Origin of the sequence: Pontibacter coccineus, from assembly GCF_030546575.1 — a bacterium.
Classification (GTDB): Bacteria; Bacteroidota; Bacteroidia; order Cytophagales; family Hymenobacteraceae; genus Pontibacter; species Pontibacter coccineus.
Map to the genome: position 1 here is coordinate 1 of NZ_JAUOTN010000001.1, position 57,671 is coordinate 57,671.

The 57,671-nt window shown below is 50.5% G+C and carries 51 protein-coding genes, 1 tRNA gene and 1 pseudogene (1 of these 53 running past the window's edge); 27 read left to right on the forward strand and 26 right to left on the reverse strand.

Annotated elements, in window-relative coordinates; translation table 11 throughout:
* Positions 1 to 358: 358 nt before the first annotated feature.
* Together Q4E40_RS00005 and Q4E40_RS00010 are read left to right on the forward strand one after the other, a co-directional pair.
* Entirely contained in the window at positions 359 to 1,255 is an 897-nt protein-coding gene (locus tag Q4E40_RS00005; RefSeq protein WP_253406019.1) for a transglutaminase domain-containing protein, read from the forward strand.
* Between the two features lie 124 nt (positions 1,256 to 1,379).
* On the forward strand, positions 1,380 to 2,546 hold the full coding sequence (locus Q4E40_RS00010; protein ID WP_303409340.1) for a sigma-54-dependent transcriptional regulator: 1,167 nt from the start codon (positions 1,380 to 1,382) through the stop codon (positions 2,544 to 2,546).
* Positions 2,547 to 2,645: 99 nt separating this feature from the next.
* Here the strand turns inward: Q4E40_RS00010 and Q4E40_RS00015 are convergent, their stop codons facing one another.
* Positions 2,646 to 3,572 (reverse strand): zinc-dependent peptidase, encoded by a 927-nt coding sequence (locus Q4E40_RS00015; protein ID WP_303409341.1) that lies wholly within the window; start codon positions 3,570 to 3,572, stop codon positions 2,646 to 2,648.
* Between the two features lie 34 nt (positions 3,573 to 3,606).
* Positions 3,607 to 4,602: an acyl transferase gene (locus tag Q4E40_RS00020; protein WP_303409342.1), complete on the reverse strand. Its 996-nt coding sequence runs from the start codon at positions 4,600 to 4,602 to the stop codon at positions 3,607 to 3,609.
* 74 nt (positions 4,603 to 4,676) lie between these two features.
* Between Q4E40_RS00020 and Q4E40_RS00025 the strand changes: the two genes are divergently transcribed.
* Complete coding sequence (locus Q4E40_RS00025) at positions 4,677 to 5,291, forward strand: hypothetical protein (protein WP_303409343.1); 615 nt, start codon at positions 4,677 to 4,679, stop codon at positions 5,289 to 5,291.
* A 73-nt stretch (positions 5,292 to 5,364) separates the two neighbouring features.
* Here the strand turns inward: Q4E40_RS00025 and Q4E40_RS00030 are convergent, their stop codons facing one another.
* Positions 5,365 to 7,773, reverse strand: coding sequence for an alpha-ketoacid dehydrogenase subunit alpha/beta (locus Q4E40_RS00030; protein WP_303409344.1), 2,409 nt, complete (start codon positions 7,771 to 7,773; stop codon positions 5,365 to 5,367).
* A gap of 116 nt (positions 7,774 to 7,889) precedes the next feature.
* Between Q4E40_RS00030 and Q4E40_RS00035 the strand changes: the two genes are divergently transcribed.
* The 3 genes from Q4E40_RS00035 (at position 7,890) to Q4E40_RS00045 (ending at position 12,233) form a co-directional block, all read left to right on the forward strand.
* Positions 7,890 to 8,750 (forward strand): DUF1573 domain-containing protein, encoded by an 861-nt coding sequence (locus tag Q4E40_RS00035; protein WP_303409345.1) that lies wholly within the window; start codon positions 7,890 to 7,892, stop codon positions 8,748 to 8,750.
* Positions 8,751 to 9,071: 321 nt separating this feature from the next.
* Positions 9,072 to 10,184, forward strand: coding sequence for an alanine dehydrogenase (gene ald, locus Q4E40_RS00040; protein ID WP_303409346.1), 1,113 nt, complete (start codon positions 9,072 to 9,074; stop codon positions 10,182 to 10,184).
* 171 nt (positions 10,185 to 10,355) lie between these two features.
* Positions 10,356 to 12,233: an LTA synthase family protein gene (locus Q4E40_RS00045; RefSeq protein WP_303409347.1), complete on the forward strand. Its 1,878-nt coding sequence runs from the start codon at positions 10,356 to 10,358 to the stop codon at positions 12,231 to 12,233.
* Between the two features lie 43 nt (positions 12,234 to 12,276).
* Here the strand turns inward: Q4E40_RS00045 and Q4E40_RS00050 are convergent, their stop codons facing one another.
* Complete coding sequence (locus Q4E40_RS00050; RefSeq protein WP_303409348.1) at positions 12,277 to 12,729, reverse strand: type I restriction enzyme HsdR N-terminal domain-containing protein; 453 nt, start codon at positions 12,727 to 12,729, stop codon at positions 12,277 to 12,279.
* An 88-nt stretch (positions 12,730 to 12,817) separates the two neighbouring features.
* On the opposite strand from Q4E40_RS00050, the gene Q4E40_RS00055 reads away from it, so the two are divergent.
* Together Q4E40_RS00055 and Q4E40_RS00060 are read left to right on the forward strand one after the other, a co-directional pair.
* On the forward strand, positions 12,818 to 13,591 hold the full coding sequence (locus tag Q4E40_RS00055; protein WP_188499793.1) for an AMP nucleosidase: 774 nt from the start codon (positions 12,818 to 12,820) through the stop codon (positions 13,589 to 13,591).
* Between the two features lie 8 nt (positions 13,592 to 13,599).
* On the forward strand, positions 13,600 to 15,261 hold the full coding sequence (locus Q4E40_RS00060; RefSeq protein WP_303409349.1) for an amidohydrolase: 1,662 nt from the start codon (positions 13,600 to 13,602) through the stop codon (positions 15,259 to 15,261).
* A 261-nt stretch (positions 15,262 to 15,522) separates the two neighbouring features.
* Here the strand turns inward: Q4E40_RS00060 and Q4E40_RS00065 are convergent, their stop codons facing one another.
* Positions 15,523 to 16,854 (reverse strand): MFS transporter, encoded by a 1,332-nt coding sequence (locus tag Q4E40_RS00065; protein ID WP_303409350.1) that lies wholly within the window; start codon positions 16,852 to 16,854, stop codon positions 15,523 to 15,525.
* A 25-nt stretch (positions 16,855 to 16,879) separates the two neighbouring features.
* A complete protein-coding gene (locus tag Q4E40_RS00070; protein WP_303409351.1) occupies positions 16,880 to 18,388 on the reverse strand; it encodes a hypothetical protein in 1,509 nt (502 codons plus the stop codon).
* Positions 18,389 to 18,699: 311 nt separating this feature from the next.
* Between Q4E40_RS00070 and Q4E40_RS00075 the strand changes: the two genes are divergently transcribed.
* The 5 genes from Q4E40_RS00075 (at position 18,700) to Q4E40_RS00095 (ending at position 23,622) form a co-directional block, all read left to right on the forward strand.
* Positions 18,700 to 18,879: a hypothetical protein gene (locus tag Q4E40_RS00075; RefSeq protein ID WP_303409352.1), complete on the forward strand. Its 180-nt coding sequence runs from the start codon at positions 18,700 to 18,702 to the stop codon at positions 18,877 to 18,879.
* A gap of 176 nt (positions 18,880 to 19,055) precedes the next feature.
* The gene (locus Q4E40_RS00080; protein ID WP_303409353.1) at positions 19,056 to 20,684 is read left to right on the forward strand and encodes an ABC transporter substrate-binding protein; all 1,629 of its coding nucleotides are present in this window, start codon (positions 19,056 to 19,058) and stop codon (positions 20,682 to 20,684) included.
* Positions 20,685 to 20,691: 7 nt separating this feature from the next.
* Positions 20,692 to 22,074: an ABC transporter permease gene (locus Q4E40_RS00085; RefSeq protein WP_303409354.1), complete on the forward strand. Its 1,383-nt coding sequence runs from the start codon at positions 20,692 to 20,694 to the stop codon at positions 22,072 to 22,074.
* A complete protein-coding gene (locus tag Q4E40_RS00090) occupies positions 22,071 to 23,156 on the forward strand; it encodes an ABC transporter permease (protein ID WP_303409355.1) in 1,086 nt (361 codons plus the stop codon). The genes Q4E40_RS00085 and Q4E40_RS00090 overlap by 4 nt, the downstream gene beginning before the upstream one ends.
* A 214-nt stretch (positions 23,157 to 23,370) precedes the next feature.
* Positions 23,371 to 23,622 carry a hypothetical protein gene (locus Q4E40_RS00095; RefSeq protein WP_303409356.1) on the forward strand — a complete coding sequence of 84 codons (252 nt, stop codon included), beginning with the start codon at positions 23,371 to 23,373 and terminating at the stop codon, positions 23,620 to 23,622.
* Between the two features lie 146 nt (positions 23,623 to 23,768).
* Here the strand turns inward: Q4E40_RS00095 and Q4E40_RS00100 are convergent, their stop codons facing one another.
* Positions 23,769 to 24,005 (reverse strand): hypothetical protein, encoded by a 237-nt coding sequence (locus Q4E40_RS00100; RefSeq protein ID WP_303409357.1) that lies wholly within the window; start codon positions 24,003 to 24,005, stop codon positions 23,769 to 23,771.
* Positions 24,006 to 24,282: 277 nt separating this feature from the next.
* On the opposite strand from Q4E40_RS00100, the gene rlmH reads away from it, so the two are divergent.
* Positions 24,283 to 24,756 carry a 23S rRNA (pseudouridine(1915)-N(3))-methyltransferase RlmH gene (rlmH, locus tag Q4E40_RS00105; RefSeq protein ID WP_303409358.1) on the forward strand — a complete coding sequence of 158 codons (474 nt, stop codon included), beginning with the start codon at positions 24,283 to 24,285 and terminating at the stop codon, positions 24,754 to 24,756.
* A 443-nt stretch (positions 24,757 to 25,199) separates the two neighbouring features.
* On the opposite strand, the gene Q4E40_RS00110 is transcribed toward rlmH, so the two are convergent.
* From Q4E40_RS00110 to Q4E40_RS00135, 6 genes are read right to left on the reverse strand one after another with little or no spacing between them, the layout of a single operon-like run.
* Positions 25,200 to 26,627: an alkaline phosphatase family protein gene (locus Q4E40_RS00110; protein ID WP_303409359.1), complete on the reverse strand. Its 1,428-nt coding sequence runs from the start codon at positions 26,625 to 26,627 to the stop codon at positions 25,200 to 25,202.
* On the reverse strand, positions 26,605 to 27,846 hold the full coding sequence (gene eboE / locus Q4E40_RS00115) for a metabolite traffic protein EboE (RefSeq protein WP_303409360.1): 1,242 nt from the start codon (positions 27,844 to 27,846) through the stop codon (positions 26,605 to 26,607). Before eboE ends, Q4E40_RS00110 begins: the two co-directional genes overlap by 23 nt.
* A gap of 28 nt (positions 27,847 to 27,874) precedes the next feature.
* Positions 27,875 to 29,176 (reverse strand): 3-dehydroquinate synthase, encoded by a 1,302-nt coding sequence (locus Q4E40_RS00120; RefSeq protein ID WP_368411159.1) that lies wholly within the window; start codon positions 29,174 to 29,176, stop codon positions 27,875 to 27,877.
* Positions 29,101 to 30,009 carry a UbiA-like protein EboC gene (eboC, locus tag Q4E40_RS00125; RefSeq protein ID WP_303409361.1) on the reverse strand — a complete coding sequence of 303 codons (909 nt, stop codon included), beginning with the start codon at positions 30,007 to 30,009 and terminating at the stop codon, positions 29,101 to 29,103. Before eboC ends, Q4E40_RS00120 begins: the two co-directional genes overlap by 76 nt.
* Positions 30,009 to 30,950, reverse strand: a complete 942-nt coding sequence (locus Q4E40_RS00130) for a TatD family hydrolase (protein WP_303409362.1) — start codon at positions 30,948 to 30,950, stop codon at positions 30,009 to 30,011. Before Q4E40_RS00130 ends, eboC begins: the two co-directional genes overlap by 1 nt.
* Positions 30,951 to 30,966: 16 nt before the next feature.
* On the reverse strand, positions 30,967 to 31,866 hold the full coding sequence (locus Q4E40_RS00135; protein WP_303409363.1) for an EboA domain-containing protein: 900 nt from the start codon (positions 31,864 to 31,866) through the stop codon (positions 30,967 to 30,969).
* Between the two features lie 580 nt (positions 31,867 to 32,446).
* Between Q4E40_RS00135 and Q4E40_RS00140 the strand changes: the two genes are divergently transcribed.
* The 5 genes from Q4E40_RS00140 (at position 32,447) to Q4E40_RS00160 (ending at position 37,488) form a co-directional block, all read left to right on the forward strand.
* The gene (locus Q4E40_RS00140; protein WP_303409364.1) at positions 32,447 to 34,036 is read left to right on the forward strand and encodes a PQQ-dependent sugar dehydrogenase; all 1,590 of its coding nucleotides are present in this window, start codon (positions 32,447 to 32,449) and stop codon (positions 34,034 to 34,036) included.
* Positions 34,037 to 34,151: 115 nt separating this feature from the next.
* Positions 34,152 to 35,003, forward strand: a complete 852-nt coding sequence (locus Q4E40_RS00145) for an SDR family NAD(P)-dependent oxidoreductase (protein ID WP_303409365.1) — start codon at positions 34,152 to 34,154, stop codon at positions 35,001 to 35,003.
* 41 nt (positions 35,004 to 35,044) lie between these two features.
* Positions 35,045 to 35,797 carry an alpha/beta fold hydrolase gene (locus Q4E40_RS00150; protein ID WP_303409366.1) on the forward strand — a complete coding sequence of 251 codons (753 nt, stop codon included), beginning with the start codon at positions 35,045 to 35,047 and terminating at the stop codon, positions 35,795 to 35,797.
* An 88-nt stretch (positions 35,798 to 35,885) separates the two neighbouring features.
* The gene (locus tag Q4E40_RS00155; protein WP_303409367.1) at positions 35,886 to 36,356 is read left to right on the forward strand and encodes a cupin domain-containing protein; all 471 of its coding nucleotides are present in this window, start codon (positions 35,886 to 35,888) and stop codon (positions 36,354 to 36,356) included.
* A 1-nt stretch (position 36,357) separates the two neighbouring features.
* On the forward strand, positions 36,358 to 37,488 hold the full coding sequence (locus Q4E40_RS00160) for a lactonase family protein (RefSeq protein ID WP_303409368.1): 1,131 nt from the start codon (positions 36,358 to 36,360) through the stop codon (positions 37,486 to 37,488).
* 58 nt (positions 37,489 to 37,546) lie between these two features.
* On the opposite strand, the gene Q4E40_RS00165 is transcribed toward Q4E40_RS00160, so the two are convergent.
* Positions 37,547 to 39,079 carry a PQQ-dependent sugar dehydrogenase gene (locus tag Q4E40_RS00165; RefSeq protein ID WP_303409369.1) on the reverse strand — a complete coding sequence of 511 codons (1,533 nt, stop codon included), beginning with the start codon at positions 39,077 to 39,079 and terminating at the stop codon, positions 37,547 to 37,549.
* A gap of 122 nt (positions 39,080 to 39,201) precedes the next feature.
* Positions 39,202 to 39,630 carry a tRNA (5-methylaminomethyl-2-thiouridylate)-methyltransferase gene (locus Q4E40_RS00170; RefSeq protein ID WP_303409370.1) on the reverse strand — a complete coding sequence of 143 codons (429 nt, stop codon included), beginning with the start codon at positions 39,628 to 39,630 and terminating at the stop codon, positions 39,202 to 39,204.
* Between the two features lie 133 nt (positions 39,631 to 39,763).
* On the opposite strand from Q4E40_RS00170, the gene Q4E40_RS00175 reads away from it, so the two are divergent.
* From Q4E40_RS00175 to Q4E40_RS00185, 3 genes are read left to right on the forward strand one after another with little or no spacing between them, the layout of a single operon-like run.
* Positions 39,764 to 40,465: an RNA polymerase sigma factor gene (locus tag Q4E40_RS00175; RefSeq protein WP_303409371.1), complete on the forward strand. Its 702-nt coding sequence runs from the start codon at positions 39,764 to 39,766 to the stop codon at positions 40,463 to 40,465.
* Between the two features lie 23 nt (positions 40,466 to 40,488).
* The gene (locus Q4E40_RS00180) at positions 40,489 to 42,330 is read left to right on the forward strand and encodes a glycoside hydrolase family 15 protein (protein WP_303409372.1); all 1,842 of its coding nucleotides are present in this window, start codon (positions 40,489 to 40,491) and stop codon (positions 42,328 to 42,330) included.
* The gene (locus Q4E40_RS00185; RefSeq protein ID WP_303409373.1) at positions 42,317 to 42,787 is read left to right on the forward strand and encodes a hypothetical protein; all 471 of its coding nucleotides are present in this window, start codon (positions 42,317 to 42,319) and stop codon (positions 42,785 to 42,787) included. Before Q4E40_RS00180 ends, Q4E40_RS00185 begins: the two co-directional genes overlap by 14 nt.
* Positions 42,788 to 42,890: 103 nt before the next feature.
* Here Q4E40_RS00185 and Q4E40_RS00190 read toward each other — a convergent pair.
* Positions 42,891 to 43,877: pseudogene (locus tag Q4E40_RS00190) on the reverse strand (SDR family oxidoreductase).
* A 716-nt stretch (positions 43,878 to 44,593) separates the two neighbouring features.
* Here Q4E40_RS00190 and Q4E40_RS00195 point away from each other — a divergent pair.
* Positions 44,594 to 44,899: a DNA polymerase beta superfamily protein gene (locus Q4E40_RS00195; protein WP_303409374.1), complete on the forward strand. Its 306-nt coding sequence runs from the start codon at positions 44,594 to 44,596 to the stop codon at positions 44,897 to 44,899.
* Positions 44,900 to 44,979: 80 nt separating this feature from the next.
* Here the strand turns inward: Q4E40_RS00195 and Q4E40_RS00200 are convergent.
* From Q4E40_RS00200 to Q4E40_RS00240, 9 genes are all read right to left on the reverse strand, one after another.
* A tRNA-Ser gene (locus Q4E40_RS00200) sits at positions 44,980 to 45,067 on the reverse strand.
* Positions 45,068 to 45,148: 81 nt separating this feature from the next.
* Positions 45,149 to 46,213, reverse strand: coding sequence for an asparaginase (locus Q4E40_RS00205; RefSeq protein WP_303409375.1), 1,065 nt, complete (start codon positions 46,211 to 46,213; stop codon positions 45,149 to 45,151).
* Positions 46,214 to 46,216: 3 nt separating this feature from the next.
* Positions 46,217 to 46,984, reverse strand: coding sequence for a TatD family hydrolase (locus Q4E40_RS00210; protein ID WP_303409376.1), 768 nt, complete (start codon positions 46,982 to 46,984; stop codon positions 46,217 to 46,219).
* A gap of 304 nt (positions 46,985 to 47,288) precedes the next feature.
* Positions 47,289 to 48,380 (reverse strand): glycosyltransferase, encoded by a 1,092-nt coding sequence (locus Q4E40_RS00215; protein WP_303409377.1) that lies wholly within the window; start codon positions 48,378 to 48,380, stop codon positions 47,289 to 47,291.
* Positions 48,377 to 49,012, reverse strand: coding sequence for a polysaccharide deacetylase family protein (locus Q4E40_RS00220; protein WP_303409378.1), 636 nt, complete (start codon positions 49,010 to 49,012; stop codon positions 48,377 to 48,379). The genes Q4E40_RS00215 and Q4E40_RS00220 overlap by 4 nt, the downstream gene beginning before the upstream one ends.
* Positions 49,013 to 49,213: 201 nt before the next feature.
* Entirely contained in the window at positions 49,214 to 50,437 is a 1,224-nt protein-coding gene (locus Q4E40_RS00225; RefSeq protein WP_303409379.1) for a GAF domain-containing SpoIIE family protein phosphatase, read from the reverse strand.
* A 216-nt stretch (positions 50,438 to 50,653) separates the two neighbouring features.
* Entirely contained in the window at positions 50,654 to 50,911 is a 258-nt protein-coding gene (locus tag Q4E40_RS00230; RefSeq protein ID WP_303409380.1) for a hypothetical protein, read from the reverse strand.
* Positions 50,904 to 52,034, reverse strand: a complete 1,131-nt coding sequence (locus Q4E40_RS00235; RefSeq protein WP_303409381.1) for a glycosyltransferase — start codon at positions 52,032 to 52,034, stop codon at positions 50,904 to 50,906. The genes Q4E40_RS00230 and Q4E40_RS00235 overlap by 8 nt, the downstream gene beginning before the upstream one ends.
* Before the next feature lie 5 nt (positions 52,035 to 52,039).
* On the reverse strand, positions 52,040 to 53,029 hold the full coding sequence (locus tag Q4E40_RS00240; RefSeq protein ID WP_303409382.1) for a lysylphosphatidylglycerol synthase domain-containing protein: 990 nt from the start codon (positions 53,027 to 53,029) through the stop codon (positions 52,040 to 52,042).
* Positions 53,030 to 53,054: 25 nt separating this feature from the next.
* Here Q4E40_RS00240 and ruvC point away from each other — a divergent pair, with 25 nt between their 5' ends.
* From ruvC to Q4E40_RS00260, 4 genes are all read left to right on the forward strand, one after another.
* Positions 53,055 to 53,621, forward strand: a complete 567-nt coding sequence (gene ruvC / locus Q4E40_RS00245) for a crossover junction endodeoxyribonuclease RuvC (protein ID WP_188499814.1) — start codon at positions 53,055 to 53,057, stop codon at positions 53,619 to 53,621.
* 995 nt (positions 53,622 to 54,616) lie between these two features.
* Positions 54,617 to 55,435, forward strand: a complete 819-nt coding sequence (locus tag Q4E40_RS00250; RefSeq protein WP_303409383.1) for an MlaE family ABC transporter permease — start codon at positions 54,617 to 54,619, stop codon at positions 55,433 to 55,435.
* Positions 55,435 to 56,214: an ABC transporter ATP-binding protein gene (locus tag Q4E40_RS00255; RefSeq protein ID WP_303409384.1), complete on the forward strand. Its 780-nt coding sequence runs from the start codon at positions 55,435 to 55,437 to the stop codon at positions 56,212 to 56,214. Before Q4E40_RS00250 ends, Q4E40_RS00255 begins: the two co-directional genes overlap by 1 nt.
* A complete protein-coding gene (locus Q4E40_RS00260; RefSeq protein ID WP_303409385.1) occupies positions 56,215 to 57,279 on the forward strand; it encodes an MlaD family protein in 1,065 nt (354 codons plus the stop codon).
* Between the two features lie 64 nt (positions 57,280 to 57,343).
* Here Q4E40_RS00260 and Q4E40_RS00265 read toward each other — a convergent pair whose 3' ends face one another.
* Positions 57,344 to 57,671: the 3' portion of an HIT family protein gene (locus tag Q4E40_RS00265; RefSeq protein WP_303409386.1), read on the reverse strand. 74 nt of this gene lie beyond the right edge of the window; only the last 328 of its 402 coding nucleotides appear in the window; its start codon lies beyond the right edge, outside the window; the stop codon is at positions 57,344 to 57,346.

Genomic DNA, 57,671 nt, shown 5'->3' on the forward strand with positions numbered 1-57,671 from the left:
CAGGTATAGCCGACAGGTATAGCCGACAGGTATAGCCGACAGGTATAGCCGACAGGTATAGCCGACAGGTATAGCCGACAGGTATAGCCGCAAACGACTGACGTCGTTTGCGGCTATTGTTTGAGTGGCATTCATCAGAAGAAAAATTTGGCAATCGTGCACCCTGCCGCTTCAAAATGCGAAGAATTATGTCGATATTAAGGCCATACCTGCACACAGGCGAAAAATTTAAAAATTTCGGGATCAGCAGTGAGTAAAAAGGCCCGGATTTTGCGTTACAGGTATAAGTTAATTTCAGACAATGCACTTATAAAGCCAGAAGGGCTATAGGCGCCAGAAACCACAAAAGCAGGGAATCATGACGCAATTGTTCAAGCTCTCTAATCTGACTACGTTCTTAGTTCGGTTCATCCAGATCATCATCGTGTTCCCGATGGCGGTTCTGATCAGTTTCTACCTACCCCCCATCAGCTTCATCGACTATGAGCTGAACTTCCTGCTGTGCGTCATCCTGGCGGCCATTATCTCGGTCATTGTGACCAGCATTAACAAGAAACTGATCCTGCTGGCTTTCGTGGGCATCATGGGCGCCATGTTCTTCAACAGCACCTTCGACGACTACACCGTAGAGAACCTGTACGCCGACTACAACGCCATGCTGGTGAACATGACCAGCAATTCCAGCAAGGTATCCTACTTCAAACCCGTAAAAGGCACCTATTTCCAGGAACGCCGTGTCAAAAGCGCCATGCAACCCACCCATCCGGCGGTGCGGTCGTTTGCCGTGGAGCATTCCACCCGTTTTTTTCATGACGAGTACTACCGTAAGTATGGCAAAATGGTGCGCTACTTCTCGCTCTTCAAGCATGTGCGCAACAGCTGGCGCTACGTAAACGACCCGCTCGGCCTCGACTACTACTCGCCGCCTACCGAGAGCATCCAGCTGCTGGCCGGCGACTGCGACGACTATGCCATCCTGATGGCCTCTTCTATTATGGCCATTGGCGGCGAGGCCCGCATCGTGATCTCGCCCAACCACATGTATACCGAAGTGAAGATGGGCACCGTGGAGGATCTGGACAAAGTAAGCTATGCTGTTCGCTCGCTTTTCCCGGATGAGGTGACGGGCGGTAAGATCCACTTCCACGAGACCAACGGTGAGCTTTGGATCAACTTCGATTACACGGCCGGTTATCCGGGCGGTCCGTTTCTGGAGCCGGAGCTGTACAGTGTGATCAACTTCACCAACTCCTGAGTCTGGCCTATACCTGACAGGTAGCTAATTTTTTGGATTTACCGTACAAATGCTGCAGCCGCTTGATTAGCGGCTGTTTATTTTCTATACTTACCACTTACAGCATAAAAAGAACGAAACAAACATGCCCAAAATCCTGATTATAGATGACGAACGGGCCATTCGCAGCACCCTGAAAGAAATTCTGGAATTTGAGAACTACACTGTAGACGAAGCCGAAGATGGCCAGAAAGGATTGCAGCACATCGGAAAGACGAAGTACGATGTGGTGCTCTGCGACATCAAAATGCCCGGTATGGATGGAATAGAAGTGCTGGAGAAAGCCATGGAAATGGCCCCTGACACACCTTTCATCATGATATCGGCACACGGCACTATCGACACGGCGGTGGAGGCCACCAAAAAAGGTGCCTACGACTTCCTGCAGAAGCCACCGGATCTGAATCGCCTGCTGGTGTCGGTGCGCAATGCCCTAGACAAGTCGAATTTGGTGACCGAAACCAAGATACTGAAGAAGAAGATATCGAAGACCTACGAAATGGTGGGTACTTCGGAGGCATTGGGCCGCGTGAAGCAGGCCATCGAAAAAGTTGCTCCGACCGATGCCCGCGTACTGATCACAGGGCCGAACGGATCGGGCAAAGAGCTGGTGGCACGTGCCATCCACGAGCACAGCAACCGCGCCAATGGTCCGTTGATTGAGGTAAACTGCGCCGCTATACCCAGCGAGCTCATCGAGAGTGAGTTGTTCGGCCACGAAAAGGGCTCTTTCACCTCGGCTGTAAAGCAGCGTATCGGGAAGTTTGAGCAGGCCAACGGCGGCACGCTCTTCCTGGACGAGGTGGGCGACATGAGCCTGTCGGCGCAGGCCAAGGTGCTGCGCGCCCTGCAGGAGCACAAAATCACCCGCGTGGGCGGCGATAAAGACATACAGGTGGATGTGCGTGTGCTGGCCGCAACAAATAAAAACCTGCTGGAGGAGATCGAAGCCAGGACGTTCCGCGAGGACCTTTACCACCGCCTGGGTGTGATCCTGGTGCATGTGCCGCCGCTGAACGAGCGCCGCGAGGATATACCTGACCTGGTGCAGAAATTCCTGCAGGACATCGCCAACGACTACGGCAACAAGCCCAAGGCCATCACTCCAGATGCACTGGAGTACCTAAAGCAACTCGACTGGCGTGGCAATGTGCGCGAACTGCGCAACGTGGTGGAGCGCCTGGTGATCATGAGTGGCCAGGAGATAACTCTGGAAGATGCCAAGGCCTACGCACGACCGGCTGCGGCTTAAATGCTTTATACCTGTTCTCCATTATTAAACTGTTCTCACTAATGCAAAACGCCCCGGCCTGCTGGCTGGGGCGTTTCTGCTTTATCCCTGTTTTATACCTTAGGCTGCCGCTTTACTCTGTTTCAGCATACAGCAGTTCTTATATTTGTTTCCGCTCCCGCACGGGCAGGGCTCGTTGCGGCCCAGGCGCTTGCCGTAAGGGTTGAGCAGCTCCCGGAAATTGACGCGGAACCTTCTTTTGGGATTCTGCTTGAAAACCTTGGTCAGCAGTTCGTACAGGCGCGGGTGCTTTTCGGCCAGTTGGTCGGGTTTCTCGAAGAAATACTCCGTTACCACTGCAAAGAACTCCGCCTCGCTGGTCGCCGCATAATCGTTTATGTCCGACTTTCCTTTTTCGATCTGGCTGATCTTGCGGTACATGAGTTCTTTCCAGGGTCGCACCAGTTCATCGGGCAGGTACGCTTCCGGCACACCGTCTATCTCCCCATCGGCCTGGTCGAGCATATGGGCAAACTCATGTATACCTACGTTCTTGCGGTCGGCCATGTCATTGAAGCCTTGCTCCAGCGCCGGCTTGGACAAGGTCACGTAATGGTCATTCTGGAATGGATTCACGCGTCCCAGCACCTCCGAAACAGCTTCGTTATCCTCGTTCTTATACCTGTGGATGCTGCCCGGAAACACCAGCACCTCCCCCAGGTTATGGTACTCCCAGTCCTTAAAACCAAAGATCGGGATAATGGCGCTTGAGCCGACCAGCACTTTGGTGGTGTCGTCTACCTCGGTGTCTATACCTGTAATGCGCTTTTCAGACACAAAAAGCAGAAGCATCCGTTCAAAGCGCGCCTTCTCCTCTTCAGTTTTGAGCGTATGATAAAAACCCACCCTGTCCAGCAGAATCTTCCGCCACTCAGCCGGGAAGCCTTTTTTCAGGATTTCCTTTCGGTAGCGTTCCCTGCGGGTGGACCACCTGTAAAACAGCAGGAGCATTCCTGCCACCAGTGCAATAAAAAATATGTAACCCATGGGCAGCTTAAACGGTGAAACGGTGTTTTGGATGTTAGGCGATTAGCAGGTTGCAGCCCCGGATGTCCGAATTATCGAATCGGCCCAATACTTCGAAGGTGCCGTCCGGCTTCAGACGGCCAATGTCTTTTGTCTCGATAAAAGCACAGGAGTCGATGTTGGCCAAGTCGATGATGTTGATGCCGCCAGAGCGTATATCGGGTCGGATATCGAAGGGGTCGTTGAGGTCGCGCAGGAGAACGCGCAAGGTATAGCCCGCATGGAAGAGGCCATCGCCCAGCGAGTAAGCCTGCGACAGGAGTTCCGTCATACCATACTCCGAGTGGATCGCCTCCACGCCGAAACCTTTTTTGAGGTAGGCGTGCAGCTCCTCCCGGATCATCTCCCTTCGTCGCCCTTTCATGCCGCCCGTTTCCATGATGGTCACGCCGCTGAAGTCCTCCTGCCCCTTCAGTTTGTCAGCCCAGTCAAGCAAGGCATAGGACACCCCGATCAGTAGCACTTTCTTTTCTCTTTGCCGGGCTCCTTTTACAGTCTGCAGCAATTGGTCGTGATTTCGGAGGTAGAAGCCCTCCTCCTGCTGCCCGGACTGCTTTATAAAATAATCGACCATGGCCACGAGCGACGAGCCGCCCTGCTCCAGATATGAGGGCAACAGCGCGAGCACCACATAGTCGGTCAGGGGGCCGTAGAACGATTCGAAAATACGCTGTGTGGTGCGCAGGTATAGGTCCAGGCTGGCCACCTGATGGCGGCTGCGGGTCATCTGGGTAGTGCCGCTGCTATAGAAAGTCACTTCCGGCTCAAATGAACCTGTTTTCACCTCGTGGGTTTTGAAAAACTCGATCGGCAGAAAAGGGATGTCCTCCAGTCGGCTTACCTGTTTCGGGTCGCGGCCCAATTGCTGCAGATAATCGCCGTATACCGGATTATGCGCGGCCTGGTGCCTGAATAGTGCCAGGGCAGTTTCTTCAAAATCAAAGGGCTGATCAGCGAGTAAGAGCTGCAGGTGTCGGGCTTTGAAATCCATCCAATTTATTTATAACAATTCCTGTATCTGTTCGTTTGATTTAGTAAATTTAGCTTCATTTTCTGAGATCCCACATGAGATACATGCTAAAGTATGGTGCGGCCTGCTTGCTAATGGTGCTGGCCCTTAGCTCCTGCCGCAAAGAACCTGTCTATGACGTAGTGCCTGAGATTGAATTCAGACGCGTGGAGCAGTACCATTTTGTGGACACCCCTTTCCCTCAGAGACCGGATATCACTTCTTTACGCGATTCGATTGTGTTGGTCATCGGCTTTAAAGACGGGGACGGCAATCTGGGTCTTTCCAGCAACCGGGAGTCGCAGGACTTTCAGCCTCCTTTCAACGAAGGCTCTGAGTTTGAGCAGAACTTTCATACGGTGATGTACATCAAGGCGGAAGACCCGAACAATCCGGGCAGCTTCCGCTTCGAGCCCTACCCTTTCCCGGTACCAGGCTTTCAGTTTTCGGGAAGGTTTCAGCGACTTTCGGCAGACGAGCGCCCGGAAACCCTGGAAGGTGAGATCAAATACAGCATCAACGAGATCAATGCATCAGAATTCCCACTGCTGCAACCCGGCACCGTCATCAAGTTCGATATCTTTATTTACGACCGCACCACTCCTGTGCCCAACCGCAGCAACACCGTGACCACAGACGAAATAACCTTGTTTCAGCCGGCAGGCGAGTAGCAAACAAGTATAAAAACAGCGAGGCCCTGTATCATTTGGTACAGGGCCTCGCTGTTTTATAGCATTGTACACCTTAATAAATCACCGGATAAGCTATCGGATCCGCCTCATGCATAATCTCGTATACCGACTCGAATACATCCTCTGTGTTTGGCTTAGAGAAATAATCGCCGTCCGATGAGTATGGCGGGCGGTGCGCGTGCGCTGAAAGGCACTGCGGCTTGGAGTCCAGGTAGCGCCAGGCGCCCTGCTCGTCCACTACCTGCTGCATCATGTAAGCGGTGGCTCCACCCGGCACGTCCTCGTCGGCGAACAGCACGCGGTTGGTCTTGCGGATCGAGTCAGTGATCGAATGCTCCAGGTCAAACGGCAGAAGCGACTGCACGTCGATCACCTCAGCGGAAATACCAAAGTCCTCCAGTTGGCGGGCAGCTTCCATTACGATGCGGCACATAGAACCGTACGTTACGATGGTAATATCGGTGCCTTCTTTCAGTACCTCCGGCTTACCAAGCGGTACCGTAAGCTCTCCTATATTACTAGGTATACGCTCCTTCAGGCGGTAGCCGTTGAGGCACTCGATCACCAGCGCCGGCTCGTCAGATTTAAGCAGCGTGTTGTAAAAACCTGCCGCCTGTGTCATATCGCGCGGCACCAGCACATGCATACCCCGGATGCTGTTCAGAATCATACCGATTGGGGAACCGGAGTGCCAGATACCTTCGAGGCGGTGTCCGCGGGTACGTACGATCAGAGGCGCCTTCTGGCCACCTTTGGTGCGGTACTGCAAGCAGGCCACGTCGTCAGACAGGATCTGGATCGCATATAATAAGTAGTCGAGGTACTGAATTTCGGTGATCGGGCGCAAACCGCGCAGGGCTGCCCCTATACCTTGACCGATGATGGTACACTCGCGTATACCTGTGTCAGTTACACGCAGCTCACCGTGCTTCTCCTGCAATCCGGCAAAAGCCTGGTTCACATCCCCGATGCGGCCCACGTCCTCGCCGATGGCAAACACGCGCGGGTCACGGGATAGCATGGCATCGAAGCAGGCCTGCAGCACTTCGCGGCCATCCACTTGCGGAGCGTCTTCGGCAAATTCAGGCTTCACTTCCTCTACCAGCAAGGCAGCCTCTTCGGACTGGCTGTATAAATAAGAGTTGAAGCGGTCGGTGTTCTCACCCAAGGTCTGTTCCAGCCAGCCGACTAATTCGCGCTTTGCCTGGTTATTTTCGTCGCGTACGTAGCGCAACACCTTGCGCACAGCCCTCACTGCATCGCTGCGGATGGGCGTTCCGGTTTTGCGTAGCTCCTCCGTGATAGTGGCAATCTCGGTAATATGCTCGCTGGAGGCGGCCAGGTTGTCCATCAGCGTCAGAGCCTCTTCATGGTCAACTTTGATGCCATCTGCAAAGGCGTTCCAGGCAGCACTGCGGGCCTGTCGAACGGCCTCTCTGGCTTCTGCTTCGATCTGATCGAGCTGCTCGGCTGTAGCGACGCCGGCACCCAGCATCCACTCACGCATCTTCAACAGGCAATCGAAGTCGGCTTCCCACGCCAGGCGGTCCTTCGACTTATACCTTTCGTGTGAGCCTGAAGTGGAGTGGCCCTGCGGCTGCGTCATCTCCTCGACATGCACCAGCACCGGCACATGTTCCTCGCGGCATACCTTTACGGCTGCTTCGTAGGTTTCGCAAAGCGCCAGATAATCCCAGCCCTTTACTTTAAATATCTCGTAGCCCTGTTCCTCGCGGCTGTTGCGCTGGAAACCGGCCAGAATCTCTGAAATACTGCCTTTGGTGGTCTGGTACTCAGCCGGCACCGAAATACCGTAGCCATCGTCCCAAACCGACACCAGCATCGGCACCTGCAGCACACCGGCTGCGTTGATCGCCTCGAAGAACATGCCCTCAGAAGTAGAAGCGTTGCCGATGGTGCCGAAAGCCACCTCGTTTCCGTTCACCGAGAACTGCTGCATACCCTGCAGGTCCGGGTTCTGGCGGTAGAGCTTGGAAGCATAGGCCAATCCTACCAGGCGGGGCATTTGCGAGGCGGTAGGCGAAATATCAGAACTGGAGTTTTTCTGCTCCATCAGGTTCTTCCATTTCCCCTCTTCGTCGAGCAGGCGGGTGCCGAAGTGGCCGTTCATGGCGCGGCCGGCTGTGGACGGCTCTGCCTCTACATCGGTATGCGCATATAACTGTGCGAAATATTGCTGGAGCGTCAGTTCACCAATGGCAAACATGAACGTCTGGTCGCGGTAATAGCCGGAGCGAAAATCGCCGTTCTGGAAGAACTTGGCCATGGCCAGCTGGGCTACTTCCTTGCCATCGCCGAAAATACCGAACTTGGCCTTGCCCATAAAAACCTCTTTGCGGCCGGCAAGGCTCGCGTGGCGGCTCTCCCAGGCAATGCGGTAATCATTAAGTATTTCCTGAACGCTTAGTCGTTGAGTTATAGATGCTTCAGCAGTTTGCATGTCTGGTCTGTAAAAGCTAATTGTGGAATTTATGATCAAAAGTACAGAAAATTAGCCTAAAATCAAATTTGAGGCACTGCGCGGGCAGGCACTCTCCTGCACGTAGGCTTGTCTTTTTGCCAAAAGATTTTATATCTTTGTTTGTTTGCTTAATCTCCTTTTTTACAAGTCGCAAAATTTCTTTAATTCGCATTATGAACAGAAAATTTTACTTACTTACCGTGCTTAGCCTGCTGTTGGCCGGTTTTACAGCCCAGGCGCAGGGCGAACTCAAGTTTGAGAAAGAGACCCATGACTTTGGCACATTCGCCGAGGGCGTGATCGCTTCTTACGAGTTTGTAGTGAAGAACGTAGGTGACAAGCCTGTGGTTATAGCCCAGGTACAGCCTTCTTGCGGCTGCACGACACCTGAGTGGACAAAGGACCCGATTATGCCGGGCAAAACGGGCGTGATCAAGGCGATGTACAACAGTAATGGCCGTCCGGGACCGTTCCACAAGTCCATTTCCGTTGTTTCAAATGCCGCTACGCCGAATGCCGTTATCTTCATTAAGGGAGAGGTTGGCCCAAAAGATTTAAAAACTAGCCACACCCCGGAACAAAAAGCAAATTCGCCGCGTTTGGCTGTTGGAACTACTTCACACAGCTTCGGAAAACTTGAAAAAGGACAAAAAGCGGTGGCAAAGTTCACAATCAAAAACACAGGTCGGCAGGACCTGGTGGTGCAGGGCGTGAAGTCAAATTGCAATTGCGTAACCTATAAAGTTTCGCAACCGGCAATAAAACCAGGACAGCAGGCAACTTTGGAACTAACCTATATTCCTACAATGTTAAAGGAGCAAAATGAGGTGGTAACCATCGTTTCAAATGATATCGTAATGCCAGACCTGAAGCTCACGCTGAAGGCAAATGTAGTAGAGAGTCTGGCTCAAAAGAATATGTTAAGGGAGGGCAATCAGCCGGTACCTTTCAGATAGTTTTTTTCATAGTTTTATTTTGTACTAATGGCAGTGATTCTATCACTGCCTTTTTTCATTTTATACCTTTCCATAAAAGTTGGCAGCGGAGTACGATGCAATTTAAGGTCATCCGGATGCTGACTGCCAGGCGCCATCCCAAACAAGCCGCAGTTTAAGGCCTGCACCTCTCCCCTCCGATTTTACAAGGCCCTTTAAATCAGCCGACTGCAGCCGTTCTAACATTGTTCGCACAGGTTTTATGTTTAGCCTTTTATTTCAAGATAGATATGGTATATTTGCGCAGCTTTTCCAATAACTAATACTATAAGAAATAACGACATGATTATTGGTGTTCCAAAGGAAATCAAGAATAACGAAAACCGCGTAGGCGTAACTCCTGCCGGCGTGGTGGAACTGGTGCGCAACGGCCACACCGTGTACGTACAGGCTACTGCCGGTGAAGGCAGCGGTTTTATGGACGAGGACTATGCCCAGGCTGGCGCCACGGTACTGCCGAGCATCGAAGAGGTATACGGCATCGCCGAGATGATCATCAAGGTGAAAGAGCCGATCGAGTCCGAGTACAACCTGATCAAAGAAGACCAGTTGCTGTTCACGTACTTCCACTTTGCTTCTCACGAGCCGCTAACGCACGCGATGATCAAGCAAAAAGCTGTTTGCCTTTCTTACGAAACGGTAGAGCGTGCTGACAGAAGCCTTCCATTGCTGGTGCCTATGTCAGAGGTTGCCGGCCGTATGTCGATTCAGCAAGGAGCCAAGTACCTGGAGAAACCACTGAAAGGCCGTGGTATTCTGTTGGGCGGCGTACCAGGTGTGCGTCCTGCCAAAGTGATGATCCTGGGCGGTGGCATCGTAGGTACCAACGCAGCCAAAATGGCGGCAGGTTTGGGTGCCGATGTGACGATCCTGGACACGAACCTGGCCCGTCTGCGTTACCTGGACGATATCATGCCAGCCAACGTGAAGACACTCATGTCGAACGAATACAACATCCGCGAAATGCTTCCGACGCACGACCTGATCATCGGTGCCGTGCTGATACCGGGTGCAAAGGCCCCTCGCCTGATCTCCCGCGACATGCTGAAGCTTATGAAGCCAGGCACTGTTTTGGTTGACGTTGCTGTTGACCAGGGCGGTTGCATCGAGACCTGTAAGCCAACCACACACGAGAATCCAACTTTCATTATTGATGATGTGGTGCATTACTGCGTGGCCAACATGCCGGGTGCTGTTCCGTTCACGTCTACCCAGGCGTTGACCAACGCGACTCTGCCGTACGCGATCCAGATCGCAAACAAAGGCTGGAAGAAAGCCTGTGCTGACAGCGAAGAGCTGAAAAAAGGCCTGAACGTAGTGCAGGGCAAAGTAGTGTACAAAGGTGTGGCGGAAGCCTTCAACCTGGAGTATACTGAAGTGAATTCTATTCTATAAGCTAGGTATAGCCTGATTTATAAAATGAGCGCCTTCCTGATCTGATCGGGAAGGCGCTCTTGTTTTGGAGCGTTTACCAAAAGCGCACCATTTTCGATATCTTTGTGTTTTAATGCCGGCCTGCCTCAACTTCAGCGGTAGCCCAAATGCCAAGACTCTCTTATCTGACTGATGTTTGACAGTTCATTTCAACTGCTGCTGCGCCGCTTAGGGCTAGTGTTTCTGCTCTATACCTTGCTGCGCGCCATTTTCTTCGTCTTTAACTTCGATCACTTTGCCGAGGCTTCAGCCGGGCAGGTGGCACTGGCTTTCGTGCATGGTCTCCGCTTCGATGTGGCGGCGCTCGTGATCATCAACTCGCTCTTCATACTCCTGTCGCTGCTGCCGCACGGCAATCTGCAGCACCCAAGATACCAGCGAACGCTCCGTTGGCTCTTTGTGCTCACCAACGCGCCTTTCATAGCGCTGGCACTGGTCGATGTAGAGTTCTTCAAGTTCATCGGCAGACGGTCGGGCAACGAGGTACTCACTATAACGGGCGATGTACTGGGGCAACTTGGGCAGCTGGCCAGCTACTACTGGTACATGGGCCTTGTCTTTGCGGGATTGGTCTTCGCCATAACAAAGTTATACCCTACCCCTGCTACTATAACTGAGCGGAGGCCGGTGCTATGGCAGCGCTACCTGCGCCTGCTGCTGGTAGCAGGCTTTGTAGTGCTGGGTATACGGGGCGGCATCCAACTAAAACCGCTGCGTCCGGCCCACGCTTTTGTGCAAGAGCATGCTTCGCTGGGTCACCTGTCGCTTAACACACCTTTTACTTTTATCAAAAGCATTGGCAAAGCCACTATAGAAGCAAAGCACTTTTTTGCCTCGGATGAAGAGCTCCTGACCAATCTGCCGGTAAAGCCAGGCAGGTATGCTAAACCTACCGGAGCGCCGCTTCAGGAAAATGTGGTGCTGATCATCCTGGAAAGTTTTGCCTCGGAATATGTAGGAGCCCTCAATAACGGCGAAGGCTATACCCCGTTCCTGGATTCGCTGGCCGGCGAGGGGCTGCTGTTCCGAAACAGTTTTGCCAATGGCCGTAAATCCATTGAAGCGCTGCCTTCTATCCTGTCGGGCCTGCCCTCGCTCCTGCCCGATCCTTACATCACGTCGCCTTACCAGTCCAACACGATATACAGTGCCGGGCATTTGCTGCGGAGCGCCGGCTATACCACGGCCTTCTTTCATGGCGCGACCAATGGCACGATGGGCTTTAATCAGTATACCCAGATGGCAGGTATACAGCACTATTTTGGTCTGGACGAATACCCTTCGGAACTCCGGGCGGCGCACTTCGATGGCAACTGGGGCATTTTTGACGAGCCCTACCTGCAGTACACGGTGCAGGAGATGAGCAAATTTCAGCAGCCCTTCTTTAGCACAGTTTTCACGCTCAGCTCCCACCAGCCGTATACCGTTCCTGCCCAGTACAAAGGTAAATTCCCGAAAGGCGATCTGGAGATACACGAGTCGGTAGGCTATGCTGATTATGCGCTGCGGGAGTTTTTCAAGACGGCTTCCCAGCAGCCCTGGTACGAAAACACACTGTTTATTCTGGTGGCCGACCATACCCAGAAGAGCATACGGCCGGAGTACCAGAACGAACTGGGCTATCACCGGGTACCACTCCTGCTTTTCCATCCGGCCAAAAAGCTAGAGGCGGATGTGCAAAAGGTCACGCAGCACGCCGATATTTTGCCTACGATGGTGGATTACCTGCAGCTGCCAACCGATAAACTGATGCTCTTCGGACAGTCCGTGCTGGACAGCACTGCTACCGGACATGCGCTACTTTACAATGGCGTCTCGTATTATATGGTACAGCAGGATGGCGTGGCCGAACTGACGGCAAGTGATGAGCTGCGCTTCCACACCTTCCCGGAATTGGCGCCTGCCGCAGAAGCGAATGCGACGCAGGGGCAGCAGTTGAAAGCCTATGTGCAGTACTTCAAAAACAAGATGCTGGCCAACGACCTTTATTTCTGGCTACACAAAGAGTAAGACGCTGCCTGAGCAGCCAGGTATAGCCTGAAAAAAGTAAGCGCTATACCTCCGCTTCAAAAGTAGGTATACCCTGCAAGGGCGTGAACTGACGGGTCTGGAAATCCACTTCCCAGCAATAGTGCTCCAAGCCGTTGGTGATGACCACATAGCGGGCCTGCAGTACCTGGTTGTATACCGACACCTGCTTCACTACTTCCTGGGTAATGGGGATATGCGCGGCTTTGCACTCTACCAGCAGGTAGGGCTTGCCTGATTGGTCGTACACACACATATCGGTGCGTTTCTGCAACTTGTTGTAGGTAGTGCCCCGTTCAATACTAATCAGGCTTTTCGGATAGCGATGCGTGCCAATCAGGAAATGCACAAAATGCTGTCGCACCCATTCTTCCGGCGTCAGCAGCACATATTTGCGGCGTAGCGCATCAAATATCATGACATTAGCGCCAGAATGCTTAATTTTGTAATCAAACATCGGTAGGTTGAGCGTTTCCATAAGGCAATTTACCAATTTTAAAGCCTCCGCCCCAGCAAACACCCTTGCCAAGGCGGCTTTTTTATACCTAATTACTTATATTTAAAACATGAAGAGTAAAGAAGAGATCGTAAGCGACTGGTTGCCACGGTATACCGGTGTGCCTTTAAATGAATTCGGCGAGTATATTCTGCTCACCAACTTCATCAACTACGTGCGTATGTTCGCCGACCGGTTCGGCGTTGAGATAAAGGGCCTGGACAAGCCCATGCAGACGGCCACCGCCAACAACATCACCATCATCAACTTTGGTATGGGTAGCGCCATGGCGGCCACCGTGATGGATCTGCTATCTTCCATCAAGCCAAAGGCGGCCCTCTTCCTGGGCAAGTGTGGCGGTTTGAAAAGAAAAACAGCCATCGGCGACCTGATTCTGCCGATCGCGGCCATTCGCGGCGAAGGTACATCGGATGACTACCTGCCACCAGAAATCCCGGCTTTGCCTTCGTTCCGTTTGCAGCGTGCCGTATCGTCCATGATCAAGAAACATGAGATGGACTACTGGACGGGCACGGTATACACCACCAACCGCCGCGTGTGGGAGCACGACGAGGACTTCAAAGAATACCTGCGCCAGATCCGTGCCATGGGTATCGACATGGAGACCGCCACGATCTTTACGGTGGGCTTTATCAACGAGATTCCGCACGGCGCCCTGCTGCTCGTGTCGGACAACCCGATGATCCCGGAAGGTGTGAAGACCTCGGAAAGCGACAAGCTCGTGACGACCAATTATGTAGAAAAGCATCTAAGCATCGGGATAGACTCCCTGATCGAACTGATCAACTCCGGTGAATCCGTGAAACACATGCGTTTCGAATAAACAGATACATGAAAAAAACACTACGCTCTTTTGCAGCCGGCACCCTGCTGGGCCTCACCCTCCTGAGTAGCTGCAACTCCTCTGACTCCAGTAGCGAGTCGGTTGACCTGATCGTGTACAACGGCAACGTGTACACGGTGAACGATAACTTCGATCAGGCTGAGGCCTTTGCTGTGAAAGACGGCAAGATCGTGGCCGTAGGAACGACGGCTGACATTAAGGCCAGGTATAGCGCCACCGAGGAAGTCGACGCCGAAGGCAAAACCATCTACCCCGGTCTGAATGACGCACACGCCCACTTCTACCGCTACGGTCTTGAGCTGCAGTCGGCAGATCTGTATGGCACCGGCTCCTTCAAAGAAGTGGTGCAGAAAGTAGTGGACCAGCAGAAAGCCTACCCGGAGGCAGACTGGATCACAGGCCGCGGCTGGGACCAGAACGACTGGGCGGTGAAGGAATTCCCGACCAAAGATACACTGGATGTGCTCTTTCCGGACACCCCGATTATCCTTACCCGTGTTGATGGCCATGCCGCGCTGGTAAACCAGAAAGCCCTGGACCTGGCTGGTATCACGCCGCAGACTAAAATGGTGGGTGGCCTGGTTGAACTAAAAGATGGTAAAATGACGGGTATCCTGGTTGACAATGCCATTGGCATGGTAGGCTCCAAGATACCGGAGGCTGACGAGCAGGAACAGCGCCAGGCGCTGATCAACGCAGAGAAAAACTGCTTCGCCGTGGGCCTCACCTCCGTAGCCGATGCCGGACTGGACAAGTCTACCGTCGATTTGATGGATGCCATGCACAAAAGCGGAGAGCTGCAGATGCGGGTATACGCTATGATAAACCCGGGCAAGGTGAACCAGGACCATTATTTTGCGAATGGACCTTATAAGACGGACCGCCTGAACGTGCGCTCTTTCAAAGTGTACTCAGACGGAGCGCTGGGCTCCCGAGGTGCTAGCCTCCTTAAACCTTACAGTGATAAGCATGGTCATTATGGTTTCCTGCTGGCCTCTGAGCAGGAGTTCCGTGACCTGGCCGCACTGATGAACGAGCACGGTTTCCAGATGAACACCCACGCCATCGGCGACTCGGCCAACCGTCTGCTGCTCGACATCTACGGGGAAGTGCTGAAGGAAAAGAACGACAAGCGCTGGCGTATAGAGCACTCCCAGATCATCAACCCTGCCGATATGGACAAGTTTGGCAGGTATAGCGTGCTGCCATCCGTGCAGCCGACGCATGCCACTTCCGACATGTACTGGGCGGGTGACCGCCTGGGCAAGGAGCGCATCGCGCACGCCTACCCTTTCAAGCAACTACTCGACCAAAACGGTTACATTCCGCTTGGCAGCGACTTCCCGGTAGAGGACATTAACCCGGTGTTTGGTTTTCATGCAGCCGTAGCACGTCAGGATGGGAAGAACTGGCCGGAAGGCGGTTTCCAGATGGAGAACGCCCTGAGCCGTGAAGAAGCCCTGCGCGGCATGACCATCTGGCCTGCGAAAGCTGCTTTCGAGGAAAATGAAAAAGGCAGCATCGAGCCCGGCAAGTTTGCCGACTTCATTATAGTGGACCGCGACCTGATGAAAGTACCGAACGACCAGATGCGCGGCCTCCAGGTGCTCCGCACCTACGTGAATGGCGTACAGGTATACAAGAAGTAAGATTATTGATTATTGATTGTTGATTGGTTAAATTGTTAAATGGCTGAATGACGAAAGCCTTTAGGGACTGGTCGCAACCTGTCTACTCATGCACGAACCATCTGTCTGAGTCAGGATTTACAGGATTCATAATTTATAATTAAAAAATACGGATTAAATTCACTTTGCGAAAATCCTGAAAATCTGAAAATCCTGATTCAGACAAACAAGAACGGCAGCCCAAGCAGGCTGCCGTTCTTGTTTTGTATACCTCAGCTATACCTAGCTTGTTGCTACTGCCTCGGCTTCGCCTTGCGGCTCCAGCGATTTCTTGCCTTTGATCAGGGACAGAAAGAGCAGGCCGAGGGCAAAGAAAATGATCAGTGCGAGAATGCTGTAGCGCATAGAGCCTGTTACCTGAGCAATAACGCCATAAGCCAGCGTACCGAGCATGATAGAGACCTTTTCCGTGATGTCATAGAAACTGAAATAGGAGGCGTGGTCCTTGGTAGTGGCCGGAATCAGTTTAGAATAGGTGGAGCGTGAAAGCGACTGTATACCTCCCATAACAGAACCTACCACAGCAGCCAAAACATAAAACTCATAGGCCGTGGTTATGAAATAAGCGGCGATACAAATGCCGATCCAGATGATCACAGCAATGATCAGGGCTCTGATGTTGCCATACCTGGCAGAAAGAGCCGCAAAGCCATAAGCACCGGCAATGGCCACCAGCTGAATGATCAGGATGGTGATGATCAGGTTGTCACTTGGCAATTTCAACTCTTCAATCCCGAAAATAGTAGCCACATACATCACCGTCTGCACGCCCATGTTAAAGAAGAAATAAGCCAGCAGGTAGCGCTTCAGCAGACGCAGCTCCTTCACCTGATTCAACACTTTTTTCAACTCCTTTACCCCATTCAACACCCAGCTGCCCTGCGGATTTTTATGATACACATTGGCCGGCAGGTGGTAGAAGGTATACTGCGCAAAGCCGAACCACCAGAGTCCGGTTGTCAGGAAGGCGATGCGGGGCGCCAGGCTGGTATTGTCTGCAGCGATGCCAAACCACCCTGGCTGCAGAATCATAGCCAGATTGAAGAGTAGCAACAGCACACTACCGACGTAGCCCATCGCAAATCCGCGGGCACTCAGACGGTCATACTGGTCTTCGGTGGCGATTTCGGGCAGGTATGAGTTGTAGAACACAATACTGCCTGTAAACCCAATGGACGCCAGCATGAAAAGTACAATTGAAATCGAGAAAGTCTCTCTGGTAAAAAAGAACAGGCTGGCACAGGAGATTGAGCCTATATAGCAGAACAACTGCATGAACAGCTTCTTGCGTCCGCTGTAGTCTGCAATGGCCGTCAGGAAAGGGTTCATGAGCACGATCAGCAAAAAAGAGCCCGATACCGCATAAGAAAACAGCACGGAGCTTTGAAGTTCTAACCCGAAGAAGTTGACCAGGGTAGAGCCCGTCTCGGGGTGTTTGGAAACCGCGCTGTAATAGATCGGAAAGATCGTGGAGATAATGACCAGCGAGTACACCGAGTTGGCCCAGTCATACACACACCAGGCTCTGGTAATGGTAGGGTTGTTTTTTTGCATACCTGAAATATAGCAAAATATTTACTCAGCGTGTACGTGACTTGGTATTCGCTTCGGCTTTTGCCAAAATCTGCAGAATCAGGTCCCACAAATGCTCGTAGGGTACAATTTCGATCTCGGCATAGGCATCCCCCGGAGCAGGCGTGTCCATTAGCTTTTTATAAAGCGATTCACCTTTCGTACGACAAACCTCCGCCTCGTAGTCTTCCGTTACAGATAGTACCAGCAGCTTCAGAAAGAGCTTACTGCGCAAGCTAAAGGCGTCTTTCAAGTGCGTGGACACGTATTTTTTGATGCTTTCGATGCGGTATAGCAGCGCCTCCGTTTCCCCCCGCTCGAGCAGGTAAATGAACTGTAGCGTGAGAATGGCTACGTTGAAACCCAGTTTGTCTTTACTGTACTCAGGCAGCGAAAGCAGGTAAGGGTTGTTGGCCTCTCCTTCCGGTACAGTTGCCTGCGGGTATACCAGCCTGAAATAAGAGCGATACAGTATCCACCGCTCTTTGGCACTAGTGGGGATGATGTGAAAAGATGAATTATCAAATATTTTCCGCTGCAGTACATCACCTAGCTCGTACTGCTGGGCGTGCACTGCCAACAGAAAGTAGTTCTCCATATAAGAGAACCAGTTAACTGAAGTCGGGTTATAGAGTTGTAAATTCTTTTCTGCATATGCCAATCCGTCTGTATAGTCCTTCGCTCTTAAGTGAGCGTATACCATGATGAAATTGTTATAGGTCAGATCGAAACGGTGCACATTGATTCTATTCCGATCGACCAGCCTAAGAGCATCAACCGTTATTGCAATGATTTCTTTAAAATTGCCTTCTAGTTCATGATACCAGATATACGTCCGGTAGTAGGCGTAATAGGAGCTGAACGTACCGGATCCTTTCCATAATTTTTCCAGCTTCTCGATGATTTCCGGCAAATGGGGCAGAAATTCCTTTCGGGTCTTTGTTGACTTGCGTAGCTGAACAGTTGCGTGCTGAAACATAGAAACAGCTTCCCGCTCCATCACAAAATGGCTCATAGCTGTTTTAAGTTCTTCCTGGGCCGCAGCAAACTTTTTTATAAAACCCATCTCAGAGTAGCTCAGGCTCAGTAGTTCCAGGGCAGAGACTTTTAGGTCAGTAAAGTCAAACTCCTGAGCTATCATGAGCGCCTTGGTAGCCAAGTTTATCACCAAGTCAAACTCATAGCGTGCACGCACTATGTTTGCCTGGTAAATCAGACTGTTACACTGAATTTCTTTTTGCCGTACGTGGTTGGCTGTGACTTTTTGCGGGTTCACATAATTCAGCTCGTTGAAAAGCTTCTTTTTAACACGATGCTTTAGCATTTTATACCTTACATCGTTGGGGTTAGTATTATATAGATCTTTTGCAGCCTGCTCATCAGATGTATAGCTCCCCGACTCTATACCCTGTATGAACTGCTTTTCCTTAATACTCTGTTTCGGCACATCAAGCAGCGCTGTCTCTGCCTGGCTACAGGAAAGAACGATCTCAATCAATTTTTTAATTTCCTTCATGCAAAAGATCAACTAAAAATTCTATATATTAGACATCTAATAGCCTTGAAAAACGTTTATAAAGCACTAATTACTGCTATTTTCCTCCAATTTCAGGTCTAAAGTAACACACATATGTTACCTTTTGGAAATATATTAGATAGCAATATATAAATATAAGCCCTCAGTACAATATTTTTATATTGTTTATTGTTTTTATACCATAATAACTTGGTATATTGATAGTTACCTCTGCGTGAAAACTTTCTTTTCTTTCCATTTATTCTGTGTGAATCTTTGTTACACTATAAACCGATTTAACCCTAGAAATCATGGCAACTATCATCATCACTATCGTTCTGAACGTTCTGCTTGGCACTCCTACTGAACCTACCAAAGACCTGAATCAGAGCACAACGAATACAACTACCACTACCACCACTACTACTACAACAACTGAGACCATGAATTCCATGGGTGGCTCAGGTACTTGGGTTAATATTGAGAAATAGGCCTTTGGGTCATTCTTGAGAATTGCTTCATTTTCCCTATATTGCCAATGTCTGATTTTGGTTAAGGGGCACGATACATAATGCGGAGAACTCAAGCATTTCTATTTTTCTTACTTCTACTACTATTAAATTTTTGCGGTCAGCCGGCTCGGCAGCCTGATGAAGTACGCCTGCGTTTGGCGATAGACCCAGGGAGCCTTAGCCCCATAAGCTATACCTCGCAGGAAGCGTTGCAGATAATTAATCTGCTCTATCAAAGCCTGCTGACTGTAGATCTTGAAGATAACACACTGAAGCCAGGCCTTGCCTCCGCTTTTCCGGAAGTGGAGCGCAAGGACTCGCTTACTTTTTTCCACTACCAGCTTCGCCCCGAAGCCGAGTGGCCTGACGGGAGCCCCGTTACTGCACAAGACGTGGCCTTCACCCTCAAGGTCCTGAAATCTCCTTTCATCCGGAATGAGAGTATCCGCTCACAGCTGGAGTTTATACAGGACATACAGCTCGACCCTTCTGCGCCTGGCAGATTTACGCTCGTTTGCCGGGGCTTTACGCCCGAAATGCAACTCCTCACCGGCGACTTCTTTATCCTGCCCTCCTACCTCCTGGATCCTCAACAGGCATTCACTCCTATACCTTTGGCTGCCTGGTCCACGGCAGACAGCAGTCAGTATAACACAGACCGTACACGCGCTGTGGCTGCGCGCTGCAACAGGCTGGGCTCACCAGAAGGTAAGGAAATGCTGCAGGGCAGCGCCGGCTACCAATTGGCGGAGTGGGCTACGGGTCAGTACATCGTGCTGAAAAGGAAAGCGGACTGGTGGGGTAAAAACACCGGTAGCACGGCCAGCTACCTGACTGCTAATCCGGAGCAGATCAATTTCCAGATTATTCCAGACAATACCACTGCGCTCATGGCCCTTAAAAACGCGCAGCTCGATGTGCTGGATAACATTCCTGTCAATGAGTTTGCACAGCTCCGCCAGGATGAAAACTTCCTGAAAGATTACGACCTCCATACGCCGCAGGGCTATGACCTGATTTACGCTGCCATTAACACGCGCAAGCCAGCGTTCCGCGACAAACGTACCCGGCAGGCCATCGCGCACCTCATGGATGTATCGGGTATGATCCGGGTAAGCCAGCAGTCGTACGCAACGCCAACGGTAGGCCCCATACCACCTGACCGGGAAAATCTTTACCATCCGCAATTGCAACCACGCAGGTATGATCCGGAGCTGGCCACTACCCTGTTGAAAGCCGCCGGCTGGATACAGGAGCAGAAAGGCTGGTACCGCAACATAAATGGCCAGCGGGAGGACCTGCGCATCGAGCTGCTTTACAGAGCCGGCAACACCATGTATGAACAGATGGCGATGATCTTTCAGCAGCATGCAGGTAAGGCAGGTATACCTGTTACCTTGTCGCCACTCGAGGGAAACGTTTACAGCCAGAAGATAGAACAACGGGATTACGACATGCATTTCAGGGGCATATCAGGGAACCCCTTCGTCTTTAACTTTAAGCCGCTGTTCCACACAAGCTTTGCCGGGCCAGGCGGAATGAACACAACAGGTTTTGGCACGCCGGAGAGCGATGATATCCTAAACCAGATCAATGAAGCCGAAAATGAAGAAGCGAAAGCCCGGCTGTTGCACCGTTTACAGGAGATTATTCAGGAAGAGGCCGCATTCGTGCCGCTCTATTTCAGAAAAGAAAGAATTGCCATACACAACAGGTTCACGAATACAAAGGTGTCGGGCGTGCGTCCGTACTATGACCTGAGTTCGTTTATGCTGAAGCCTTAACCGTGCCATGGCCAATTTTGTATTCAGGCGACTGCTCCTGGCTATACCTACACTTTGGTTCATTGCATCGGCCATCTTTTTATTGAGCAAACTGATGCCTGGTGCTTTTGGGAGCGAACATCTGGCGCAGCAGGAAGCCGGCTACTACAGCCGTAGCGATGCCGCCTCGCGAGACCACAGCTACCGCCTGTTTTTAAAGACCACCGGTCAGGACCTGCCTCTTTTCTATTTCAGCATCACATCTGCCGCCATGCCCGATACCCTGCACCGGGTGTTCCCGGAGCGTGACCGGGCCTTCCTCCAAAAACTTTCCTGGCAATATGGCAATCCGGATGCGGCAGCCCGGTTTTTCCGAAGCCTGAAAACATTAGAAACAGACCTGTCAGAAACAGAGCGCCAACAGGTGCAGGAACACCTCTACATGATCTACAGTCATCGGGAGGCTGCCGATCTCCAGCAGGCTACTGCAGGTATAGCAGCGAAATTGCCGGCAACAAACATATCCCGGAGCAAGAATTTGGAGAGCAGTGCCCGGTTACTGGCGAGTCCCTCCGGCTATACCTATCTTTTGCCATCCGTGCAGTGGCACGGCGATCAGAACCAGTACTACCGCTGGCTGTCCGGTTTGCTACAGGGTAGTCTGGGCACCTCGCTCCGGGACGGGCGACCGGTGGCCACGGTGTTGGGTGAGGCGATCGGAAACACCTGGTGGTTGCTGCTGGCAAGTATGGCGTTTGCCACTATGCTGGCTATGGAACTGGCCATCCTGATGGTGCGCCGCTCAGGTCGCATGTGGCGAAGTACGCTGCTACCCTCCCTGTTCCTGCTGGATAGTATTCCGCTCTTTGTACTGGCGATTCTCTTGCTGGTACTGCTGGCAAATCCGGCTTTTTTACAGCTCTTTCCGGTATATGGGATGGGGTATTACAATGCCTTCGACCAAAGCTGGTTAGAGCAACTCAGCCAGTGGCTGCAGTTTATGGCGCTTCCGATGATCTGCCTCGTCCTAGCCAATTTACCCTATCTCACCAATCAGTTTTACCAGGCCGTCACGGCAGTAGCTGGCCAGGATTACATCCGCACGGCGCGTGCTAAAGGCCTTTCAGAGCATCGCGTCATTCGCCGCCACATGCTGCGCAATGCGCTCTTGCCTGTCATCACGCTTTTGGCAGATTTTCTGCCTGCCCTGGTAGCGGGAGCCGTTATCATCGAAACTGTTTTTGCTATACCTGGCGTGGGCCGGTTGCTCATCGATGCGGTGCTGACACGCGACTACCCCGTGATAGTCGGCATCGTTGTTATTGTGGCCGTATTCAGGCTGTTGTCGCACCTGCTGTCTGACCTGCTATACGCACTGGCGGATCCGCGTATACGTTCGCACGCATCATGAGGAGTCTCTGGCAAATAGCTCGTGACTTGTGGCAGATGGCGCCGGCCTTCCGACTGGCTTTGCTATACCTTGTGTTGCTGGCAGCAGTTGCACTGGCGCTGCCCTGGTTGCCGCTTGGCTATGGACCAAACGAACTGGATCTGGAGCAAACCTACCAGGCACCTTTCGGATGGGCAGCTGAGCCGGACAAGCCCCGTCACTGGCTTGGTACAGACGGCCTGGGGCGTGATGTGCTGTCCAACATCCTATATGGCGCGCGTACAGCATTTGCCATCAGTTTGCCTGTCATGGCGATCGCCAGTCTGATTGGCTTAACGCTTGGTGCTTCGGCAGGGCTTTATGGCAATCGTCGTCTGCACCTGAGCCGGGCCGTTCTGGCTGCTTTGGTTTTTGGCTTGCTCCCCCTCGCCTATTATGGCATCTACCTTCCTATGTTACTCTTTAGCCAAGGCGCTGCCTACTCAGACTTCATACTTACAGGTATGGCGGCTTTGTTTTTTACTTTGCTCCTGGTACTTGGCTTAAGGGCGCTTTTCAAACAACTTCCTTTTCTCAACCAGAAGACTCCTTTTCCGGCTGACGAATTGCTACTAAGGTTGATTGAGGTGCAGACCAGCATTCCGAGACTTGTCCTGATACTGGTTTTGGCAGCCATCGTACCACCTACGCTGCTAGCCTTGTCTGTGCTGTTGGTGCTTACTTTTTGGACAGGAACGGCGCGGTTGGCCAGAGCGGAGATGCTGCGCATCAGGGAATTGCCCTTCTTTGAGGCTGCCACCAGTCTGGGATTTACGCAACGGCGCCTTCTGATTCGCCATGCGCTCCCGCACCTGTTGGGGCCGGTGCTGGTAGCTTTTTCATTCGGCTTGGCAGGTCTGCTGATGCTAGAGTCAACGCTGTCATTCCTGAACATTGGCGTCAGTACCGACTTAGTTAGCTTGGGAAGAATGATAGCAGGTATACGTACCAATACGGCCGCCTGGTGGCTGGTGGCTATACCTGGTGCTGTACTGTCAGTGACTGTGCTGGCCTTACAGACTTTCAGTTACTATGTGTTGCGCTCTTTGCAGAATAAAAAGTAATTGACCTTTGTTACCTTTTAACATTTCCTATCAGCATTACACATCATAAGAGGCTTGGCAGTAGGGATAAAATCAACAAATCACCTCCAAAGTATACTTATTTCATATATACACTCTGTATAATACAAGTTACCTCTTGTAAATATCTTTCCTGTGTTAGGAGCAGACTGAGCTGTATCATTGTATCAATCTAAACCAAACCACAGCCTGACATATGAAAACCTACGAAAACAAAGCGGCCAAGCCAAAACAGGATGTTGGCAACTGCAGCTACTTAAAATCAGTGAAACCCGTTGCTCAGACTGATGACTCACTCGAGTACTCAACGATTGATGGGGAAGTGATCAATTCGACTTTAGGGACGGATGCGGTGAAGAAAGGAACCGGTCTGTTTATAGGCGAGTATTTTGTAGGTATACTTGACTCACTCTCCGGAATGAGCAACGTGCCCTACCTACGCTACTAATATCAGCCAACAAGGCGACTACACCTTGGGGATAGAATAGAATAGTTTAGAATAGATAATACTAGTGTTGGTTGTTTGTGTTTAGATTAGGCATTTGCCCTGCAGTCTCCTGCAGGGCATTTGTTTTTACAACCTATCTGATGGGCTTATACCCAGCCTTTTCGCCCACTGAAATGATTGCATCCAAACTGTGCGCCCGTGATCATTTCAAATCGTCTTGGCTTCTTATCTTCCGGTCCTTCATGTACCAGAGGCAGTACATAAGCCGGCTCCAGGGCGTGCTGCCCGGTTAGTTCGTCACACAAGCCAAATTCATTGCTCTGAAGTCGTACTTTGTTTTGGTCCTGCTCCCAGTGGTTGCAGTTGTTGCATGTTGCTTCCATATCTAGATTGTTTTGCGTCTCACATTGCATTACTATCCCTTTTTACCTCCCTCTACCCACCGCAGGTTGCATGCAGCCACTGTTATTCAGTAATTTAGAATAAGGCTAAACAATGTCCCCCTCCTGAATTTTCAGATTTACTTTGGAAAATGAGTTGCTTACAGGACGATAAAATAGGGGGTATCCTTTTCCGCTCAAAATCTTGCTATACCTGAACCGAGGCAGACTAGGTTGCAAAACAGCGTAATTAGACCGAAATTGGCGGGAAAAGGGCTACATGAAAATCAAGCTTATTGCGATCGGCAAAACAGACGAGGCATTTCTGGAGGAAGGTATACAGAAGTATATGAAACGGCTGAAGCACTACCATTCCTTCGAGTTTACGATCATACCTGACGTGAAGCAGGGCGGCAAATTCACGGCTGATAATCTGAAAGAGGCAGAAGGCAAACTGCTGCTGCAAAAAATACAGGATGGCGACCACGTGGTGCTGCTCGATGAGCAGGGTAAGACCTTTACCTCGACTGAGTATGCCCATTTCCTGCAAAAGAAACTCAACTCCGTGACCACCAACCTGGTCTTCATCATCGGGGGCGCCTACGGTTTCTCCCCCGCTATCTACGAGCGGGCAAACGATAAGATCTCGCTTTCAAAAATGACGTTCTCGCACCAGATGGTTCGCCTGTTTTTCGTGGAGCAGCTATACCGTGGCTTTACGATTCTGAGGGGCGAGAAGTATCATCATGATTGAATTTGGTTGTGGTTGGTAATTGCCGAGAACGAGGCGAAGTTGAAGTGTGGCTTTTTACCTTGTAGGCGTTCCATCATTCTTTTTTTACTGATCTGTTAGCTAAACCAGTCAAATAGGTTCTTAATTACCACGCTCGATTTATGTAAGTATAAAGCACAAACAAGAAAGAAACAGGTAAGAACTACCTAAGATGACAACCCGATAGAGCCTGCAAGTTATTCACTTACAGGCTCTATCGGGTTATGCAGCAGAGAGTAAGGGATTCGAACCTAAACTACAATGCGTTTATTATCAACTACTTATCACTCTCAAATACAGCGGTCACCCGAATTTGCCTCCTCCTGAGGGTGATTCCGGGGTGTCACAAGAATATCCGAAGTAGTAGAGGGCATAAGATAAAATTCAGAATTCCAGAATCAAGTGCTTGTAAAAGTACAGGTGGTTCAGCTTATCAATGGGCTGGCCTGATGCTTTGACTTTACTTCCTGCTCCTGTTTTACGCCCAGGTGCTGGAGAATGAGGTCATAAACATCTGTTGCCTGTATGCCTGTAAAAGGGACCAATTCGCTCTTATTAGACAGAAAGACAGGCCATTCTTCTTTCTCCTCGGGAATACGACCATGGGAACCTCTAACAAGCGTGGCATCGAGCGGAATGATGTCCATCAGGGTTCTCAAGCCAAGTTTCTTCTTAAGAAGTTTAGCTGCTACTAACGGCAGCAAGAACTTTATTTTCGGGTCTACAAACATTTCAACCGGGTCGTATCCAGGCTTTTTATGTATCTCTACCGTTCGGGCAAAGTCCGGAGCCTTTTTATCATCCAGCCAATAATAGTAGGTAAACCAGGCATTTTTGCTGGCTACTGCCACCAGTTCTCCGCAACGCTCATGGCCCAGGCTATACTTGTTCCGCTCACTTCCTGCCAACACCTCTCCCACACCCGGCACCTGTTCGATGAGCCTTTTCACCTCCCCCTCCCGGTTCTTATCCTTTATATAGATGTGCGCCACCTGGTGGTCTGCCACGGCAAAGGCTTCGCTGGCGCCTGCATCCAACAGTTCCAGGCCACGCTCTTCGCGCAGGGCGATCAGACCATGTTCGCGCAGCGTTCTGTTTAAGTGAACTGCTTGGTTCACTGCTGAAATACCATACTCTGACAGCACAATTATATTAGCCCCTCTTGATTCATAATAGGTGATCAGTTTTGCGCAAACAGTATCAATTTCATGCAGATCGGTGGCAATGCGCGGGTTCCCAGGGCCCAGGCGTTGCAGGTTGTAATCCAGGTGAGGCAAATAGATGAGCGTAAGCGTGGGGTCATACAGTTCGTCCGTTAGGATGGACGCATTCGCGATCCACTTACTTGATTTGATGGAAGTTTTTGGGCCCCAGTAACTGAACAAAGGAAAGGTGCCGAGCTTTTGCTGCAAGGTGTCGCGCAGGCTGGCAGGATGCGTGTAGCAGTCAGGCAGCTTGCGCCCGTCTGCCAGGTACTGTGGCCGTGGTGTAACTGCGTAATCAACAGAAGAGTACATGTTGTACCACCAGCACATATTGGCACAGGTGAAAGACGGGTCCGCTTTTTTAGCTGCTTCCCAAACTTTATCAGCCTGCACCAGTTTGTTCGACTGTCGCCAGAATTTTATTTCGCATTCGTCCCGGAAGTACCAGCCATTGCCCACGATGCCGTGCTCCAGCGGCGTTTTACCGGTCAGGTAGGTAGCCTGTGCTGTACAGGTGACGGCAGGGAACACAGGGTGTATGGCAGCCCCATTCGCTTTATGCGATGACCACTCTGCCAGAAATGGAGTATGGTTACCTATAAGCGACTGCGTGAGCCCCACCACGTTAATGACGACCGTCTTTTGCATCTTGCTTCTCGTTTATTGTTTCAATTACCCACTCCAGCTCACGCCGGATAGAATGCGCCAGGTCTGTTTTCAGCCCATCGGGCAAAACATCCCAGGTATAAGTTTCGACTTCCAGGTGGTTCGTAATACGCTCTTTCTCCAGTAGAGCCAAAACCTGCTGAACATCTTCCCGGGTCGATTGTAATCCGTTATAGGAATCCGTAAAAACCGGCACATGAAAGTGAATCCTCCACTCCCTTGCCTCTGTTTTCTGAATAACAGCTAAGGCCAGGGCAAGATCTGTATAGTGACTAAGGGAACCATCAGGGTGCTGTGCCACCACCTGGTGCAGGTAAGTAGACTCAGCAAAAGGCAGAAGCTTTTCACGCAGTACCGCTTTGCCGTAGGTATCAGTAGGCACTTTAACTTTTAAGGCCGCGCTTAGTTGTACCTTCCCTACTCTGATACCTGCAGATGAAAATTTAAGGAAGGCTTCTGAAGGGTTTTCATAGGCAAGAGCAAAGTGGCAAACATCATAACATACCTGTATATGTGCTACTATCGCTTCCCTCGCCTTAGTTGAGTTCAATAAATTAGCTTGAGTCAACTTGTCAATTCCTTTCGCTAGCAGCCAATCATTGAAATAATGGATCACCTCATCGCTGTTCTCAAGCAATCCGTCTGGTTCGGGCTCCAGATCCACATGAATGGTCTTTCCTGTCTTGTGCTTCAGCTGCAGCAGAAAAACTACCAGCTCCAGCAGGTTCTCCGTAGCAGCGGAGAGTACTGCATCTGTTTGGTCTTGACTATGATGCCAGGGCTTATAGGAAAGTGGCGATGTGGAGATTCCTCCTTCCATCCCTGCTGGAAGCAACACCGCGAGTATACCTGCCAGCCGTTTGGTGTACTCCAACCTGTCATGGGTTGTCCAGTCCGGCTTGTGTACCTGGTCTTTCACCACCTGTTTATGAAATCCTCCGTAAGGAAAGCCATTCATCGTATAGACATACAGCCCGTTTTTGGTCAGCCACTCCTGAAAATCAGCAAGGGATTGCTGTTCGGCCAGCTCTCTGCTTGCTAGATCTGAAAGACGCAGTCCTATACCAAAAGGCTGGTTGGGGGAAAGATTTTTTTTAAGTGTTGGCAGGTATTCTTTTAAACTCTTTAAAACTTCTTCCCAGGTTTCACCAGGGTGAATGTTGGTACAATAAGACAGATGTAGGTGGTTGCTTATGTGCATTATCAAAGCTTACAGCGTACTAAATAGCTTATGTGGTTGCGGCCAGTACCCTGGCAGGTCGCCATTGTTGCAACTGGTTCACAGTTTCTATGAGCAGCGCTTCATCCAGGTGGTGCACTTCTACACCAACACCTATTTTCTGAAGCAGCATAATCGTTAACTGACCACCCAGATGTTCCCGGAACTCCTGCAGGCCCTGCAGAATGTGCAGCTTTTTGGCTGGGTTATCCATTCTTTGTGAGAGCTCCGGCACATAAATAGTGAAGCCAAGGTCGCAAAGAAGATTCAGAATACTGTTGCATTCACACTCGCTCAGCATTCCGGCCAGTTTAGAATACGTGACGTCCAGGGCAATACCAATGGCAACAGCCTCGCCGTGGCGCAGCCTGTAATTGGTCATCTGTTCCAGCTTATGAGCGGCCCAGTGTCCAAAGTCCAGCGGTCTTGAAGAGCCGAACTCAAAGGGGTCACCGCCGCCGATGTGCTCCACATGCATTTCAGCACAACGGAAGATCAGATCCTGCATCGGTTCCATTTCCCTGGCAGCCAGTTTCGCGGCATCCTGCTTTATCCGTTCATAAAAAGCGGCATCTTTTATGAGCGCTACTTTCACGGCCTCCGCAATGCCACTACGCCAGTCACGGTCTTCTAACGTCAGTAAAAACCGGCTATCATTAATCACCCCGTATGGTGGTGCAAAAGTGCCCAGGAAATTCTTCTTACCGAAAGCATTCATGCTGTTCTTCACGCCTACACCGGAATCGTTTTGAGACAGCACCGTGGTAGGAATACGTATGTGGCGAATGCCGCGATGTGCCGTAGCGGCTGCAAAACCTACCATGTCCAGCACGGCACCGCCTCCGATTGCAAGCAGGTAAGAATGCCTGCAAACCCCTAACTGATTGATAGCTTCCAACACCCGGTTCAACAGAGCCGGGTCATTTTTAGCCTCTTCTCCGCCTGGTATTATCAACGGGGCAGCAAGAGCGGTCATGCTATCAGCATGATGGGCGGAATAGGACGCTATCTGAAAAGCTAAACCGGGGTGTGCCTTTGCTACGCCTTCATCCAACACATAAAACACTTTAGCGGGAGCAGCGCCGCTTTTTTTTTGCTTTACAATATCGGCAAGCAGGGTATTTTCTTTATTGAAAACACCTTCTGTAAAAAAGACGCTGTAGGTAAAGGGTACCTTAAATTCTTGTGAAATAGATCTCATAGGAAAGAGCTTATGTAGATGCCGCTTTTCAGGATTTAGGTGACGGCAAAGTTTTTGGCGATGAACCGGGACACAGGCAGAAGCAGGAGCACCAAAAGCCCGTATTGCCAGCCGGCAAAACCTGCCGCCATGCTTGCATTCATGACAATGAGCGCCAGGACGCCTGCTTTAACTGCTTTCATGATAGAGACAGGCTCTTTAGCAGGCATGGCTTTGAAAAGTGGCGGAAAAATAAGATAGGCAAACAGCAGCAAAAAAGGCAGGCTGTACAAAACGTTAAACTGTGGTAAGAAAGTTAAGCTTAAAATGCCGCCTATTACCAGCGCGTATAACAAGACAGCTCCCTTTAAAGCAGAGCTGCTGCCCCCATGCACTTCACCGCGACTCACCATCGTAATAGCGGAAATATAGACAATCGGAATTAACGCCAGGTACCAGAACTGCTCTACGGCAGCCGGTATGGCACTGATGCCCAGAAGTAAGTTTCCTCCTCTGCAGGCTCCCATATTAAGAGGGCCTAGTATCACATGGTGCTTGCCTTTCCAGTCGTACAAAAGGGCACAGGCGGCAATAGCAAAGGCGATAAAAGCGCTGAGTTCCGATACCTGCCAGGCAGCGAGTATCCCCCCTGCCAATAATATAGCCCCTAGAGTGGCAGCTCCCGAAACGGTGGCTCCACCGCTCGGGATAGGCCTTTCAGGCCGCTCCTGTCTGTCAAGGTCTGCGTCGAAAACATCATTAAGAACAACGCCCCCTCCATATAGCCCGATGGTAGCGAGCACCAGCCATAAGAGCGGCAGCAGGCCTAAAAAAGAAAAAGAGCTGCTTTCGCCAGCAGTTAGAGAGAGCAAGGCCCCTGACGCAGCAAACCCCATCAGAATGTCGGCGATGGCGGTCACGATATTGGCTGGTCGCATCAATCTAAGGTAGGCTCGCACGTCCATTACTTTACGATGTTATCTTCCAGTTCCTTGTCCACTTCTATCTCCCCGACTACAGGTGTCTGCCCGCCTCTTAGAACAGAATTATCCAGGAACTTACCGCGCTGATCCACACTGGCTGGCTGTAACCAGTCCGACTCGTTCATCTGACCACTCTGCCCGAAAGCGTCCAGTGCATTCTGGTAGCAGACCTTGTGAACATCTTCAGCCGGTATGCCTCTTTCCAGCATTAGGGATGCTGTTTTAGGAACCGCTAGCGGATCACTTACCCCCCAGTCTGCCGAGCTGTTCACGATGATTCGCTCCGTGCCGTACTGCTTCACGATCTCCACCATCCGCTCGTTACCCATTTTAGAGTTAGGGTAAATGGTGAAGGCAGCCCAAAAGCCTCGCTCCAGGGTGTCTCTCACGGTCTCTTCGTTGTTATGGTCTACAATCACCATGTGCGGCTTAACACTATGTTCCATGGCTACTTCCATGCTCCGGATCGTACCTGCCTTTTTATCGCGGTGTGGTGTATGGATCTGTACCGGCAGTCCTACCTCTTTTGCCAGATCAAGCTGTAGCCGGTAGTACTTGTCTTCAGCAGCAGTCTGGTCGTCGTACCCGATCTCGCCGACTCCCACTACACCTTCTTTGAGAACAAACAAAGGCAGAATTTCCATCACCTGCTCGGCCAGCGCTTCGTTGTTGGCTTCTTTAGAATTAAGCCCAATTGTGCAGAAATGCTTGATACCAAACTGGCTTGCCCTGAATCGCTCCCAACCCAGCAAGCTGCTGAAGTAGTCTTTATAAGAACCCACTTCAGTACGCGGCTGCCCCAGCCAGAAAGACGGTTCAATAACGGCGACGATGCCCGCCCTCCGCATTCGGGTGTAATCGTCCGTAGTTCGGGATGTCATGTGAATGTGCGGATCAATGAACATCATGTTTGCTGCTGTCATGGGATGAAACGTTAGGTTAATTTGCAGGTAAAGAGTTGCTGCCGATATAATGCCAGTTCAACTCTCCGGTTTCTATCTTATTTTTAAGAATAGGATGGGCATCCAGCAGCTCCTTTGACTGAGTGAGGCTGCCCTGTGCGCAGGCCAAAGCAGCTGCTTCCTGCTGAATCTGGTCAGGATGAGAAAAAACTTTCTTGATGTCTTCCAGCAGTACCTCATCCAGGAAAGGCCCCACCGGCCGCCATAGTTCTGGTGTGACGGTGCGTCCTGCCGCCCAGCGCTCATGGGCGTAATCTGACAGGATGCGGGCAAGCGTTGGGTTGCTTCTCTTTTCCAGGCCATAAATGCGGTATAGAGGCTTCCCTACAAACACAGTCTTCAGCACCATCTGGTTCCAGGCGCCCTCCTCCAGGTAATCGGCAGAGTACGGATTATTCAGGGCAATCGCTTCGAACACAGTGCCCATGTTCGTCCTGATTCCTTCAGCCGCTCTGAGTTTATAGGCTTCAGGATAAGGAAGTAGCGGCAGGCTGGCATATAAGGCCACCAGTTCACTCATTTCAGCCGTGGCAAAGAGCTGGTTCAGCTTGTGTAAAAATACAGGTTGGTCCTGATGCGGAATCGAGAGTAGAAGGAGTGTACGTGCTGTCTGGGCTGTTGTCCAGACAGATGGATCAAATCCGGGCCGCAGTTCATTGGCATTAGCTAAATCTGCAGGCTCCAGCTGCAACACTTTCTTGCCGGCAAAGCGTGGTGCAGCGCTAAAGGCCAGGTACAGATATTTACCGGAATTATCTTCTTCTACCTGCTTCTGTTTTTCATCAAGCCAGCCTCTAGCTTCCAGGGAAGCATTTCTTTTAAACAACGCATAAATAAAGTCACGAGACTTTTCTAAATCAGCCTGAAACACTTGCATAGGAAGTCAAAATGAGAGTTGATCTTGATGATATATAAGATATTACGACAATTCATATTGGGAGTTATTTTACCCATCTGCACCCTAATGAGAGTTCATACAGAAGCCACTTCACCATCATTCAGGACAGAAAAATGCACCTCTGCTACAACACCTTTGTATACGCTTATGCCAGGGTATAGCCGGATGATCTGCTATTCAACTTTTCCCATAATCGCCACTTATTTAAATAGTTACGTATTATATAGTTAATTTCAATATAGGCAACCTATAGACGTTAGATGCCGGAGGAGAAGAAATATTACAGCGCGCTGTAATATTTCTTCTCCTCCGGCATCTAACTGTAGCAAGGGCTTAAGTATGAATCAAAATGGACACAAGATTACTGGCAATCCATAGGCGGCAATTGATAAGGGTATCCCCGGCCAAGGGCTTACTTTCCCAGAGGCATTTTCGCCTCGATGACAGGGCTGCTATCCTATCGATTGATCGGGAATTGCTTTCCATTTACAGAATATTGTACCATAAGCTTTTCTTTTACCGGCAATTATATTAAGTACTCACCTAACTTTCTAAAACTATGAAGGATCATGCTTACTTGTTTTTCATTCTCCTAATTGTAGCAGCCTGTTCTTCTCCAAAGACCTCAGTTCCAGTTGGTATACTCACTAAAGAAATGCCTGTGGTACCTGCACCTGACGCAATAGCCGCCAAGGTTCCGCCAGGCTACAAGGCTGAAGTTTTCATGCAGGACCTGAACTGGCCCACCAGTGTTGATTTTGATGAAAATGGTCATGTGTATGTGGCAGAGGCAGGCTATGTCTATGGCGACCCCTTTGCTCCGGCTCGGATTTTTCGGATTTCGCCTGACGGGCAGCTGAACTTGTTTGCGGATGGTTTCCTGGGGCCTATTACCGATATTCTCTGGCACCAGGGCACCATGTATGTTTCGCACAGGGGCAAGATCTCCTCTGTTAATCGTGATGGAACTGTTAAAGACCTGGTAACTGGCTTGCCCAGTTATGGCGATCACTTTAACAACCAGATGACAGTAGGCCCTGACGGCAAGATTTACTTTGGGCAGGGCGTGGCAACCAATGCCGGCGTGGTGGGCCTAGACAATGCCTACCCCTACATATGGCTCCTGCTTTGGCCGGATGTGCATGATATTCCAGCCAAAGACATCAAACTAAGCCGTGAAAGCTTCCTGACACCGCAACCTGGCAATGTATTGGCGCGGCAGGGAAATCTGCTCAGCCTCGGAAGCAACGTATCCTATGCGGTTACCAGCATCTTTAACCGCAACAAAGACAATTCCCTGTTGGTCCGTACCCGGGGCTTCCAACCATTTGGAGAAGATAAACGCACTATAAAAGGACAGGTAAAAGCAAGTGGCACCATACTCAGGATGAACACAGACGGCTCAGACCTGGAAGTGTACGCCTGGGGCTTGCGTAACCCATTCGGTGTGATGTGGGGACCTGATGGCCAGCTCTACGTTACCGACAACGGGTATGATGAGAGGGGCAGCAGGCCCGTCGCCAATGCCAAAGACAACATCTACCAGATCCGGCAGGATGGCTGGTACGGGTATCCGGACTTCTCCAGCGGCATTCCGGTAACCGACCCGCAGTTCCGCTCTGAACGTGGACCAAAACTTAAGTTTTTGATGGCGGAACACCCTGCCGTTGAGCAGCCATGGCTCACTCGCCCGGAGAATGCAGCTTCCACTAAATTTGACTTTAGCTCCAGTGAAAGCTTCGGGTATAAAGGACAAATGTTCCTAGCAGAGTTCGGATCAGCCACACCTATTACCGGTGCCCCCCATCCTGCCACTGGCTATGTGGTCGTGCGCATTGACCCAGGGACTAAAGCAGCTGAACCTTTCCTGAGCAATGGTGCTCCAGGGCCTGAAGGTTTTGAGCATGTTAAAACAGCAGGCCCAAGGCATCCCGTAGAGGCCAGGTTCTCACCTGACGGGCAAACGCTATATGTGGTTGACATAGGTGTTATCCACGGAGACGTGGCAGCGGCAGGCCCCTTCCCTCTTCCAATACCGGGCACGGGTGTCATCTGGCGGATCAGCAAGGATGGAGCGTCCCTATCAGGCCCCCCAGCTAACTTGTCCGCTTTACCACCCCGAATTCAGCCGCCTGGCCCTCTGAAATAGGGAACTGCTTTGGAGCGAATGCCAGGTAACGGTCTCAGGAACATTAGCGGGGTCGAAATTAATGGCTCCTTCATTTCCTAAAGCAGATTCCGTTGCAAAGTAAGCATTTGAGACGATGAAGGAACGTTTAAGAAACATGGATTTAAAAATTATGGATTTAAAAATAAGTGGACGAACAGCCGTCATTACAGGCGGGGATTCCGGAATTGGGCTGGCAACAGCTAAATTGCTGGCAGCAGAAGGCGTCAATATAGTTTTAAGTGATAAGACAGATAAAGAATTAAGGGAAGCCGGCGAAGCAGTCCGGAAAGAAGCTGCCAAGGATACACGCGTATTAACGATAACAGCTGACCTGACTAGTAACGAGGATGTACTTCGGCTGGCAGCCAGGACAAGAGATGAATGGGATGGGGCCGATATTCTCGTCAATTGTGCCGGCATACGAGGAGCTGCAGGAGATTTTCTGCAGCTCAGCGATGAAGACTGGTATAACACCATTGACATAGACCTGATGGGCGCTGTTCGTGTATGCCGTGCTTTTATCCCGCAGATGCAGAAAAAAAACTGGGGTCGCATTGTGCTCATTGCCTCCGAAAACGCCCTGCAGCCTTACGAAGAAGAGAGTCCTTATAACGCCTGCAAAGCTGGTATCATTAACCTTACAAAATGCTTGTCCAGAGCTTATTCCAAAGAAGGGTTGATGATCAATTGCGTGTCCCCGGCTTATATCGCTACGCCAATGACAGATGCCATGATGGAAGAGCTGGCTCAGGAAAAAGACAAGTCAATGGATGAGGTTATCAGTTGGTTCCTCAAAAATAAACGTCCAAACATAGTGGTTGACCGCAGGGGCAGCGCACAGGAAGTTGCAGCAGTAATTTCCTTTTTATGCTCAGAGCATGCCAGTTACATGACGGGCAGCAATTACCGCGTTGACGGGGGCGCAGTTGCAAGTGCTTTCGGGTAACTGTATTTAAAGAATACTTTCTTCAGTGAAGGGAAAACTATATGGCTGAAATTGAAACAGTGAGAGAGTGGGGACATGAAGGGGAAGTGCTTGTTTTCCTTCATTATTTCGGCGGGTCTGCAGAGAGCTGGAAATGGGTGGCAGAAAAGCTGTCCGATACTTACCGCTGTGTGGCTTTCGATCTGCCAGGTTTTGGAGAAAACACAGCTTTAAAAGAACCTTCTATACAGGGGTTTGCAGATTTTATAAGGTCAAAGCTAGACGACCTGGAAATCAAAAAATGCACCCTTATCGGGCACTCTATGGGTTGTAAAATAGCCCTGCAGGTAGCCGCAGATGCTAGAACTGATTTTGTACAGCAACTTATACTCATAGCACCTTCGCCCCCAACTGTAGAACCGATGCCAGCCAGGGAAAAGAAGCGGATGCTCCACCACCCGGATAAACAGGAGGCAGCACAAAGTGTTGCAAATGCCATAAAACGTCCCATCACAAAAGAGCAACAGGAGCTGGCTGTGCATACGCAACTCATAACAGACCATTATACGTGGCGTTGGTGGCTTTTAGAGGGTATGAGTCATTCTATTGCGGAAAAGGTAAACAAGCTGCATGTACCCATTACAGTATTAGCTTCGACTGATGATCCGGTCATCACTTCTGAAGTTATACAGGAGCAGGTGATGCAAGTATTAAAACGGGCAACCCTGATCACGACCAGCCGGGTCGGGCATCTGAGCCCTCTGGAGTCACCTGAATGGGTTGCTTCCAACATCAGGGATATTGTTTCGGGGTAAAATAAAAAATCGGCCTCCACCCTATGACCACATGCTGTTCCGGATCGGGTGATACGACGAGAGGGAAAATCAACTTTTAAAGCAACGTATGCAAAATACTCCAGAAAAAGAAAACACGAAGCCATCGCTCACTTACTGGCATGTCTGGACAGATGAGGACGGGGTAAGCAGGCAAACAAAAGCAGTACTCACTTCCTTTCAGAAAGAAAGTATTGGAGGTGGTGCAGCACCGCAATGGAACGATCATCTGCTTTCTTCAGATGCACATGTACTGTTCACGCAGCTGCCAGTCGGGTGGGTTGGCTCCTGGCATGAGAATCCGGAGCCACAATGGATTGTGCCTTTAACCGGTCGGTGGTTTGTGGAAACGATGGATGGTAAACGTGTGGAAATGGGCCCCGGGGACGTCTCATTTGGCGGCGATCAGGACACAAAGACAGATCAGAACGGCCATAAAGGGCATTTATCCGGAACGATTGGTCAGGAGCCAGCAGTACTTATGATTGTGCAACTGAAGGACGCAACATGGAAAGGTGCAAAACCAGGTGAATTTAAGTAGCATGCCAGAACAACATGTAAAGGGCAATGACAGCCCTGTAGGAAGAAGTTCCCTTCTGGTCTATGCGGGCACCTATTCTGCTGACCAGCCCAATAGTATCTTCCTTTACAGCTTAAATATGAGTTCGGGAGAACTAACGCTATTAAAGAAGTTCAACGGCGGAGAAAATCCATCTTATTTTGCATTTGATGCACAGCATCGGTTTTTATATGCTGTTAATGAGCTTGATAATTACCAGGGATGTGAAAGCGGGGCCGTATGCGCATTCGCCGTGGACCAAAAAACAGGCTTCCTTTCCATGTTGAACAGAACTTCCAGTCAGGGAGCTTTACCTGTATATATTGCATTGAGCCCTAACAGGAAAAGCGCATTGGTTGCGAATTATGATGGAGGCAGTATTTCTGTTTTTCCCATTCTTGAAGATGGGAAACTGGACAAGGCTACAAAGATCATACAACACCGCGGCAACGGCTCCAATAAAGAACGACAAGCATCATCGCACCCGCACTGCATTACCGTAAGCCCCGACGGACGTTTTATTTTTGTGGTAGACCTGGGAAGTGATTGTGTCTTTAGCTATGAAATGAATCCGGAGGAAAATGAAATCTCGTCCGATTCGTCTACTGTCGCATTCAGATCAACACCTGGAACCGGCCCCCGTCAATTGCGCTTTCACCCTGATGGTCATTTCGCATACCTTATTCATGAGTTAGAATCCATCATTACCGCACTGGCCTATCATCGGGCTAGTGGAACATTTACAGAGATACAGGTAGTCGCCACTCTTCCTGAAGGCTATCGACAAAAGAACAAGTGTGGTGGTATTCGGATAACTTCAGATGGCAGGTTTTTGTATGCTTCAAACCGAGGACATAACAGCCTGGCAGGGTACGTTATCGATGAAAGTACTGGAAAATTAATTTACCTCGGGAATACCCTCTCTGGCGGGGAGTGGCCCCGCGAATTCACGATAGTAGAGGGAAGCAGCATGCTACTTGTTGCCAATCAGCATTCCGGTACCATAGACTCTTTCAAAATTGATAAGGCGAGTGGTAAATTAACGCATCTGGGATACCAGGTGAAAATAGAAAAACCTGCTTACCTGCAAGCACTACAGCCATTTAAGCAATAAACCCGTGCAAAAAGAATAATCCTTTTTGCACGGGTTTATTGCTTCACAAAACTTAAACCTATAGATTCTTTTTTGCTGCTTCAGCTAACACCAGTTTCAAAACTTTGCCGGTATTGCCAATTGGTCCTAAAACAGAAGAAGCTGTCACATATACTTCCCCTTCCAAATCTTTTCCAAAACCCCGCAGGTAGTAGCCTATGTCCTCCTGGCTCCCGTCCACGTGTATTTCCTGAAATGACCATAGGTGGGGACCAGCAGGTTGTGCTATAAACAGTTCTCCGTCAGCAGAAGTGGGAGTCTGAGAAAAGGTCCCGAAGATGTACCTGCCATGAAAACCAGGAATGGTTTTCCCACGATAAACCTCACCACCAATAATTGTTGTTGCCCTTCCACCAGTTGGGTTAAGCCAGTTCTTCAGTTCGATCACGGGATCTATAAGCTTGTTGCCAAGTGCATCCACACTGGGGCAGGAAGTTAAAACTTGTAGTGGATTAGCTGCATTAAAGCAATGTGTTCCTTCTTTAACGTTCCAGCCATAATTACCACCCTTTTCCACAATACTTATTTCTTCCCAGAGGTTCTGTCCGGCATCTCCAACAAATAGTTGCCTTGACCCTCCCATATCAAAGGAAAAGCGGAACGGGTTGCGGAAGCCGTAGGCATAAATTTCATCTAAACCTGGCTTAGAGACAAACGGGTTGTCAGAGGGTATACTATAAGGTGAGCCACTGTTAACATCGATCCGGAGAATATTACCCAGTAAGTTGGCCTCTATATCCTGTCCGTTACCCCCGGCGTTGACAGGGTACCAGTCTTCCACATGGCCGGGCCCTACATCATTAGCTCCACCGCCATCACCAATGGAGATATACAAATATCCATCTGGCCCAAAGGCTATGGTTCCACCTTCATGATTGGCCTGTGGTTGGTCTTCTTCCAGAATTATTATCTCTGTGTTTCTATCAGCCTGGTTTGGATTTGCATGGGAAGTACGGTATTCAGCTATCCTGCTAATGTTGTCCCAGGATGCATCAGGCACTGGGCCGCCTGAGCGGGGCGGTGCAGTGTAATAGACAAAGAGCCTCCCGTTGGTAGCATATTGAGGATGAAAGGCCAGACCTAAAAGGCCACGCTCGTCATAGGAAGGGTTTAAACTAACCATTTTGTCACTTAAGTTCAGGAAGGGCTCGGGTAATGTATTGCCGTCTGCGTCAATGATCCAAATCTTTCCAATTTGATCGATGACGAATAACCGTTTACTCTCGTCCGGGGCTGCCACCAGCCCGATGGGAGAAACAAACCCGTCCGCGACCACCTGCAGGGCTACTGGCTTTATATTGAATCTGGCATCACTTGTTTTTTCACTGCGTAATGCACGATCTGGCATCGGATCATCCAGATCATTTGTGCAGCCCTGCAGTAATAGGCTGGAAAAAAAGAGCACGACCAATAACAGTACAGGCGTAAAGCTGAGCTCATGGAAGGGGCCTGGCAGGAAGTAAAGTGACTGAAAGCCGCGCAGGCCAGCACTTAGCTGAAAGTCAGGGATGTCGGCTATTTCGTCATCGGGTTTGTTTGATTCTTTTTCCATAATAAGTGTATTAAAAGGTAAAACTAAATATCATCTTCGCTGCTACTTTTCATAAGGTCAACCGGCCTGCATACCAATTACCATGCTCACAAATCGGGGGACCAGTTAGTTTATATGCATAATTACTGTGCTTCCCCTCTGTATGGAAGCATCAAATAAAGTGAGAAAGCTCCAATCGCCATGACTAGGTCACGAACAGCAATATCGAAGTACTGGCCTGTCAGCAGCAGATTAAGGACAATGCCTGCAAGCCACAGGCTTACGGCCAGGGCTCCAATCTTTGGCTTTACAAATACAAGCACGCCAGCTATAATTTCAATAACACCAACGATGCCCAGAAAGGTAGCTGCGCTGAAGGGCAGAATATCAGCCACTACAGGTGACAGGTACTTGTTCCAGTCGGTTAGCAGGTGTGCAAACTTATCGAGCCCGGCTATAACAGGCACCAGCCCATATGTATATTTTAACAGTGTTACGACGGTGGCAAGGCGATCGTGGTGCAGACGTGATGCATGCTGTGAATTAGTGACTGTTGATGTAAAGGTGTTCATAATAAGGTCCTCCATTTTGGTCTATGCTACCGGTTAGATGAAAATGAATTAAAATCGTTACAGAATAATGTAACATTTGAGCTGCCAATGTATCTAACCTGAAAACCATGTTAAAAACATCTAGGAACACATTATGAAGGAGATCAACAGTATCCAGGCAGCCGATAAGACATCCCTTACCGATGCCGCAGTAGTTGACCGTATACTAACCGGAGAGAATGCGTTGTATGAACTACTTATGCGGCGGCACAATCAGAAACTGTACCGGGTGATAAGAAGCTACCTGAAGGAAGAGCAGGAAGTGGAAGATACCATGCAGGATACCTATCTGAAGGCCTTCGAAAAGCTGCACCAGTTTCGGCAGGATGCCCTCTTCTCTACCTGGCTCATCCGGATCGGAATAAATAATGCGCTTGCAAAGCTACGTGAGCGAAATCGGTTGTCACCTGTTTCACTTCTGGCAGATCAGCATGAAGACTACGCTTTTCTGCTGACCCAGTCTAATCTGATAGGCTTAGTTAACCACAGGAATCCCGAGAAAATTGCTATACAAAATGAAATAAGACTATTACTGGAAAAGGCGATTGATAGCATCCCTGAGAAGTACAGAACTGTGTACACGCTGTGTGAGGTGGAAGGTATGCCTGTAGATGAGGTGACCCAGTGCCTGAACCTGTCGGAAAGCAATGTAAGAGTAAGGCTGCACCGTGCCAAAGCCATGCTGAAGGAAGTCCTGTTTAATTTATCCTTAAACCAGGAAGTATTTGAGTTTGGTGACAAGCGTTGTGATGCACTAGTGGAATGGGTATTGAAGGCGCTTCCTTCCGACAGCTAGTACTCAACAGCAATTCATAAACCATGGCCTTCAGACTGTCAGACTACGCCTTGATTGGAAACGCGCGTGCTGCCGCCCTGGTCAGTAAGTCTGGCGCTGTAGACTGGTGCTGCCTTCCTGAATTTGATTCCCCTAGCCTTTTTGCCGCTCTTTTGGATCAGGAGCGTGGCGGACATTTTTCCATTAGCCCCGTCGGGAAGTTTAGCTCGGAGCAGCGCTATATTCCAGACACCAACGTAGTGGAAACCCTATTCGAAACTGCAGATGGCAGGGCACGGCTGACAGATGCCTTCACGGCCCAGACCGAAGAAAACAAAAAGCTCAGCCTGTTTCCCGACCATGAACTGCTGCGCATTGTAGAGCCTACGTCCGGAAGTCTAAAATTTAAGCTGGAGTATGCTCCTAGAACCTACTATGGCAAGAACACTCCCTGCCTCTACGACCGGAAAAAGCTGGGTATCCATTTTGCCTGGAAAGAAAACATCTATACTCTGCTCAGCACGCTCGATCCCGAACAAATCAAAATTGATAGAAGCACAAACAGTATAGCTACCGCTACCTTTACTCTATATCCCGGCGAAAGGGTCGTCTTTTCGTTGACTTATAACAGTCAGAGCCCTGCCGTACTGCCGGAGCTAAAGAAGACCGGGGTAAAAAGAATGCAGCAAACGATTCGTTTCTGGCAAAACTGGAGTAGTCTGTGTACCTATAAAGGGCGCTACCACGAAGAGGTAAAGCGAAGTGTGCTTACCCTCAAACTGTTAACCCACGCTCCCTCCGGTGCTATCATTGCCGCCCCTACCACATCCCTGCCGGAAAAACCAGGCGGTGAACGGAATTGGGACTACCGATACTGCTGGCTCCGGGACGCTTCTTTTACGACCAGGGTGCTTGTGAGGCTAGGTTATACCGAAGAAGCCCATGCGTATATGAACTGGATCCTGCACGCTACCCGGCTTACAAGGCCTGCGCTGCAGGTAGTATACACTGTCTTCGGGCATGCTTCCCTGAAGGAGAAGACCCTGGACTGGCTCTCAGGTTATCAGAATTCCAAACCTGTCAGGGTTGGCAACGGGGCAGACGGGCAGTTTCAACTCGATGTTTATGGCGAAGTGCTGGATGCCGTTTACGCCTATGCACCCCTTGTGAAAAGATTCGACGATGACACCAGGAAATTTCTTCTGGGCCTGGGTAATATCATTTGCCGTAGCTGGAACCATCCGGATAATGGCATTTGGGAAATACGCGGTGCCCCTGCACATCATACGCACTCCAAGGTGATGGCCTGGGTAGGCCTTGACCGCCTGGTAAAACTTTCCCGAAAATATAATTGGGAGGATGCTCCTGTGCAGAAGTTCAGCCGGGAGGCAGGCCGGATTAGGGATACCGTGGAGCAGCATGGCTACAATCAGGAGATAGAGTCCTATACGTATGAGTTCAACGGGAGCAGCGTGGATGCCAGCCTGCTGACCCTGCCACTGGTGGGCTACTGTGAACCGACTTCGCCGAGAATGCACTCGACGACGCAAACCATTTGCCGCGAGCTGCTAACCAACAACCTCCTCTACCGCTACCGCAACGTACCGGACGGTTTGCGAGGAGAGGAAGGCACCTTCGGAATTTGTAATTTCTGGCTTGCCGAAGTGCTGGCAAAAGCGGGAGAACTGGACAAAGCCATTAAATTGTTTGATACCATGCTGGAACATGCCAGCCCTGCGGGTCTTCTATCAGAAGAACTTGATCCGCATAACGGCCGGTTGCTTGGAAATTACCCGCAGGGATTCACGCACATCGGACTGATAAATGCGGCGCTCTCCATCAATGAAGTATACCAGCAAAAAGCACAGCGGTATGAATATAAGTAATCTTATACTTTGGGGATTTGCTGCCACACTTATGTTGACGGCATTGATGGCCGCTTCCAGACCACTGGGCTTTACGCGCATGGACCTGCCCTTCCTGCTGGGCACCATGTTTACTCCTGACCGTAACAAGGCTCCCCTCCTTGGTTTTGCTGTGCACCTGGTAATAGGGTGGCTTTTTGCCTCAATCTATGCGGCCGCCTTCGAAAGTACCGGCTGGTATACCTGGTGGTTTGGGATGGCAATTGGCTTTGTGCATGGCGCCTTCGTGCTCACGGTGGGGCTGCAGTTGCTAACCACATTACACCCTAGAGTCGCTAATCCTTTTCAGGGCCCTACTCCTACCAGACAGCTGGAGCCCCCCGGATTTATGGCGCTGAACTATGGACGAGGCACTCCGCTTGTCACGCTGGTGGCTCATCTCCTATATGGCGGCGTGCTGGGTTTTTTTTATGGTTGACATTTCCCGGTACCATGATAAGGGAGCAAGAGGATTGCACGTGGCCAGTAAAGGCTATGTCGCTGTTCTTGTTTGTAAAGATCTGGTAAATTCTTTGTGATTATCAACGCCTCAACAACCTGATGGTCGCAAAGCATACCAATACGCCAGCTACTGTACTAACTAAGGGGTGTCGACCCAGCCATGCTATCCTGCTTGTATCATGTGCTTTGTTGTCGAACCTACCATGTGCTTTAAAGAGTCCCGGAGCGGGTTTAAAAAGATTATCTAACCAATCCTTTCCTGCAGGCTCATCAGTTTGCTGACCTTTGTATCCTTCCTTTGCTAATAAGATATCACCTAGCCGGGGGAAAAGCTTATTTCCAATAATTGCCTGTGAAGTAGTACAACCTACTTTATATTCTCTGGCACGATTATAAGCAGCGTAGTAAATTCTTTTAGCGGCTACTTCAGGCTGGTAAATCTTGCCCGTAGGGCGGGGCCTGTCTGGTAGTTTGTGGCGCATCCACTCAAACTGTGGTGTATTCATAGCTGGTAGCTGAACAGTAGTTACTGTTACCTTAATTTGGTCGTAAATCAGTTCTGCACGCAAAGAATCATAGAAACCCATTGTAGTATATTTTGCTCCGCAGTAGGCAAACTGCCAGGGTATGCCCCTGTAAGCGAGCGCAGATCCTATCAACACAATGCTCCCTTTGTCCCGCGGTAGCATGCGCCTCAGTGCCGCCAGCATGCCGTAGACCTGCCCTAAGTAAGTCACTTCCGTCACCCGCTTGTACTCTTCGGACGTCATCTCCTTCACTGGGCTCAGTACGCCCACAATCGCATTGTTCACCCAAACATCAATCAGCCCTCTCCTCTACCTGAGTGGCGATGTTGTCCAGGGCATTTGCATCGGCTACTTCTGCCGGGAAAATAAGGGCTTCGCCACCTTTCCTTCTATTTCTCTTTTCGCATCCTCCAACCGTTCCTGGCCACGGGCAATTTGGGCCACCCGGGCACCATGGCTGGCAAATTTAACTGCGACGGCTCGCCCCAAACCTGCGGATGCTCCTGTTATCACTACTGTGTCTTTTTTATTTTCTTTCATGGCAGAAACTTATTGATTTCCACGGCTTTTTTTACAAGCCCCGTGTGCCATCCAGTGAATCTGAGCAATTCCCACAGATAGTTTTACTTCCTCTGCTAATGAGGCATCATGATAAATCTCTAAACTGAATTATCACTGCTTATCCAACTTCGGCCGTTGCTTTAAAGTTTGTATTAAGATCTTTCCATCAGCCTTCAATAGCCAAGACAGGATCAAAAAGTGTTAGTTTGTCGGCATTGCTATAAATGAAAAGCCCATTGATCACGAATGTACAGTTGTTAAGTGCTATGAAATTTTCCACCTTCAAATCCTTTTTAAAATCGCCAGCTGGTCAGAGGCAACTTCAAGAGGGCCGGTAAATGGCCGGCTTCTGAATCTACCAGCAGCATGGCAGTTATGAAGAGGATACAAATATCTCCAGGCCTTAAGTATTCGCATATCTAAAAGCCGTTCATCAGGTGTTATAGCGCTAGCGGAAACCCAACACCGGTATTGTTCTGTCTTACAGGGACAACGCTACATCTCAACATGTCTGGGAGTAGTTCTGGACGAGGGCAGTAGGCTGTTTACAAACAAAAAAATCAGGTTTTCCAGTAGTATCTGCCTGCAGATCACACGGACATGAGACGGCTTTTCCCTGATGCTGGATAAAACTTCTCCTGCTTAGAAACACTGCGCAGTGCCCCTCTACCTTTGGCACATAAACAACAAAGGCCATGGAGCAACTAATAAAACAAAAGCTAAGCGAGATAGAGAAACAGTACGAGGTGCAGATCCTCTTCGCCTCCGAAACCGGTAGCCGTGCCTGGGGCCTTCCTGCCGTAGAACAGGATACTGATCTTGGTGTCCATACAACTCCTTCTTTTATGCTTGAATTTAACGATCAATTGAAGGCTGCACAAGATGTAAAAATACTGTACATCTTGCTTAAGACCAGCCAGTTAAGCCTGAATTCGGGTACCCGGAAAAGGATCGGCTTCGGGTACCCGAATTTGCTGCCTCAGAAAGGAGTGAAATCGTAAAATTCAGGTGGGGCTGAAAACAAAAAAGCCCCTAAATCGCTGATTTAAGGGCTTTTTATGCTACTTGATAAGGTATTACGCAGAGAGCAAGGGATTCGAACCCTTGATACCCTTTTGGGGTATACACACTTTCCAGGCGTGCTCCTTCGACCACTCGGACAGCTCTCTATTATGAGTGCAAATATACGCCAATAACTTACACTATCGCAAATTTTTACCTTCCTATACCTGATAAATAATCACGCCGGACTAAATGGTGATCTCGCCGCGCAGGTTACTGACAAGCAGCTCACGGGTTTGCGTGGCCGGCAGGTCGAGCCCCAGCACAAACATTAATTTTGTGATGGCCGCCTCCGTTGTGATGTCGTCGCCCCCGATCACGCCCATGTTGAGCAGAAACTTGCTGGTTTCATACCGGCCCTGGTCCACCCTGCCCTCGTCACACTGCGACACATTCAGGATATAAATACCTCTCGACAGGGCATCTTCCAGCATCTCGAGCAGCCACCCTGCTGTGGGGGCATTGCCGGCGCCAAATGTTTCGAGCACTACTCCGCGCAGTCCCGGCGCCTCCAGCACACCGCGCATCACCTGCGGCGTTATACCCGGAAACAGCTTCAGTATGGCTACATTGTCATCCAGGTGCTGGTGCACATGCAGTGGCTTTCCCGGGTGCGGCAACATGGCATTTTCATAGAAGTCGATGCTGATGCCTGCTTTTGCCAGTAGCGGATAGTTCTCTGACTTAAAGGCGTTGAAGTGGCGGCTTTCCACCTTCTTGGCCCGGTTCCCCCGGATCAGGAGGGTATGGAAATAGACACAAACTTCCGGCACCACGCTCTTGCCATTGATCTTGGTAGCCGCAATCTGCAAGGCCGAGATCAGGTTGGCGCGGGCATCGGTGCGGGTACGACCGATCGGCACCTGCGCGCCTGTGAAGATTACCGGCTTATCCAGGTTCTCGAGCAGGTAGCTGAGGGCAGAGGCGCTGTAGGCCATGGTATCGGTGCCGTGCAGCACGACAAAGCCATCGTAATCTGCATAGTTATCGCGGATCAGATTGGCCAGCATCAGCCAGTCACCAGGCGCAACATTAGAGGAATCGATGGCCGGCTCGATGCTTAGCACCGTCAGCAAATATTTAAAATTGCTCAGTTCGGGCACCTTCTCCAGTATCTGGCTGAAGTTGAAAGGCACCAGGCTATGTTTTTCATCATACACCATACCTACCGTGCCTCCGGTGTAAATGATCAGGATGGAGGCGTCTGAGTGCGCAGGTGCGGCGGTGTCGATGTTGGTTTTGACTACGTTCATCGCTTAGAGTTTGAAGAGATTGAGGGCATTACGGGTTGTGGCAGCGGCCACTTCTTCCACCGGCTTTTGCATCAGTTCGCCCACGCGCTGCGCTACCAGGGGTAGGTATACGGGTTCGTTGCGCTTGCCCCGGTGCGGCACGGGTGCCAGGTAGGGGCAGTCCGTTTCCAGTACCAGATCCTCCAGATTAACATGGGGCAACACCATGTCCAGACCGCCGTTCTTGAAAGTGGCCACGCCACCTATACCCATCAGAAAGCCGAGCTCCTTCACCTTGGCAGCCTGCCCCACTGTGCCTGAAAAGCAATGGAATATACCTTTCAAACTCCCATCCTGTGCAGCGGTAATGATCTCGTACGTTTCGTCGAAGGAGTCGCGGGTATGGAGTATAATGGGCAGTTGGTGCTTCTTGGCCAGCTCAATCTGCACTTTCAGGGCCTCTTGCTGCTGTGGCAGAAAAGTCTTGTCCCAATACAGGTCGATGCCGCACTCGCCCACTGCCGCAAACTTTCGCTTGCCCAGCCACTCCTCAACCAGGTATAGCTCCTGCTCAAAATCCTTGTTCACAGAAGTTGGGTGTAGGCCCATCATGGCGATGCATTGGGCTGGGTGCTTCTCTTCTGTTTCGAGCATCACGTCGATGGAGGTATGGTCGATGTTGGGCATGTAGAACTTCTCTACGCCCGCTTCGAGCGCTCTTGCCACCGCTTCGTCACGGTCCTGCTGAAACTTCTCTGAATAGATATGTGCGTGCGAATCAATTAAAGTCATGTGCATCGTTTTGGATCAGGTATCTCCGTGCAAAGGTCCGAACTAAAGGCAAAGGCTGCAAATGTTCTTGCGTAGCACTTTCCTCGTAGCACGACGCACGTAGCACGTAGCAAGACTTTACTGATAGCTGAATTGTTAAATTGTTGATGGTTGCTGGTTGATTATGCATGATTGCCGGTGCACGATTCGGACAGGTCGCGACCTGTCCCTACGAAACCAAAAACCTGTGAACCGGAACCCTAAACTCTCAAACTCCTAAACTTTCTAACTCTCAAACTTCTTACCTTCCTAGCTTTCTAATTCCTTAATACTTTCTCCCCTTCCAGTTTACTTTGGTTGGCAGGAAGAAGTAGAGAATCAGGACAAAAGTGGTTACCAGCAGGTATAGCTCAAAGGCAATGTACTGCCACCAGGAAGCGCCTCGGTGGAGTCGTTTCAGGCAGATGTGCATGAACACGCTCTGGAGCAACAGCTTAACGGCCGCTATGCCAAGCGCTATACCTAATGAGGCTTTGACAAAGAAAGGGATTAGCACCGGATAATAGGCCGAGTGCAGCACAAACAACGCAAACATATACCTGGGCATGAACACCGAGCCCCGCATCCAGCGCTTGCGTTGTTCCAGCAGCGCACCGTAACCCGGGGCAGGCGCTGACCAGGCAAGCACCTTGCTGTCATATAGATTACGAAAGCCGTAGCCCTGCTTCAGTATCTGGTTGAAAATGGCAATGTCTTCTGTGATCGAGAAAGGGATGTTTTCGAAACCGCCCACTTCTTCATAAGCCTTTCGGGTGAGCAGCATGTTGTTGCCCATCGTCGTAACGGGCATGTTCAGGTCACTGAATACCTGCATCAGCCCGATCGAAAACAGCCAGTCCATGCGCTGCATTTTGTCGAAGAGGCGATTGCCCGTTACCGTTGTAAGTCCCGTCACCACGCCCACCTTATCATCCAGACCCGCCAGCATGGCCTTTACCCATGTAGGCGGCACTTTTATGTCAGCATCGGTAAAGAGGAAGATATTTGAACTTGCTTTCCGGGCCAGTTGTGCCAGCACGTTGGCTTTGCCTTTCGCCATCCCCACTGTGCCGGCAATGGGCACACAGGTATATCCAGGTTTGTTTTGAATGAATGCTTCTACCAGGACGCGGGTGCGGTCTGTGGAGGCATCATCACCGATCAGTACTTCAATTTTCTCCGTAGGGTAATCGAGCACGGCAATGGCCTGCAGACAAGCCAGAATATTGTGTTCCTCATTTCGGGCCGCGATCAGAATGCTGATATGGGGAAAGTAGGTAACTCTAGCCGAATAGCGCCTGCGGTTGAAGAGCAGCAGCAACAGGAGCGCCGCAAATACAATAAAATACAGGACGAAGTAGGCGACAGAAACCATCATAGGGTCTGGAAGGTATAGCCCTGTGCGGTGAAGTGTTCTAAAAAACGGGGCAGCGCATACTGCATATTTCTCCGGGCCTTCAGGCTGTCGTGGAATAAGATGATGCTGCCGCTTTGGGTGCAACGGATGGCTTCCCGCAGACACTTTTCGGGGCTGAGCGAAGGGTCGTAGTCGTTGGTGAGCACGTCCCACATCACCAGTTCATAGTCCGGTCGCAGGGCCGCTGCCTGTTTCATGGTAATGCGCCCGTAAGGGGGTCGGAAAAGTTTAGGCTGCGCAGCATCAGGGACAAGCTGGTCGAGTTCCATCTGACATTGCTGCACGTTTTCGAGGTAGTGCTCCAGCGAAGTTTCCCAGCCGCGCACATGGTTGTGCGTGTGGTTTGCCAGCCGGTGGCCCTGGATAAGAATCTGTTCCGCTATACCTCTGTGCTTCACCAAATTATCGCCTACTGCAAAAAAAGTCGCTTTGGCACCGTGCAGTGCCAGTTGCTCCAGCACCCAAGGGGTTGCCTCCGGTATGGGCCCGTCGTCGAAGGTCAGGTATAGCACTTTCTCCTGCACTTCCCGCAACCAGGTATAGCCAGGCAAAAGTCTGCGAAGCAAAGCGGGTGTCTTGTAGAGGCGGAGCACTTTTATTGTTAAATTGTTAGATTGTTAAATGGTCATTCCCGTCACGTCGTGCATTAGTGAGCAATTCAGAAAGGAAGGGAAAAGTTTTCGCTAATTTTTGCTGAATAATCAACACAATATCAATTCATTTGAGAATCAACCATCAGCAATTTAACCAATCAACAATTAACTCTCAGCAATTTAACAATTCAACCAACAACTCTACTTAAACCTGCAAGAAAGCAGTGTGATATCGTCGCTGAAAGTGGACTCTTCGTTGTAGAGGTTGATGGCATTGAGCAGTTGCAGGTGCAGCATCTTGGAACTCAGGAAGCGGTTCTTCTTCAAAAAGTCGATCGTGCCCTCGATGCCGAACTCTGACTCGTCTTCATCAAACACCTCGGTCAGGCCGTCGGTATAGCAGAGCAGCACGGCGTCGTGCGGCACATGGATCCTGCCCACATTCATGAAAGGGAGCACATCGAACACGCCCAGCATGGTGCAGCCGTCGTTGAGCAGGTCGTAGGTGTTGTTCTCGTAAAGTAGGATCGGGGCATCATGACCGGCATTCACGTAACTCAGTTCGCGCGTGCTGCGGTTAAAAATCGCGACAAAGGTCGTGATGAATTTCTCGGCGATCGCGTTGCGGTAGATGAGGTGATTGAGCTCCGACACCACAGTGTTCAAATCGGCGGTCTGCCGCAGAATGGTGCGCAAGCCGGCCTGGAAGTTCGACATCAGCAGCGAGGCCGGCACGCCCTTACCTGATACATCGGCCACGCAGAAAAGGAACTGGTCTTTGTCGATCTCGATGAAATCGTAGTAGTCGCCGCCGATGGACGAGTGCGGAATGTAGCTGGCATGGATGGCCACGTCCTTGTCATTGGGCAGGCTTTTAGGGAACAGCATGGACTGCACCTCGCGGGCAATCTCAATCTCCTTGCGGATGGATTCCTGTGCCAGTCGCTGACGGGCCATGCGGTGGTTTTCGATGGCCACAAGCATGATATTACTCACCGTCTGCACAAAGTTGAGCGCCTCGATATTGCTGTAGTAAGGCAGGTTTTTGCCGATCATCACAAAAGCGAGCACTTTGCCGTTGTGCAGGATCGGGATCACGATCTCGAAATTACGCCACTTTTTGTCCACGCTCAGCTTGGAGATGCGGGTGATTTCCTTGAGTTCGAGTATGGCCTCGGGGAGGTGTTGCTTGGCTGGTTCCAGATCGGTGCCGTAGCTTACTTTGCAGTCCCACTTCTCGTCGTGCACAAACAGGGCCAGCCGGTTGATCTGCAACTGGGCGAGCAGTGTGAAGCGGTATATTTTGTAGAGCGCCTCTTCGGGCAGGTTGTCGTTAATCGCCTGCGTGATTTCCAACAAGGCCGATAATTCCAGCTTTTTGAGGTTTAACTCTTGCTGTATGTTCGGAGCGACTATATCAGGCATTCGGTTTCATAGTTTAGGTTGGCTAAAAGCCCGCACATGGGGACCCTCCCACCAGCTATACCTGACACGCAGGTATAGACCGCGTAAATTTACAAAAAATCAACCGCATTCCTTGCCAACCCTCCAAATCCTTTGAAATTATACGTATTCGACGCATGCTTTCTCTAGCAACTACGTAGCCCGGATAATTGTTTTGCGTATTTCCTTAAACAACCGTCAGATGGAGTTATGGACCACGAGCCCGGCTTTGGTAGCCAGGTAAAAGTAGTGCTGGCACTGCTTCCCAAAGGCAGTTTCGTCATACTCGTGCTCTGTATCCGGGTCAGGGTATAGGATCCGGATATACCCCTTGGCGATCAGGTCGCGCAGGGCGGTGCAGAGTTCTTCGTCAGTCAGGGCGCTGGTGCTTTTCAGGTCAGAGTAGGACGTCACGAAGTAGAGTTCGTCCATGATGGCAAATTGGTTCTCAGTCATGATTACGGATGGTTCGGCCTTTCCAGGTATAGCGGCCCGAGAGACCGCTGATAGCGGTATATAGTACGTAAGGAATGTAAACTAGCTGCAGCGGAAGCATAAAAATCAGATAATTGTGCCTTCGCATGAAAATCAGCACGAGGTCGAGGAACAGGAAATCGATCAGGAACTTAGCCGCATAGGCCGCCAGAAAGACCTCAGGCGAAACCCATTTCAGCAGCACGGCAGGTATAGCCAGAAAAAGCAGCAGGTTTACGGCAAAAACACTTAATGCCACCAGTTTAACAGGCACGCTTTGATAGCTCCGCCACTTGCTGGCCCAACGCACCCGCTGCGCAATAAAACTGCGCACCGTTTTGCGCGCCTTGGTATACACAATGGCGCCCGGATGTTTTAGAAAAGCGATACGCTCCGGGTATAGCTGATTTACTTTGTGCAGCAAAAACTCGTCGTCGCCGCTGGCTATCCCTTCGTTTCCGGCAAAGCCGCCAACCGCCTCAAACACAGTGCGGGTATACGCCAGGTTGGCACCGTTGCACATGTTCGGTTGCCGCAAACCGATGGAGGCGCCGCCCACTCCGATCAGCGAAGCAAACTCAACCAGTTGCATGCGCTCCAGCAAGGTATGGGTATGGTGAAAACAGACAGGGCCCGAGATAAAGACAGCCTGCTGCGATTGAAAGGTATAGGCGAAGTATTGCAGCCAGTCGGGTTGCACCCGACAGTCGCCGTCGGTAAAAGCCAACAGCTCACCACTCGCCTCTGCTATACCTTGTTTAATGGCGGCTTTCTTGCCGGTTGCAGTTGTATGATCAGCCAGCCGGATCAGTCGCAGTCGAAGCCGTGTATCAGGTATAAAGTTCAGAATAAGTTGATCGGTGCCGTCATCAGAATGGTCGTCTACGACCAGCACCTCAAAGTTCGCAGGATAGTTTTGCTTTTCCAGATCCTGCAGCAAAGCTATGATATGCGCTACCTCGTTCCGGACGGGAATGATGACGGTGATGTGGGTGGCAGGTATAAACCCGGCAGGTATAGCAGGTATAGGGAGGCGCTTCCAGGCAAACAAACAGCGCAGGATGACCCAGCCATAGGCGAGCAGCGACAGCAGAAGTAGCACCATGAACATCAGGCGCTCCCTCCTCTCCTGCCCAGCTTCAGGCGCAACACGAAGAACAGACCGACCGCGCTTGGCACCACAATGTTGAGCAACCACAGACTCAGGCTGGCACTCAGCACCTGGAGTCGCTCCTGCCCCAGCAACCCAAACACGTACATGGCCGACAGCTCCCGCATGCCCAGATCAGACAGCAGTGACACCGAGGGCACCACCGATTTCAGAAAGAACGCAGTCGACACACCGCTGATGTATTCTACCGGACGCAGCCGGACCTCAAACAAAACGAGCAGGAGCACAAACTGTAGCAGAAACACAAAGTAGCGCAAGAGCGAGAGCAACAGTACCCGGTTCATCTCCCCGTAGGTATAGCGTCCCATCACGGCCAGGTATTTTGCCAGCTTGCGCAACGGCCCCACGGCCGCCACCAGGGCCACCATGGCGCGGGCATTAAAGAGCAGCAAAAGCATGGTCGCATTGAGCACGAGAAGCAGAAAGAAAATGCTCAGGCACACGCCCGGATACTCCCGCCAGTAAAGCAAAAGCGCAAAGTAGACCAGCCCCAGCGTACCGACCAGCACCGTGGCCACCAGCTGACAAAACCTGCCGATGAAGACCGCGCCTATACCTTCCAATCGTTCTTTGCTTTTGAGCTCCAGCACCCGGCCGGCGTAGTCACCGAGGCGGTTGGGGGTGATGAAGCCGAGCGTGAGCCCGACCATGACCGCACGAAACGCCCGCAGGTATGAGATGGGCTCCAGCTTCTGCCCCAGGATTTTCCATTTCCAGGCTTCCAGTCCCCAGTTAACAGGTATAAGCAGCGCACTCAGGATCAGTAGAAAAGTATAATTGCTTTGGCGGGCCGATTGCAGGATAGCTTGCCAGGAGAGCAGCGTGTCGGGGGCCGTAAAAATGGCCAGGTACAGAAAATAGAAGGTGAGCAGCACCACGACAACTTTGCCGGAAACTAAAAGGAACCTTCTGTTGCGGGTAATGTTCAAGATATTGTCTTAAATTGCGGCTCTTATGGTTTACTCTCCTGCGCTCCCACCCAACAAATTAATTCTTGGCATCGACCCCGGCACGCAAGTCATGGGCTATGGCCTGATTGAAGTAACCGGATCGAAGGTAAAGGTAGTGCAGTACGGCGTTATTCACCTCAAAAGCTACAGCAACCACGCCATCAAGTTAAAGAAAATTTTTGACCGCATGATACAGCTCATCGACGAATACCTGCCCGACGAGCTGGCCATCGAGTCGCCTTTCTTTGGCGTGAACGTGCAGAGTATGCTCAAACTGGGTCGCGCACAGGGAGTTGCCATCGCCGCCGCCCTTTCCCGCGACATCCCTTATGTGGAGTACGCCCCTAAAAAAGTAAAGCAGTCCGTCACCGGGAACGGCAACGCCTCCAAAGAACAGGTGGCCAGCATGCTGGTGCAGATCCTCAAAATACAGCCCGACCCAAAAATGTTCGACGCCACCGACGCCCTGTCCGTGGCCCTCTGCCACCACTACCAGAAAGGCAACAACGCCAAAAAAGGCGCCAACTCTTGGAAAGCCTTCCTGACCGACAACCCCGAGAGAAAGCTGTAGGGGTTTAATTGTTAAATGGCTGAATGGTTAAATTGTTGAAAGGGCAGGCCGCGTCCCGTTTGGATCTTGCAACGATCATTTAACAATTTCGCTTTCCAACAATAAAGAATCAGCAGTCCTTTCTCTTTCGGATATCTATGTTCGAAAGAATTTCTGCTGGGGACATCCGTGTCCCCTATACCTGCAAAGCATTCATATGGGGATTAGGAAATCCCCGACAGTTTGATTCGGGATTGATAAATCCCGAAGGGCCTTTTAAGAGCCTGATATAAAAGTCTTTTAGAAAATGTAATCGTCTGTAGGGACAGGTCGCGACCTGTCCAATCGAGCACCGGCAATTATGCACCCGTATACCTGTCCGTATCCTGCGCTGCTATACCTGTTCAAGTTACGCAGTAGTACACCTGCTAAATCGTTCACAGAAATCCCGTCAACTATAGGCCTTTCTGTCATTTCGACCCAAGGGTGGGGGACCTCGTTTTGGGAGAAATCTGAAGTAGTGTGCGAATTTTGAAAGGATCCAGATCTCTCCTATCGTCGAGATGACAGCTGGCGTTAATCATGGCTTACGTTGACGGCATTGGAGGCAGGGGCAGGTTAATCGTGAACCCAACAATTCAACCATCAACAATTTAACCTTTCAACAACCTTCCAATCCTCATCAAAGGAAACCGCCAGAATAATCGTCTACCTCACAATCAACAACAATCAATTAACAATTCAACAACCTCCAATAAGTATAAGCTTTTGAAAATATTTCGCAGTTTTGTAAAAAATCGCATCTATCTTTCGTAAGGCTTATAAGTTTGCCTGATTTCCTTCCGAAACCCTACTAAAATCAACCTGTAGCAAGGTATAGGTTTTGCCAAAAGACAAAGTTTAAACATGTTTTTACTGGTGCGGTTTGAATTAGCGTCAGGCTTATTCTTAAATTTGAGTTATTTTTGCCGCTGCTTCGTCAATGGCATTGTATAGGTGAATCCTAAACAGCATAAATGGATTTAGACAAAAATAAACCGGGAGCTTCTCCAGCCCGGCGCAGGTATGTAACGACACGCAGACTCGACAGAATATTTGTTGAGTTGGCAAATGTGTACCGTTTCAACGCGCGGTTTTTCAAGGAGGTGTGGTTTCCGCCTTACGAGCTCAGGGAGGTCATCAGGCAGTGCTACGAAATCGGTGTGCGCTCTTTGCCGCTGATCTCGCTCACAGGCTTTATCATCGGTATCGTGTTCACGAACCAGTCGCGCCCTTCCCTGGCCGATTTTGGTGCCACTTCGCTCCTGCCTGCCCTTATTTCCGTGGCCATCATCCGGGCCATTGGTCCGCTGGTGACAGCCCTTATTGCAGCTGGCCGGGTAGGTTCCGCCATCGGTGCCGAGTTGGGCTCCATGCGCGTGACGGAGCAGATCGACGCCATGGAGGTGTCGGCCACCAACCCGTTTAAATTTCTGGTGGTCACCCGGGTGCTGGCCTCTACCCTGATGATCCCGGCCTTGACGATGTTTACCACGCTTGTGTCGCTGCTGGGCGGCTACCTGAACGTGCACCAGAACGAACTCACCTCCCTGAGTGTCTTCTTCTACCAGGTTTTTGATGCCATCACGTTCCTGGACATCATCGCCTCTTCGGTCAAGTCTGTGATCTTTGGCTTCACGATTGGCATGGTGGGATGCTACAAAGGCTATAATTCCTCTAAAGGCACAGAGGGTGTGGGCAAGGCGGCCAACTCGTCGGTGGTAACGGCCATGTTCCTTATCTTTATTGAAGAGCTGCTCATCATGCAGGTTATCAACACAATCAGAGCTTTTTAATGGAGGCAAAAAGAATAAACCCTAACATCGATAGGAGCGAGAAAGTGATTACTATCCGGGGCCTCAGAAAAGCATTCGACGATTTTGAGGTACTCAGAGGTGTAGACCTTGATCTATTTAAAGGAGAAAACCTGGTGGTGCTCGGCCGCTCCGGTACGGGCAAGTCCGTGTTGATCAAAATCATATCCGGTTTGCTGCAGGCAGACGAAGGGACGGTTAACGTATTGGGCCAAGATGTAGGCGGTCTCAAGCCACGGGAAATGGATGCGCTTCGGCTTAAGATCGGGTTCTCGTTTCAGAACAGCGCCTTGTACGACAGTATGACCGTGCGCGAGAACCTCGAGTTTCCGCTGGAGCGGCACGCAAAGCACATGACCGTAGCTGAACGGGAAGACACGATCCAGTATGTGCTGGAGGCCGTGGGGCTTTTGCAGGCCATCAACCAGATGCCTTCCGAACTGTCTGGTGGCCAGCGCAAGCGAATCGGTATTGCCCGCACCCTGATCCTGAAACCGGATATCATGCTCTATGACGAGCCCACGGCCGGCCTCGACCCCATTACGTGCATCGAGATCAACAGCCTGATCAATGAAGTACAGGAGAAATTCAACACCTCCTCCATCATCATTACCCACGACCTAACCTGCGCCCGCGCCGTAGGAGACAGAATAGTGATGCTGCTCGACGGACAGTTCCAGCGCGAAGGCACCTTTGATGAAGTGTTCGAAAGTAATGACGAGCGCGTACAATCTTTTTATAACTACAACTTTATAGACTAGATGAGTTCTGCAGATAATAAACGCACTGTTATAGTTGGTATCTTCACTTTCCTGGCGATCGTGATCCTGGTGGCTGGTATTTTTATGCTGGCCGGTCAGCAAAAGCGCCTGATCAACACGGTAACGCTTACCGCCATTTTTGATGACGTAGCCGGATTGCGAACCGGTAACAATGTTTGGTTTTCGGGCGTGAAGATCGGCACCATCAAGTCCATCAACCTGTATGGTGACTCGCAGGTAGAGGTGGTCATGAACATTGAGGAGAAGGTACAGCAGTTCATCCGCAAAAACGCATCGGCCCGCATCAGTTCCGAGAGCTTCATCGGCAACAAGAACATCGTAATTGACGGAGGCACCCAGGCTGCCGCACCTATTGAGGACGGCGACCGGATAACAGCCATAAGCCCGCTCAACACCGATGACCTGATGGAAAAGCTGCAGCAGAACAACGAGAACCTGGTCGCGATCACCGGTGATTTTAAGCAGCTGACCTCCCGCCTGGTGAAAGGCGAGGGAACCGTAGGCGCCCTGCTGACCGACACGACCATGGCCCAGAACTTCCGTGGTGTGGTAGCCAACCTGCAGCGCACGTCCGAAAGCACCGTCAACGCCTCGCGCTCCCTGTCCGCCTTCACTAAAAAACTCAACTCACCGGACGGCCTGGCAAACCAACTGGTAACTGACAAAGAAGTATTCCAGCAGCTGAAAAACTCGATGACACAGTTAGAAGAAGCTACGGCTTCGACAACTGAAATAACAGAGAACCTGCGTACGGCTACCACTCAGCTTAACAACAGCAACAGTGCCGTGGGTGTGCTTCTCAATGACCAGAAATTTGCCCGTCAGTTGCAGAGCACCATGCAGAACCTGGAGACCGGCACTGAAAAGCTGGACCAGAACATGGAGGCTTTGCAAAATAACTTCCTGCTGAGAGGGTTTTTCAAAAGAGAGGCCCGGGAAAAGGCCAAGGAACTGAAGCAACAACAGAATCAGCCACCGCAGCAAGTGCAGCCAAAAGACACCACGCAACTGGAATTTAAGCCTTCGATCTTACAAAAGAACTAAAAACAGAAAGGGGCGCATCATTGAGATGCGCCCCTTTTTATTGAGCCTCAGGTATAGCTATACCTTATGAAGCTTCATATGCCTTGCGGATCTTCTCCGCCACTTCCTCAAATTCCTCTTTGCTGAACTGCTGCTTGTTGGCAAAGTTCATGTCGGCCATTTTGTTGAGCGGGATCAGGTGTACGTGCGCATGGGGCACTTCCAGGCCTACCACCGCTACCCCAATGCGCTTGCAGGGGACGGCTTTCTCTACAGCAGCCGCCACTTTCTTAGCGAAAGCCATCAGGCCCAGGTATAGCGCATCGTCCAGGTCAAACAAGTAATCGATCTGCTGCTTAGGTATAACCAAGGTATGGCCTTTGGTGGTCGGAAACACGTCCAGAAAGGCCAGG

Coding starts and splice junctions, on each gene's coding strand:
- Q4E40_RS00225 (WP_303409379.1), bottom strand. CDS start 50,437: ATGCCTGATATAGTCGCTCCGAACATACAGCAAGAGTTAAACCTCAAA.
- rlmH (WP_303409358.1), top strand. CDS start 24,283: ATGAAAATCAAGCTTATTGCGATCGGCAAAACAGACGAGGCATTTCTG.
- Q4E40_RS00180 (WP_303409372.1), top strand. CDS start 40,489: ATGGCCTTCAGACTGTCAGACTACGCCTTGATTGGAAACGCGCGTGCT.
- Q4E40_RS00070 (WP_303409351.1), bottom strand. CDS start 18,388: ATGAAGGAAATTAAAAAATTGATTGAGATCGTTCTTTCCTGTAGCCAG.
- Q4E40_RS00135 (WP_303409363.1), bottom strand. CDS start 31,866: ATGCAAGTGTTTCAGGCTGATTTAGAAAAGTCTCGTGACTTTATTTAT.
- Q4E40_RS00195 (WP_303409374.1), top strand. CDS start 44,594: ATGGAGCAACTAATAAAACAAAAGCTAAGCGAGATAGAGAAACAGTAC.
- Q4E40_RS00205 (WP_303409375.1), bottom strand. CDS start 46,213: ATGAACGTAGTCAAAACCAACATCGACACCGCCGCACCTGCGCACTCA.
- Q4E40_RS00005 (WP_253406019.1), top strand. CDS start 359: ATGACGCAATTGTTCAAGCTCTCTAATCTGACTACGTTCTTAGTTCGG.
- Q4E40_RS00235 (WP_303409381.1), bottom strand. CDS start 52,034: ATGGTGCTACTTCTGCTGTCGCTGCTCGCCTATGGCTGGGTCATCCTG.
- Q4E40_RS00210 (WP_303409376.1), bottom strand. CDS start 46,984: ATGACTTTAATTGATTCGCACGCACATATCTATTCAGAGAAGTTTCAG.
- Q4E40_RS00025 (WP_303409343.1), top strand. CDS start 4,677: ATGAGATACATGCTAAAGTATGGTGCGGCCTGCTTGCTAATGGTGCTG.
- ruvC (WP_188499814.1), top strand. CDS start 53,055: ATGGTTTACTCTCCTGCGCTCCCACCCAACAAATTAATTCTTGGCATC.
- Q4E40_RS00250 (WP_303409383.1), top strand. CDS start 54,617: ATGGATTTAGACAAAAATAAACCGGGAGCTTCTCCAGCCCGGCGCAGG.
- Q4E40_RS00230 (WP_303409380.1), bottom strand. CDS start 50,911: ATGACTGAGAACCAATTTGCCATCATGGACGAACTCTACTTCGTGACG.
- Q4E40_RS00145 (WP_303409365.1), top strand. CDS start 34,152: ATGAAGGAACGTTTAAGAAACATGGATTTAAAAATTATGGATTTAAAA.
- Q4E40_RS00045 (WP_303409347.1), top strand. CDS start 10,356: ATGTTTGACAGTTCATTTCAACTGCTGCTGCGCCGCTTAGGGCTAGTG.
- Q4E40_RS00140 (WP_303409364.1), top strand. CDS start 32,447: ATGAAGGATCATGCTTACTTGTTTTTCATTCTCCTAATTGTAGCAGCC.
- Q4E40_RS00255 (WP_303409384.1), top strand. CDS start 55,435: ATGGAGGCAAAAAGAATAAACCCTAACATCGATAGGAGCGAGAAAGTG.
- Q4E40_RS00075 (WP_303409352.1), top strand. CDS start 18,700: ATGGCAACTATCATCATCACTATCGTTCTGAACGTTCTGCTTGGCACT.
- Q4E40_RS00095 (WP_303409356.1), top strand. CDS start 23,371: ATGAAAACCTACGAAAACAAAGCGGCCAAGCCAAAACAGGATGTTGGC.
- Q4E40_RS00150 (WP_303409366.1), top strand. CDS start 35,045: ATGGCTGAAATTGAAACAGTGAGAGAGTGGGGACATGAAGGGGAAGTG.
- Q4E40_RS00215 (WP_303409377.1), bottom strand. CDS start 48,380: ATGATGGTTTCTGTCGCCTACTTCGTCCTGTATTTTATTGTATTTGCG.
- Q4E40_RS00175 (WP_303409371.1), top strand. CDS start 39,764: ATGAAGGAGATCAACAGTATCCAGGCAGCCGATAAGACATCCCTTACC.
- Q4E40_RS00165 (WP_303409369.1), bottom strand. CDS start 39,079: ATGGAAAAAGAATCAAACAAACCCGATGACGAAATAGCCGACATCCCT.
- Q4E40_RS00085 (WP_303409354.1), top strand. CDS start 20,692: ATGGCCAATTTTGTATTCAGGCGACTGCTCCTGGCTATACCTACACTT.
- Q4E40_RS00010 (WP_303409340.1), top strand. CDS start 1,380: ATGCCCAAAATCCTGATTATAGATGACGAACGGGCCATTCGCAGCACC.
- Q4E40_RS00260 (WP_303409385.1), top strand. CDS start 56,215: ATGAGTTCTGCAGATAATAAACGCACTGTTATAGTTGGTATCTTCACT.
- Q4E40_RS00065 (WP_303409350.1), bottom strand. CDS start 16,854: ATGCAAAAAAACAACCCTACCATTACCAGAGCCTGGTGTGTGTATGAC.
- Q4E40_RS00130 (WP_303409362.1), bottom strand. CDS start 30,950: ATGACAGCAGCAAACATGATGTTCATTGATCCGCACATTCACATGACA.
- Q4E40_RS00030 (WP_303409344.1), bottom strand. CDS start 7,773: ATGCAAACTGCTGAAGCATCTATAACTCAACGACTAAGCGTTCAGGAA.
- Q4E40_RS00060 (WP_303409349.1), top strand. CDS start 13,600: ATGAAAAAAACACTACGCTCTTTTGCAGCCGGCACCCTGCTGGGCCTC.
- ald (WP_303409346.1), top strand. CDS start 9,072: ATGATTATTGGTGTTCCAAAGGAAATCAAGAATAACGAAAACCGCGTA.
- Q4E40_RS00015 (WP_303409341.1), bottom strand. CDS start 3,572: ATGGGTTACATATTTTTTATTGCACTGGTGGCAGGAATGCTCCTGCTG.
- Q4E40_RS00160 (WP_303409368.1), top strand. CDS start 36,358: ATGCCAGAACAACATGTAAAGGGCAATGACAGCCCTGTAGGAAGAAGT.
- Q4E40_RS00155 (WP_303409367.1), top strand. CDS start 35,886: ATGCAAAATACTCCAGAAAAAGAAAACACGAAGCCATCGCTCACTTAC.
- Q4E40_RS00050 (WP_303409348.1), bottom strand. CDS start 12,729: ATGGAAACGCTCAACCTACCGATGTTTGATTACAAAATTAAGCATTCT.
- eboE (WP_303409360.1), bottom strand. CDS start 27,846: ATGCACATAAGCAACCACCTACATCTGTCTTATTGTACCAACATTCAC.
- Q4E40_RS00110 (WP_303409359.1), bottom strand. CDS start 26,627: ATGCAAAAGACGGTCGTCATTAACGTGGTGGGGCTCACGCAGTCGCTT.
- Q4E40_RS00055 (WP_188499793.1), top strand. CDS start 12,818: ATGAAGAGTAAAGAAGAGATCGTAAGCGACTGGTTGCCACGGTATACC.
- eboC (WP_303409361.1), bottom strand. CDS start 30,009: ATGGACGTGCGAGCCTACCTTAGATTGATGCGACCAGCCAATATCGTG.
- Q4E40_RS00090 (WP_303409355.1), top strand. CDS start 22,071: ATGAGGAGTCTCTGGCAAATAGCTCGTGACTTGTGGCAGATGGCGCCG.
- Q4E40_RS00170 (WP_303409370.1), bottom strand. CDS start 39,630: ATGAACACCTTTACATCAACAGTCACTAATTCACAGCATGCATCACGT.
- Q4E40_RS00185 (WP_303409373.1), top strand. CDS start 42,317: ATGAATATAAGTAATCTTATACTTTGGGGATTTGCTGCCACACTTATG.
- Q4E40_RS00020 (WP_303409342.1), bottom strand. CDS start 4,602: ATGGATTTCAAAGCCCGACACCTGCAGCTCTTACTCGCTGATCAGCCC.
- Q4E40_RS00100 (WP_303409357.1), bottom strand. CDS start 24,005: ATGGAAGCAACATGCAACAACTGCAACCACTGGGAGCAGGACCAAAAC.